This window comes from Micromonospora sp. U56 (assembly GCF_018070095.1).
Taxonomy (GTDB): Bacteria; Actinomycetota; Actinomycetes; order Mycobacteriales; family Micromonosporaceae; genus Micromonospora; species Micromonospora purpureochromogenes.
Genome location: NZ_JAGPYL010000007.1, coordinates 57,672 through 103,645 on the forward strand (window position 1 = coordinate 57,672; position 45,974 = coordinate 103,645).

Sequence of the window (45,974 nt, forward strand, 5' to 3'; positions counted from 1 at the left end):
TGACCGTGCCGAGCCCGGGCCGCTGCCGCAGCGGGATCCAGAGCAGCAGCACCACCGCGCCGACCAGGATGCTGGCCGTGCCGACCGAGATGCCGGTCTGTCGGGACAGGCCCTGGTGGAAGACGTCCCACGGGTTCAGCCCGAGGCCGGAGCGGATCATCAGCGCCATGCTGACGCCGTAGAGGACCAGCCCGACGTAGAGCTGGGTGAGCCGCCGGACCGGCCGGTGCCGCAGATTGCCAATCGCTGCCATGCATGCCACCCTAGGTGCCAATCGTGGCGAGAGAAGAGCCAATTTGGGAGGGGTGGCCGTGACCAGCCAGGTTCGGGGGGCCCAATTGGCTCGGCTGCTGGGGCAGTGGCACGCGCTGCCGGGCCGCCGGCGCAGCCCGGACTACGCCGCGCTCGCCGCCGCGGTCCGCGGCCTGCTCGCCGACGGCCGGCTCCCCCTCGGGGTACGCCTGCCGGCCGAGCGGGAGCTGGCCGAGGCGCTGCGGATCAGCCGGACCACGGTCACCGCCGCGTACCGGCAGCTCCGCGAGACCGGGCACCTGGCCAGCCGGCGCGGGGCGGGTAGCTGGACCATGCTGCCCGGCACCCACCGGGTGGCCAGCACCGGGCTGTGGACCCCGCTGGACGACCGCGACATGATCGACCTGGGCGTCGCCGCGCTGGCCGCCCCGCCGCAGCTGGTGCCGGCCGCCCGCGCCGCCGCGGAGGACCTGCCCCGCTATCTCGGCGGCGCCGGCTACCACCCGACCGGGATCATCGAGCTGCGTGAGGCGGTCGCCCAGTCGTACACCGCCCGGGGGCTGCCCACCAGCGCCGAGCAGATCATGGTGACCAGCGGTACCCAGCACGCGCTGGACCTGGTGCTCCGGCTGGCGCTGGCGCCCGGCGGCAGCGTGCTGGTGGAGTCCCCGACCTATCCGAACGCGCTGGCCGCCCTGGCCGCCCGGCGGGCCCGGATCACCACCCACGGGCTGGCCGTCGACGGGGCCGGCTGGGACGCCGACCTGCTGCTGGGCAGCATCCGCCAGGTCCGGCCCAAGCTGGCCTACCTGATCCCCGACTTCCAGAACCCGACCGGTCACCTGATGTCGGCCGAGCTGCGCGAGCGGGTGGTCGCCGCCGCCCACACCGCCGGCACCGACCTGGTCGTCGACGAGTCGTTCGTGGATCTCCCGCTGGACGGCACCGAGCTGCCCCCGCCGGCGGCCACCTTCGACCGGCACAGCCGGGTGATCAGCATCGGCGGGATGAGCAAGCCGTACTGGGGTGGGCTGCGGATCGGCTGGGTACGCGCCTCCGCGCCGCAGGTGCAGCGACTGGCCGCGGCCCGGGTCGGCGTCGACATGGCCAGCCCGGTGTTGGACCAGTTGGTCGCGGTGCACCTGCTCGCCGAGGCGCCGACCATCGTCGCCGCCCGCCGGGCCCAGCTCGCCGCGCAGCGCGACGCCCTGCTCGACGCGCTCGCGCAGCGCCTGCCCGACTGGCGGGTCACCGCGCCGCACGGCGGAGTCACCCTCTGGGCCGAGCTGGACGGTCCGATCTCCAGCGCGCTGGCCCGGGCCGCCGAGGAGGTCGGCGTACGCCTGGCGCCCGGCCCCCGGTTCGGCCTGGACGGGACGCTGGAACGCTTCCTGCGGCTGCCCTTCACCCTGCCCGCCGCCGACCTGGTCGAGGCGGTGGGTCGGCTCGCCGCGGTCCGCTACGACCTGGACCGGGCCGGCCGTCCGCAGTGGCGGGAGGCGACGGTCATCGCCTGAGCCCGGCGGGCCTGCCCGGCCGGGGTGGAGGCCAACGCTGGTCGCGCGGGGTCAGCCCCGGCGCGCCCGGCTCCCGGACCACCCGGCTCGAGCTGTACTACGACGTCGTCTTCGTGTTCGCCTTCCTCACCGTCACCACGGTGACGTCGAGCCGGCCGTCGGTTGCCACCCTGATCGGCTGCCTGCTGGTGCTGTCGCTGCTCTGGTGGTGCTGGACCGGGTTCGCCACGGTCGGCAACGCGGTCCGCACCGACCGGGGCGTGCTGCCGCTGATCGGCTTCGTCACCCTGGCCGCCACCTTCCTGCTCGCGCTGAGCATGCCCACGGCGTTCGTGGACCGGCCGGGCGGGTTGAACGGCCCGCTCATCTTCGCCGGTTGCTACTTCGTTGTCCGGATGTCGCAGCTGGCGGTCCTCGGCTGGGTGGAGTGGCCCGACCTGGCCCGCCGCCGACCGCCGTGCTCGGCATCGCGGTCATCTCGGCGCTGTGGTGGGCCTACTTCGACACTCTCGCTCTGGCGTTGGAGCAGGCGCTGCACGGGACCCGGGAACCCGCCGCGCGGGCACGCCTCGCCCGGGACGCCTACACCTCCCTGCACCTGCCGCTGATCGCCGGGATCATCTTCGTCGCCCTGGGGCTCAAGGACCTGCTGGCCGAGGGTGCGGACCCGAGCACCCCGGCCTGGGGGGAGCCGCTGGGCGGCTTCTGGGTGCTGGTGCTGCACGGCGGGGTGGCCGTCTACCTGCTCGGCCTGGCCGGGCTGGGGTGGCGGGCGTGGGGCGAGGTGCGGTGGGTGCCGCTGGCGACGGTAGTGCTGCTCGCGGCGCTCGGGCCGCTGTCCAGCGGGGTGCCGGAACTGGCCGCGGTGGGGCTGCTGGCGCTGGTCTGCGTCGCCTCCACCGGAGCGCAGACGATGGTCGACGGCCCGCGCCGGCGCCGGACCCGGCAGGTGGCGCTGGCGGAGCAGGAGGCGTCGGAGGCCGAGCAGAGCAGGTGGCGGGGCGAGCACCTGTGAGCGGACGCCCTGGGTGGCCGTGCCCGGCGGAGGAACCGGCCACGGCCACCCGAGGCGGTCAGAGCTCGGCCAACGTGCCCTCGTACATCTTGTCGATCTCGGCGGCGAAGTTGGTCTCCACGCCGCGTCGCTTGATCTTGAGAGACGGGGTGATCTCGCCGTGCTCGATGGTCAGGTCGCGCGGCAGGATGGTGACCTTCTTGATCGTCTCCCACCGGTTGAGCTTCGCGTTGAGCTGCGCGACGTACTCCTCGACCATGGCCTTCGCCTCGGGGGAGGCCACGACCTCGGCGTAGTCCCGGCCCTCCAGCGGGCCGCCGGCCGTCCAGCCCTTGATCGCGTCCGGGTCCAGGGTGACCAGCATGGTGCAGTAGTTGCGGGCCTGGCCGACCACGATCGCCTGCGAGGTGTACGGGCAGATCGCCTTGAACATGCCCTCGATGTGCGACGGGGCGATGTACTTGCCGCCGGAGGTCTTGACCAGGTCCTTCTTACGGTCGGTGATCCGGAGGTAGCCGTCGTCGTCGAGGCTGCCGATGTCGCCGGTGCGGAAAAAACCGTCCTCGGTGAACGCGGCCTTCGTCTCCTCGGGCAGGTTGTGGTAGCCGCGCATCACCGGCGTGCCCTTGACCAGGATCTCGCCGTCGGTGTCGATCCGGCACTCCAGGTCGCCCATCGCCCTGCCGACGGTGCCGATGCGCAGCCCCTCCGGCGGGTTGACGAAGTTGCCGGCGCTGGTCTCGGTCAGGCCGTACCCCTCGGAGATGGGCAGGTTCGCGGCGGCGAAGAAGGTGGCGATCTCCTTGCTCAGCGGCGCCGCGCCGGAGACCAGCACCCGCATCCGGCCGCCGAGGCGGGCCTGGAGCTTGCTGAACACCAGCTTCTCGGCCAGCGCGTACTTGAGCTTCAGCCCCGCCGGGACCGGCTGGCCGGCCTGCTCCAGCGCGACCTTCTCCTTGCCGGTGCGCACGCCCCAGGCGAAGATCTTCGCCTTCGCGCCGCCGGCGCCCTGGGCCGTGGTGACCGCCTTGTTGTAGACCTTCTCGAAGACCCGGGGCGCGCCGCACATCAGCGTCGGCCGGACCACGGCCAGCAGCTCGACCAGCTTGTCCACCCGCCCGTCCACGTACGTCGGCAGGCCGACGTGGGTGGCGCCGCAGAGCAGGGTCTTGCCGAACGAGTGGGACAGCGGAAGCCAGAGGTACTGAAGGTCGTCCTCGCGGAGCAGCCCCATCTCGGCCTGCGCCACGCCCTCCCAGCACCAGCCGCCGTGCAGCAGCTCCACGCCCTTGGGCCGGCCGGTGGTGCCCGAGGTGTAGATCAGGGTGGCCAGGTGGTCCGGGCCGATCGGGGCGACGAGCCGCTCGATCAGGTCCGGCTCGGCCGCGAGCGCCCGCGCACCCTGTTCCTCCAGCTCCGCGAGGGTGAGCTGGGGTACGGCCGCGGCCGGGTCGGCGGCGCCGTCGAAGAGCACCACGTGGGTGAGCGCGGGCAGGTCGGCTCCGGCGATCTTTGCCGCCTGGGCCGGGTTCTCCGCGAAGAGCACCCGCGAGCCGGAGTCCGCGATGATGTAGACCGCGTCCTCGGGCTCCGTGGTGGGGTAGACCGTGGTGGTCGCGCCGCCGGCGCACATGATGCCGAAGTCGGCGATCACCCAGTCCAGCCGGGTGTTGGCCAGGATCGCCACCGGATCCTCCGAGCCGACGCCCAGGCCGTGCAGGCCGGCGGCGACCGCCTTGGCCCGCTGTCCGACCTGCTCCCACGTCAGCCAGACCGGGCCGGAATCGTCCGGCGCGGGGTGGGCGAACGCGTGCCGGTCGGGGGTGGCAGCCACGCGCTTGAGGAACATGTCGGGGATGGAACGGTATGTTACATCGAGAGCCATCGCTGTAGCCGCCTTCAGGGGTGGATGGACGTGACGGGGGTCACGCCGTTCTGCGGTTACCGAAGAGTATTGCCTGCACCGGGGCCTCGGCTAGCCCCGAAAGCTGTGAACCGATTGTGTCCCGCGAGGTGGAACGCTCAGGCGTACCGGACGGCCCGCAGCGACCAGTCGTAGGTGGCCCGGATCCAGGAACTGCGGACCTCCAGGAAGGGTGCCATGGCCGGATCGTCGGCCAGCGCCGCCTCGCCGACGAGATAGCGGTCCAGCCGGTCGTTGAACAGTCCGGCCGCCGTGCGGACGGCGCTGTCGACGTCCTGCCCGGTACGGGCCGCGATGACGGTGACCAGGTTGTGCGGGTCGGGCGCGCCGCGCAGCTCCTTGCGGTGCGAGAAGAGGTCGTTGCACCAGCAGACCAGGTCGGTGGTGAGGTCGTCGAGGGCGAGCACCGCCGGGTCGGTGCGCCCTGCCGGGCCCGGCTGGACGTCGTACGCCAGGTCGGTCAGGGTGAGGCTGGGGCGTACGCCGCCGGTGTGCCGGCGCAGCTGGAGGTACTCGGTCAGCTCCGGCACCCGCCGGTGCTGCCGGTTGGCCGCCTCCCAGAGCAGGGCCAGCAGGTACTCGCGCAACTGGGCCACCAGCCGCAGCAGCAGCGCCGGGCGGCGGCGCTCGCGTACCCGCCGGCAGATGTCGGCCAGCGCGACGCCCAGCGGCCCGTCGGCGGGTGCCGCCCCGCCGTCGGCGCCGTGCCGGTCGAGGACGTCCAGCAGCGTGCCGACGGTCGGTGCGAGCCGGCCCGGCTCGGCCCCGAGGTCGTCCTCGTCGCAGCTGTCGTCCACCACGAACAGCCAGGTGATCAGGTCGGTGAGCAGCCGCAGCCGGTCGACCGGCGCCCGTGGGCAGGCCCGGCCGGCGAGTTCGGCGGCGTCCGCGGCCCGCAGCCGATGCCAGCGTGGTCCGTCCTCGACCAGCCCGAGACTCCGGGCCCAGGTCAGGCTCTCCGCAGCGACCCGGCCGGTGGCGGAATGCCGGCGGGCGAGGAAGGGGGGCTCGTGCAGTCCCGACCCGGCGATGCCGCGCATGGTGGCCCCCCTCGTCCGCCGCCCGGAACGGGATCGGCGCGCAGAAGAGTACGACACCTCACATTGGCGGGAATCGCTGGGCGCGCATGGTGGGAAAACTCCTCGTGACCGGTTCTGCACACCCGGAACCGTCGCGGGCGGCAATCGTCCAGCTCTTCCCGGAATCCATCGACCAGCCGAGCAGCATTTCTGATCACCCCGCGCCGCGGCGCGTTTGGTCGCGGACGGTCGCGCCGGCCGGACGGTGTCGGGCCGGGAGGTCAAAGGCCGAGCGAGGCGTGGCGGAGCCGGTCGGCGAGGCCGGCGGAGCCGTCGACCTGGACCCGGGCCACCCGCTGCCGGCCGGATAGGAAGAGCGCCAGCTCGCCCGGCGATCCGACCAGCCGGAGCCGTTCGCCGCCCCGGCCCACCGACAGTTCGCCGTGACCGGGCGCCTGCACCAGCAGGTCGGCCGGGAACCGGCGCAACGCCGCCCGGGCCAGCAGGGAGGCCGGCTTCCACAGCCGCGCCCGCAGGCCGGCCGGCAGGTCACGCGGCCGCCATCCCGCCGCAGCCCGCCGCACGTCCTCGTGGTGGATGAAGAACTCCAGGGTGTTGGCCAGCTCGTCGGTGAGCGGGTTGCTCACCGGGCTCCACAGCGGCGGGCGGCGCACCAGGCCGACCAGCTCCGCCCAGGGGCGGGCGGCGACCCGCCGGCGCACCCGCTCGGCGTACCCGCGCAAAGGCGGCAGCACGATGCCGCCGGCGGCGTCCGGGCGACGCTCGCGGACCACCAGGTGGGCGGCGAGGTCGCGGGTCGTCCACCCCTCGTTGACGGTCGGCGCGTCCGGTCCCAGCTCCAGCATGAGATCGACGAGCGCCTCGCGCTCCGATCGGGCGTACCGCGGCATGAGGGTGATGGTAGGCGCGCCGGCCGGTGTCGGCGCGCCGGAGCGCGTGCCGCGGTGACCGGGGCGCGCCGGAGTGTGCCAGAGCGCACGTGACGGCGGACATACCGGGTCCGGGTCGGCGGAGGTGGCCGGGAGCGGTAAGGATGAGGGGGAACAGTGCGGCTTACGGCGGGGGACAGTGTGGCGAGCGGGACAAGTCGGGACGTGCTGGGCAGGGGGCTGTCGGTCCTCGGCAAGGCGATCCGGGAACAACCGCGGATCTTCGCGGTAGCGGTGAGCGGCAGCGTGCTCTTCGGCCTCATGGTCATCGCCAGCGCGTACGTGGTGGGCGCGGTGGTCGGCGAGGTGGTGGTGCCGGCCGTCGCCCGGGGCGACGTCGGGACGGGCGCGCTGGTCCTGGCCGCGGCGGCGCTGTTCGGCATCAGCGTGCTGCGGGTGGTGGGCATCTTCGGCCGCCGGCTCGGCGCCGGCTACATGCAGTTCCGCCTCCAGGCCGCCTACCGCCGTCGGGTGACGCGCCGCTACCTCGACCTGCCGCTGGCCTGGCACCAGCGCAACGCCACCGGAACGCTGCTGTCCAACGCCAACTCGGACGTGGAGGCGGCCTGGTACCCGATCGCCCCGCTGCCCTTCGCGGTCGGCACCCTGGTCATGCTGGTCGGGGCGGTCGTCTCGCTCTTCCTCACCGACTGGGCGCTGGCCCTGGTCGGGCTGGCCGTGTTCCCCGCGCTCTTCGCGCTCAACGTGGTCTACTCCCGGCGGATGGCGCCCCGGCAGGCCCGCGCCCAGCGGCTGCGCGCCGAGGTCAGCGGCATCGCCCACGAGAGCTTCGACGGCGCCCTGGTAGTCAAGACGATGGGCCGCGAGGCCGAGGAGACCGCCCGGTTCTCCGCCCGGGCCGGCGAGCTGCGCGACGCGCTGATCTCCGTCGGCCGGCTGCGCGGCGTCTTCGACCCGTTGCTGGAGACGCTGCCCAGCCTCGGCACCCTCGCCGTGCTGGTGGTCGGGGCGTTCCGGCTGCGGGCGGGCGCGATCAGCGTCGCCGAGCTGGTCAGCGTCGCCTTCCTCTTCACCGTGCTGGCCTTCCCGGTGCGCGCCATCGGCTGGGTCCTCGCCGAGCTGCCGCGCAGCGTCGCCGGCTGGGACCGGGTCCGCCGGGTCCTGGACGCCACCGGCGAGATGCCGTACGGCGAGCGTCGGCTCGAACCGGCCGAGCCGGCACCCGCCACGCTCGCCTTCGCCGACGTCTGCTTCTCCTACGAGCCGGCCGAGGCGCACCTGCCCGGCACGCAGGTGCTCGGCGAGGTCACCTTCACCGTGCCGGCCGGGAAGACGGTCGCCCTGGTCGGCCCGACCGGCGCCGGCAAGTCCACCATCGCCTCGCTGGCCGTGCGCCTGGTCGACCCGCGCGCCGGCACGGTGGCCCTGGACGGCGTCGACGTGCGCGAGCTGGCCGCGGACTCGCTGGCGGCGACGGTCGCCCTGGTCGCCCAGGTGCCGTTCGTCTTCGACGACACCGTGCGGGCCAACATCACGCTGGACCGGCCGGGCATCGGCGACGAGGACGTGTGGGCCGCGCTGCGGCTGGCCGAGGCGGACGGCTTCGTCGCCGCGCTGCCCGAGGGGCTGGACACCATGGTCGGCGAGCGGGGCACCTCGCTCTCCGGCGGGCAGCGGCAGCGGCTCACCCTGGCCCGGGCGGTCGCCGGCCGGCCCCGGCTGCTGGTGCTCGACGACGCGACCAGCGCCGTCGACCCGAGGGTGGAGGCGGCCATCCTGGCCGGGCTGCGCGCTCCGACCGGGGGGCAGGGCGCCGCCGCGTCGATCCTGGTGGTCGCGTACCGGCGGGCGACCATCGCCCTCGCCGACGAGGTGATCTACGTGGAGCAGGGGCGGGTGGTGGCCCGGGGCACGCACACCGAACTGCTCGCCACCGTGCCCGGCTACGCCGACCTGGTGACCGCGTACGAGCAGGCCGAGCACGAACGCGAGCAGAACCGCACGTACGACGAGGTCGCGCCGCTGACCTCGGGCCTGGAGATCGAGGTGGACCGGTGAGCGCGAGGAGTGCAGCGGAGCGGAGCCCCGCAGTCGCGAACGAAAGGTCGGCCCGGTGAGCGCGAGGAGTGCAGCGGAGCGGAGCCCCGCAGTCGCGAACGAGAGGTCGGTCCGGTGAGCGCGACGACGGTGGAGCCGGAGCGGCGCGAGGAGCCGCAGGAGCGTCCCGAGACGACCTGGCGGACGCTGCGGCGCGGCCTGGCGCTCTCCCCGGAGCTGCGGATCGGGCTGGCCGGCACCCTCGCGCTGGCCCTGGTCTACATGGTCGGCCGGGTGGCCGTGCCGGTCGCCGTGCAGCGGGGCATCGACGGCGGCATCGTCGGCGGCCTGGACCTGGCCGTGGTGTGGCAGGTGGTCGCGATCACCGCGGCCGTGCTGGTGGTCACCACCGGCTGCGGGTACCTGATGATGCGCCGGCTGTTCACGGTCAGCGAGACCGCGCTGGCCAATGTCCGGACCCGGGCGTTCCGGCACGTGCACGACCTGTCGATGCTGCACCAGCAGTCCGAGCGGCGTGGGTCGCTGGTCTCCCGGGTGACCAGCGACGTCGACCAGATCACCCAGTTCCTCCAGTGGGGCGGCGTGATCCTGCTCGTCAACCTCGGTCAGCTCCTGGTCACCACGGCCGTGATGCTGGCGTACTCCTGGAAGTTGACCCTGGTGGTGCTCGTCGCCTTCGCGCCGGCGGTGCTGGTGATCCGGCAGCTACAGCGTCGGCTCGGCGCCGCCTACGGCGTGGTCCGGCAGCGGACGGGCACCCTGCTCGGCACGATCGCCGAGAGCGTGGTCGGCGCGCCGGTGATCCGGGCGTACGGCATCGCGGGGCGCACCGCCCGGCGGCTCGACACCGCGATCGAGGGGCAGCAGCACGCCCAGCAGCGGGCGATCCGGATCAGCATCCTGGGCAGCTCGGTGGGGGAGTTGGCCGCAGGCCTGGCGCTGGCCGGCGTGGTGGTCCTCGGGGTGCTGCTCGGCGTGGACGGCTCGCTCTCCATCGGCCAGCTCACCGCGTTCCTGTTCCTGGTCACGCTCTTCATCCAGCCGGTGCAGATCGCCACCGAGGTGCTCAACGAGGCGCAGAACGCCATCGCCGGCTGGCGTCGGGTGCTGGACGTGCTCGACGTCGCGCCGGACGTGGCCGACCCGGGCGAGCAGGGGCGGGAGCTGCCGCCGGGCCCGCTGGACATCCGCTTCGCCGGGGTGACGTTCGCGTACCCGGGCGGCCCGCCGGTGCTGCACGACGTCACCCTCGACATCCCGGCGAAGAGCCGGGTGGCGGTGGTCGGCGAGACCGGCAGCGGCAAGACCACCTTCGCCAAGCTGCTCACCCGGCTGATGGACCCGACCGACGGGCAGGTGCTGCTCTCCGGGGTGCCGCTGGACCGGGTGCGGTTCGACTCGCTGCGCGCCCGGGTGGTGATGGTGCCGCAGGACGGTTTCCTCTTCGATGCCACGGTGGGCGACAACGTCCGGTTCGCCCGCCCCGAGCTGACCGACGCGCAACTCACCGCGGCCTTCACCGAGCTGGGACTGGCCGACTGGCTGGACGGCCTGCCGTCGGGGCTGGCCACCGCGGTCGGCGAGCGGGGCGAGTCGCTGAGCGTGGGGGAGCGGCAGCTGGTGGCGCTCGCCCGGGCGTACGTGGCCGACCCGGACCTGCTGGTGCTCGACGAGGCGACCAGCGCCGTCGACCCGGCCACCGAGGTACGCCTGCAGCGCACCCTGGACGCGGTCACCCGGGGCCGGACCACCCTGGCCATCGCGCACCGGCTCTCCACCGCGCAGGCGGCCGACGAGGTGATCGTGGTGGACCGGGGCCGGGTCGTGCAGCGTGGCCCGCACGACGAGCTGGTCCGCGACCCGGAGTCGGTCTACGCCCTGCTCTACGCCTCCTGGCTGGAGCAGACCCGCTGAACCGTTGAGCCGGATCCGGCGCGTCGCGCGCCGGATCCGGTCGGCTCACCGGGAGTAGTGCTCGACCACCAACTGCTCGTCGCAGATCACCGGCACCTCGTGCCGGGCCGGCTCGCGCAGCAGGGTGGCCCGCAGGCCGGTCAGGTCGACCGAGAGGTACGGCCGGCCGGGCCCCTCGTCCGCGTTCGCCCCGGTGGCGGCGAGCTGGAAGGGCGGCAGCTGCCGGCTGCGCTCGCGGACGGCGACCACCTGACCGGGCCGCAGCCGGTACGACGGCCGGTCGACCTTGCGCCCGTCGACGGTGAGGTGCCCGTGGGCGACCAGTTGCCGGGCCTGGTAGATGCTGCGGGCCAGGCCGGCGCGGTGCACCACCGCGTCCAGCCGCCGTTCCAGCAGCGCGACCAGCGTCTCGCCGGTCTTGCCGGCGTCCCGCGCCGCCTCCTCGAAGGCGCGGCGCAGCTGTACCTCGCTGACGTTGTACTGGTGCCGCAGCCGCTGCTTCTCCAGCAGCCGGACCTGGTAGTCGGAGGTGCGCCGGCGGGCCCGGCCGTGCACGCCCGGCGGGTAGGGGCGGCGTTCGAGGTACTGGACGCACTTGCGGGTAAGAGGGATGCCGAGGGCCCGGGAGAGGCGGGCCTTGGGGCGGGGGTGGTTCACGTGGACGTCTCCGCTCGGGTGTTCTAGGGTGCTACTTAGGTAAGCCTAACCTATGCAGGAGGTGCCCCGATGGGACCGAGCCCCGCCGAGATCGTCCGCACCCTGGTCGCCGGTCGGCTCCCCGGTCTGGTGCACCTCGCGCACCGCCCGGGCCCGTACCACGTCCGGCACGCCACCGACCCGGAGGGACGGGTGCTGATGCTCGTGCCGGTGGTCAGCGACCTCGCCGCCGAGCTGGACCCCGGGGCCGACGACGACGTCGCGGTGGTGCTCGACGTGCTGGACCTGCCCCCGGCACCCGGCGCGCCGTCGCTCGGCCGGGCCTGGGTCTCCGGCTGGGCGGCGCCGCTGCGGGGCGCGGACGCCCGGCGCGGGGCGGCCGACTTCGCGGCCGTCGACCCGACCGCTGACCTGCTCGACGTCGGCACCCGGTTCCGGCTGCACCGGTTCGAGGTGGTCGAGGCCCGCCTGGAGGGCGCCGACTCCGTGCGCCGCGTCGACCCCGGGGACTACGCCGCCGCCGAGCCGGACCCGCTGCACGCGATCGAGCCCGAGCTGCTGGCCGACCTCACCGACCATCACGAGGCGCAGGTCACCGCCTACCTGCGCGGCCACCTCGACCTGGCCGGCGGCCGGCCCCGGGTGGTGCGGCTGGACCGGTACGGCCTGGTGGTCGCGTACGGCGGACCCAGCGACCGGCGGCGGGCCCGGCTGGCCTTCCCGCACTCGGTGGCCGACCCGGCGGAGCTGTCCCGGCTGCTGCACCCGATGCTCTGCCCGCGCGCGGCCGGCGCCCGGCCGGCGGCCGAGGGGCGCTGACCGGTCAGGCCAGGTCGCCGGTGAGGTAGCGCTGCACGGTCGGGCCGAGCGCCGCGACCAGGGTCTCCGGGTCGGCGGAGGCCACCGGCTCCAGCCGGATGACGTACCGCATCATGGCCAGGCCGATCATCTGGGTGGCCACCAGCGAGCCGCGCAGCGACAGCTCCGCCGGCGGGATGTCGAGGTGGTCGAGCACCCGGCGCAGCACCTGGGTGACCAGGAACTCGCGCAGCAGCCGGGCCGTCCAGTCGTTGTTCACCGCCGAGCGGAGCAGGGCCACCGCCGCCTTGCCGGCCGGCGAGTCCCACACCCCGAGGAACGTCCGGACCAGCCGCTCGCCGACGCCGTCCACCCCGCCGGCCAGCACGACGGGAAGCAGCTCCGCCGGGTCCAGCGGGATCTCGACGGTGGCCCGGAAGAGCTCCTCCTTGCTGCCGAAGTAGTGGTGCACCAGGGCCGGATCGACCCCCGCGGCGGCGGCGATGACCCGGATCGAGGCCGCGTCGAAGCCGCGCTCGGCGAAGGTCGTCCGGGCCGCCGCGAGGATGGCCTGCCGGGTGTCCGGGTTGCCGGGGCGCCGGCCGGTGCGGCGCGGCGTCATCCGCTGCGCCGCCGCAGGGTCGCCGCCGCGAGCACCAGGGCCGCCACCGCCGCACCGGCGACGATCGCCACGTCCCGCCACATGGTGCCGGTCGGCTCGGCGTGCGCGCCGACCTCCTGCAGGGCCTCGACCGCGTACGACAGGGGGAGCGCGTCGCTGACCGCCTGGAGCCAGCCGGCCATCTGGCCGCGCGGCACGAAGAGCCCGCAGAGCAGCAGTTGCGGGGCGACCACGACCGGCATGAACTGGACCGCCTGGAACTCGGTGCGGGCGAAGGCGCTGCAGAACAGCCCGAGCGCCACGGCCAGCACGGCGTTCAGCGCCGCGACCAGGATGACCAGCCCGGCGCTGCCGGCCGTCTCCATCCCGAGCAGCCAGTACGCCACGCCCGCGGCGATGGTCGCCTGCACCGCACCGGCCAGCCCGAACGCGATGCCGTAGCCGAAGAGCAGGTCGAGCTTGTGCAGCGGCGTGGTGAGCAGCCGTTCCAGCGTGCCGGTGGTGCGCTCGCGCAGCATCGCGATGCTGGTCACCAGGAACATCACGATGAACGGGAAGAAGCCCAGCATGATCAGGGCGACCCGGTCGAAGGTCGACGGCTGCCCGGGGGCGGCGGGCTGGTCGGCGTACATGTAGTAGATCAGGGTCAGCAGCACCGTCGGCACCACCGCCAGCAGCGCCACCGTGCGCTTGTCGTGCCGCAGCTGGCGCAGGATGCGCCCGGTGGTGACGGCCAGAATCCGCGCGTTCATCACGCCTGCCTACCCGCGGGCTGCTGGCCCGCCTCGCTCGACCGGATCAACCGGAGGAACGCCTCCTCCAGGTCGTCGACCCCGGTGCGCTCCCGGATCGCGTCGGGGGTGTCGTCGGCGACCAGCCGACCCTCCCGGATCAGCAGCAGCCGGTCGCAGCGGGCCGCCTCGTCCATCACGTGGCTGGAGACCAGCAGCGTGGTGCCGGCCGCCGCCATCTCGTGGAACCGGGCCCACAGGTCGGCCCGCAGCACCGGGTCCTGGCCGACCGTCGGCTCGTCGAGGATGACCAGCTCGGGGTCGCCGACCAGGGCGCAGGCCAGCGAGGCGCGGCTACGCTGCCCCCCGGAGAGGGTGCCGACCAGCTGGGTGGCCGCGTCGGCCAGCCCGACGTCGGCGACCGACCGGTCGGCGTCGGCCGCGTGCCGGCCCTGCAGCGCCGCGAAGTAGCGGGCGTTCTCCCGGACTGTCAGGTCCGCGTAGACGCTGGGCGCCTGGGTCAGGTAGCCGACCCGGTGGCGCAGGTCGGCCGAGCCGGCCGGCCGGCCCAGCACGGTGACCGTGCCCGAGTCGATCACCTGAACCCCCACCACCGCCCGCATCAGGGTGGTCTTGCCGCTGCCGCTGGGCCCGAGCAGCCCGGTCACCGAGCCACGGGGGACGGTGCAGTCGATGCCGTGCAGCACCCTCCGCCGGCCCCGGTCGACGACCAGGTCGCGGACCGTGATTGCGTCCTCCACCGCCCACCTCCAAAACTCATCAGCTGTTGAACTCAACGCTAGATGAGATACCCGGACCGGCGCAACGGTTGACTTCGAGTGCTCTCGAACTGGAAGCCTGAGTGGCGTGGACATCAGCACGCAGGAACCGGCCCTCTCCGTGGGCGAGGCGGCGGCCCGGGTCGGCCTGACCACCTACACGCTGCGCTGGTACGAGCAGGAGGGGCTGGTCGCCCCGGTCGGCCGGGACTCGGCGGGGCGCCGCCGCTACACCGAGTCCGACCTGGACTGGCTGCTCCTGCTCACCCGGCTGCGCCGCACCGGGATGCCGGTGCGCGACATGCGCCGGTACGCCGAACTGGCCCGGCAGGGCGACCGCACGCTCGGCGCCCGGCGGGCGCTGTTCGAGGCGCACCGGGCCCGGGTGCTGGCCCGGATGGTTGAACTGGAGGAGGACCTGACGGTGCTCAACTACAAGATCGACCTCTACCGCCGGGCCGAGGAGGGTCGATGATCCGCCGACGGATGGGGGCCACCGGCCCCGAGGTCTCGGCCATCGGGCTGGGCTGCATGGGCATGAGCTTCGCGTACGGGGGCCGCGACGACGCCGAGTCCACCCGTACCCTGCACCGGGCCCTGGACCTGGGCGTCAACCACCTGGACACCGCCGACATGTACGGCGCCGGCGCGAACGAGCGGCTGCTCGCCCCGGTGGTGCGGGCCCGCCGCGACGAGGTCTTCCTGGCCACCAAGTTCGGCAACCGCACCAGCGGCGACGGCTTCGGCGGCACCGGCACCCCCGGCGCGTACGTGGACAGCAGCGCCGCCTGGGCCCGGGAGGCCTGCGACGCCTCGCTGGGCCGGCTCGGGGTCGACACCATCGACCTGTACTACCTGCACCGGCGCGAACCGCGCACGCCGATCGAGGAGACCGTCGGCGTGCTGGCCGAGCTGGTCGAGGCCGGCAAGGTCCGCCTGATCGGGCTCAGCGAGGTCAGCCCGGCGACGCTGCGGGCGGCGCACGCGGTGCACCCGGTCACCGCGGTCCAGATGGAGTACTCGCTGTTCACCCGGGACGTCGAGGGGGAGATGCTGGACACCTGCCGGGAGCTGGGGGTGGCGCTGGTGGCGTACTCGCCGGTCGGGCGGGGGCTGCTGACCGGGGCGATCAGCGGTCGCGACCAGCTCGCCGCCGACGACTGGCGGACCGGCGTGCCGCGCTTCGCCGAGGGCAACCTCGACGCCAACCTGCGGCTGGTCGCGGCGGTGCGCGCGGTGGCCGAGGAGATCGGCTGCACCCCGGCCCAGGCCGCGCTCGCCTGGCTGCTGGCCCAGGGCGAGGACATCCTGCCGATCCCCGGCACCAAGCGGGTCCGCTACCTGGAGGAGAACGCCGCGGCGGCCGACGTCCGGCTCACCCCTCAGCAGCGGGACCGGCTGGGCGCGGCGGTTCCCGCCGGCGCGGTGGCCGGCGAAAGGTATCCCGAGGCATCCATGCGAACCGTGGGGCACTAGCTCCTGAACGGACAGGGTGTCCGTCATCGGACACCGTGTCCGTCATCGGGCATTGCAGCCGGATGGGGCGCACGGCACGATGGCGCGGTGGATCACGCTCCGTTGTTGGCGGGCACCTTCTTCGACGACTGGGCGACCCGGCTGCGCGAGGGCGCTGAACGCCCCGTCGTCGGGATCCTGCTGCGCGGCAGCCACGCCCGCCGGGCCGCCACCGCGCACAGCGACGTCGACCTCGACGTGCTCGTCGCCGACGACGACCGCCCCGCCCGGCCGGCCCCGGGGGCGACCGGCCGGTCCACCGGCCCCGGCCGCACCCCGTACGCCGCGCGGCAGGCGTACCTGGTCGAGGTGGACGGCCGGCTGGTGCACGTGTCGGTGGCCGCCCGGGACGTCCGCTCCTGGGTGGACCGGCTCGGCGAGCCGGCCGACTGGGCGTTCGGCCTGCCGGTCACCGCGCCGGTCCGGCTGCTCTGGGCGGAGGAGGGCTGGCGGCCCCGGATCGACCTGCCGGTGCTCTGCCAGCCCGCCGACGAGCCCCGGCTGGAGGAGCTGGTCGCCACGCTGGGCAAGGTGGCCGGCGCCCGCGCCGCCGGGGACCACCTCGGAGTACGCCTGGCCGCCGCCGACCTGGCCCGGCTCTGCCCCTCGGTGCTGCGGCTGGCCAACCCGAGCGTCCGGGTGGTGTCCCGGCGGGCCGCTCTCGCCGCCGCGCTCGCGCTGCCGGTCGCCCCGTCCGGCTACCGCGACGACATGCTGCTCTGCCTCGGGCTGCGCCCCGCCTCCACCGGCCAGCTCGGGGCCGCCGCGGCGCGCCTGGTCGCCGGGGTCCTCCCGCTGGTCCGCCCGTACGCCGACCGGGTCGCGGAGGTGGCCGGGCCGGACCTGGCCGCGGCGCTCGCCGACGGGCGGCTGGACCGCTACGTCGCCCAGCTCGCCCGGGCCGCCCGCCGGGGCGGGTACGCCCCGCAGGTCCCCGCACCGCGTGCGGGACAATGGGTCACTGTGCCCGTGACTGACTCCTCCCCGAGCGACGCCGACGCCGGCGCGGTGCGCCCGTCGCGCCTCGATCCGGCCGTCGCCGCCCGGCTGCGCCGCACCCCCGACGGCCTGGTCGCCGCGGTGGTGCGCCAGCACGACACCGGCGAGGTGCTGATGGTCGCCTGGATGGACGACGAGGCGCTGCACCGCACGCTGACCACCGGCCGGGCCACCTACTGGTCGCGCAGCCGGCAGGAGTACTGGGTCAAGGGAGCCACCTCCGGGCACCACCAGTACGTCCGCTCGGTCGCGCTGGACTGCGACGGTGACGCGCTGCTGGTCAGCGTCGACCAGGTGGGGGCGGCCTGTCACACCGGGCACCGCACCTGCTTCTTCACCGAGCTGCCGGTCAGCGGCGCGGAGACCCAGCGGTGAGCGCGGACAGCGGGGCGCGGCCGGACCGCGCCGGCGCGGACGAGAGGCAGGCCCGGCGATGACCGACGGCACCCTGAGCCCCGACCTGGGCAGCTTCACCGAACTGGCCGCCCGCTGGCGGGTGGTGCCGGTGACCCGGCGGCTGCTGGCCGACGCGGAGACCCCGGTCGGGGTCTACCGCAAGCTCGCCGGCGGCCCGGGCACCTTCCTGCTGGAGTCCGCCGAGCAGGGCGTCGGCTCGGCCGGGATGTCCTGGTCGCGGTACTCGTTCATCGGGGTGCGCAGCGGCGCGACCCTGGTCGAGCGGGACGGCGTCGCGGTCTGGACCAGCCAGCCCCCCGCCGGCGTGCCGGCCTCCGGCGACCCGGTCGAGGTGCTGCGCGAGACCGTCGAGGCCCTGGCCGGCCCGGTCTGGGACCCGGCCAGCGACATGCCGCCGCTGACCGGCGGCATGGTCGGCTACCTGGGCTACGACCTGATCCGGCGCTTCGAGCGGCTGCCGGAGCTGACCGAGGACGACCTCGGGGTGCCGGAGCTGGGCATGATGCTCGCGACCGACCTGGTGGTGCTCGACCACTACGACGGCTCGGCGATCCTGGTCGCCAACGCGGTGCTGCCGCCGCTGGACGCGCCGGACCGGGAGCCGCTGGTCGCGGCGGCGTACCACCACGCGGTCGGGCGGCTCGACGCGATGACCACCGCGCTGTCCCGACCGATTCCGCCCATGATCTCCACGGTCGGCCGGCCGCCGGCCGGCGAGGTGGTCAGCCGTACCCCGGACGGCGGCTACCCGAAGGCGGTCGAGGCGGCCAAGGAGGCGATCCGCGCCGGCGAGTGCTTCCAGATCGTGCTCGCCCAGCGCTTCGAGCGGGACACCCGTGCCGACCCGCTGGACGTCTACCGGGTGCTGCGCACCACCAACCCCAGCCCGTACATGTACCTGCTGCGCTTCGACGGCTTCGACATCGTCGGCTCGTCGCCGGAGGCGCACCTGAAGGTCAACGCCGGTCCGGACGGGCAGCGGCGGGCGCTGCTGCACCCGATCGCCGGCACCCGGCCGCGCGGCGCCACCGCGGACGCCGACACCCGGCTCGCCGCCGAGCTGCTCGCCGACCCGAAGGAGCGGGCCGAGCACGTGATGCTGGTCGACCTGGGCCGCAACGACCTGGGCCGGGTGTGCCGTCCGGGCACGGTGGAGGTGCCGGAGTTCGCCACCATCGAGCGGTACAGCCACGTGATGCACATCGTCTCGACCGTGGTCGGCACGCTGCGCGACGACCGGACGGCCTTCGACGCGCTCGCCGCGACCTTCCCGGCCGGCACCCTCTCCGGTGCCCCGAAGGTGCGCGCCATGGAGATCATCGAGGAGCTGGAGCCGGTCCGGCGCGGCATCTACGGCGGCACCGTGGGCTACTTCGGCTTCGGCGGCGACCTGGACATGGCCATCGCCATCCGCACCGCGCTGATCCGCGACGGGCGGGCGTACGTGCAGGCCGGGGCCGGGGTCGTGGCCGATTCCGATCCCGCCGGCGAGGACCAGGAGACCCGGAACAAGGCTGCCGCGGTGCTCGCCGCCATCGCCGCCGCCGAAACCCTCCGGCCCGCCCGATGAGCGGCCCGGCGAGTGGTCCGGTGGGCAGTCCGGACACCCCCGCCGCGCCGGACATCCCGGCCGCGGCGGGTACGCCGGCCGCGTCGGGCCGGCGCGAGTTGACGTACGCGGTGCTGCTCTGCCTGGCCGGGGCGGGCCTCGCCTTCTGGGCGGCGACCCGGACCTGGTCGGTGGAGGTGACCCCGCGCGGATCGCTGCCGTCGGCGCGGGAGGGGCGCACGGGCGCCGACCTGCTGCCGTGGCTGTCGGCGTTGGCGCTGGTCGGGCTGGCCGGGGGCGGCGCGGTGCTGGCCACCCGGGGCCGGGTCCGGCGCCTGCTGGGCGGGCTGCTGGCCCTGCTCGGCGCGGCGGTGGCGGCGGGCGGCGGCTACGGGCTGGTCGCCGCGTTCGACGGCGAGGTGAGCCGGCAGTGGCCGGCGTTCTGCCTGCTCGGCGGGGTGCTGGCGGCGCTCGGCGGCGCGCTCACCGCGGCGCGCGGTCAGCGTTGGCCGGCGATGGGCGCCCGGTACGAGCGCCGCGCCGGCGCCGAGGCGCCGGCGGGGGCCGACGGGCGCCCGGCCACCGAGCGGGGCACCCGCGAGGCGTGGGACGCCCTCGACCGGGGCGAGGACCCGACGGTCAGCTGACCGGCTGGCGCTCGCGGACCTCGCGGCGGTCCCGGGCCGCGGCCCGGGCGGCGGCCAGCTCGGCCACCAGGCGGTCCAGCTCGGCCCGCTGGTCGGCGCGGGCCCGGTCGGCGCAGACCGCCTCCCAGGCGTTGCCGCGCGCGGTACGCACCCGACCCTCGCCGACCACGGCGCGTTCCAGGGTGTGCACCACGCCGACGGCCAGCGAGGCGACGGTGCGGGAAAGGGTGGTCAGTCCGAGGGCGGTGGAGTTCGGCCCGGTCGTGCTCATGAGGTCACCCCGCAGGAGGAGTCCGACGTCTCGGCAGGCGCGTCATCGAGTCTGCCCGGTGGACACGTTGCCCGGCTCACGTTTCACCGTGGTGACGGGCGAATCAACTGTCCGTCGGAGCGAACGACCAGGGTAGGGCCGTTCTTCCTTGACCTTCGTCACAGCATCGACGGGCGTCGCCGTGCTGCGGGGACCGGGCGGCCGTGCTCTCATGGTCCATGGGCCACGGTGGATGCGCGCGCGACGACCGGGAGCGGGGCGTGCAGGCCGGTCGACGGGCATCGTGGCGCTGTGTGACATCGCGTTCACCGAAGTCGGCCATCATGCCACAGCCCATTTCGTGAGGAGCGCCATACCCCCGGCACCCGTCGTCACCTGGCGCCCCCTAGCATCGGCCCATGACACCCGGAGAGGGGAGTCCGTTGGTGACTGCTGAGCATGCGCACGCGGAGGGGGACGAGGCCGGTTCGGCGGCGTCCGGAAGCGTGCTCGACGAGATCCTGGCCGGCGTCCGGGAGGACGTGGCGCGGCGGCAGGAGCAGGTTCCGCTGGAGCGGATCCGCGAGCTGGCCGCCGCCGCACCGCCGCCGCTGGACGCGTACGCGGCCCTGCGCCGGCCCGGGGTGGCCGTGATCGCCGAGGTCAAGCGTTCCTCGCCGTCCAAGGGCCGGCTGGCCGAGATCGCCGACCCGGCCGACCTGGCCGGGCAGTACGCCTCCGGCGGCGCGCGGGCGATCAGCGTGCTGACCGAGGGGCGCTGGTTCGGCGGTTCGCTGGACGACCTGGCCGCCGTCCGGGCCGCCGTCCGGGTCCCGGTCCTGCGCAAGGACTTCGTGGTATCCAGCTACCAGGTGCACGAGGCGCGCGCGCACGGCGCCGACCTGGTGCTGCTGATCGTCGCCGCCCTCGAACAGAACGTGCTGATGGGTCTGCTGGAGCGGATCGAGTCGCTCGGCATGACCGCCCTGGTCGAGGTGCACGACGAGGAGGAGGCCGACCGCGCCCTGGAGGCCGGCGCGCAGGTGATCGGGGTCAACGCCCGCGACCTGCGTACCCTGGAGGTCGACCGGTCGGTCTTCGAGCGGATCGCGCCCGGCCTGCCCAGCAGCATCGTCAAGATCGCCGAATCCGGCGTGCGTGGCCCGCACGACCTCATCCGGTACGCCTCGGCCGGCGCCGACGCCGTGCTGGTGGGCGAGGGCCTGGTCACCCAGAAGAGCCCCCGCGAGGCGGTCGCCGAGCTGGTCAACGCCGGCAACCACCCGGCCACGCCCCGCCCGGTGCGCTGAGCCCGCCCCGGGAGACGTCAGCAGCGAGAGGACACACCGCGATGAGCGCCAACGCCTCGGCCCCGGCCGGTCAGCTTCCCGACGCCGCCGGTCACTTCGGTCGCTTCGGCGGCCGGTTCGTGCCGGAGGCGCTGGTCGCGGCGCTGGACGAGCTGGACGCCGCGTACCGCAAGGCGATGACCGACGACGCGTTCCTCGCCGAGTTCGACGCCCTGCTGCGCGACTACGCCGGCACCCCGTCGCTGCTCTACTCCGCCGAGCGGTTCTCCGCGAAGGTGGGCGCCCGGGTGCTGCTCAAGCGGGAGGACCTCAACCACACCGGGGCGCACAAGGTGCGCAACGTGCTCGGCCAGGCGCTGCTCACCAGGCGGATGGGCAAGAAGCGGGTGATCGCCGAGACCGGCGCCGGCCAGCACGGCGTGGCCACCGCCACCGCCGCCGCCCTGTTCGACCTCGAGTGCGTGGTCTACATGGGCGAGGTCGACACCCAGCGGCAGGCGCTCAACGTGGCCCGGATGCGGATGCTCGGCGCCACCGTCGTCCCGGTCACCACCGGCTCGCGCACCCTCAAGGACGCGATGAACGAGGCCATGCGGGACTGGGTGGCCAACGTCGACGACACCCACTACCTGATCGGCACCGCCGCCGGCCCGCACCCGTTCCCGGAGATGGTCCGGGACTTCGTCCGGGGCATCGGCGAGGAGGCCCGCCAGCAGTGCCTCGACCTGACCGGCGCGCTGCCGGACGCGGTCGCCGCCTGCGTCGGCGGCGGCTCCAACGCGCTGGGCATCTTCCACGCCTTCGTCGGCGACACCGACGTGCGGCTGTACGGCTTCGAGGCCGGCGGCGACGGGGTGGAGACCGGCCGGCACGCGGCCAGCATCACCGGCGGCACCTCGGGCGTGCTGCACGGCACCCGCACGTACGTGCTCCAGGACGCCGACGGCCAGACCATCGAGTCGCACTCGATCTCCGCCGGGCTGGACTACCCGGGCGTCGGGCCGGAGCACGCCTGGCTGCACGACAGCGGCCGGGCCACGTACGAGCCGGTGACCGACGCCGAGGCGATGGCCGCGTTCGAGCTGCTCTGCCGTACCGAGGGGATCATCCCGGCGATCGAGAGCTCGCACGCGCTGGCCGGCGCGCTGCGGATCGCTCCCCGGCTCACCGCCGAACTCGGCCGGGAGCCGGTCATCGTGGTCAACCTGTCCGGTCGGGGTGACAAGGACGTGCACACCGCCGGCGAGTACTTCGGCATCCTCGACAAGGAGTGACAGCGTGAGTCGGATCGGGGTGGCCTTCGACAAGGCCCGCGCCGACGGGCGGGCCCTGCTGGTCGGCTGCATGCCGGCCGGCTTCCCGACCGTCGAGGGCAGCATCGCCGCGATGACCGCCATGGTCGAGGCGGGCGTCGACGTCATCGAGGTGGAGATCCCCTACTCCGACCCGGTGATGGACGGGCCGGTGATCCAGAAGGCCAGCGACATCGCCCTGGCCGGCGGGGTCCGCACCGCGGACACCCTGCGGATCGTCGAGGCGGTCGCCGCCACCGGCGCCCCGGTGGTCACCATGACCTACTGGAACCCGATCGAGCAGTACGGCGTCGACGCGTTCGCCCGCGACCTCGCCGCCGCCGGCGGCACCGGCCTGATCACCCCGGACCTGATCCCCGACGAGGCCGGCGAGTGGCTGGCCGCCTCGGACGCCCACGGCCTGGACCGCACGTTCCTGGTCTCGCCGTCGTCCACCGACGCCCGGCTGAAGATGACCGTCGAGCACTGCCGGGGCTTCGTCTACGCCACCGCGATCATGGGGGTCACCGGCGCCCGGGCGCAGACCTCGGAGGCCGCGCCGGTCCTGGTCTCCCGGCTCCGCGAGGTCACCGACCTGCCGGTCGGCGTCGGCCTCGGCGTGGGCACCGGCGCCCAGGCCGCCACGGTCGCCGGGTACGCCGACGGCGTGATCGTGGGCAGCGCCCTGGTCCGCTGCGTGCTCGACGCCCCGGACCCGGCCGCCGGGCTGGCCGCGCTGCGCACGCTCGGCGCCGAACTCGCCGAGGGCGTCCGCCACCCCGTCCGCTGACCCGGCGGACCCCTCGCCCCGCCGGCCGCCTCGACATCGGTCGCGTCGAGTCGCCGTTTCGGCGATATGGCGGCATCCTCGTCCCCCGGAAGCCGCCACGTCGGCGACATCGCGGGGCCGCCACGCTCAGGTGTGGGGTCTCGGGACCGGCGCGGCGCGCGGGCCGGGCGGCACCGTCCCACCGCCAGGTGTCGGCAGGGCGCTCCCGTCCGCTGCTGGCGGAGGAGCGGGCTCCGGCATCCCCGCCGGGCGCAGGTCCCGCAGCACCCCGGAGCGTCCCGCCGACGCGTCCGCGACGGCGGCGCGGGTCACCGGGGTGACCTCCTCGGGCAGCTGGTCCGGCCGGTGCCAGCCGAGCGCGCAGCCGGCCGGCGCGTCGCCTGCCGGCCGCTGAGCCGGGCGGGCGCGGAAGACGTGCACCAGCACGTCGGGCAGCGGCCCGGGCCCCGGCGCAGCCCGCCCGCACGGGGCATCGCTGAGGTGGTAGATCCCCACCAGGTCGGTCACCTCGACCCGCCACCCGGTCTCGGCCAGGATCTCTCCGGTGACCGCGCCGATCGGGCACTCCGGGCGGCGTGGCCGGCCGCCCGGCAGCCCCCAGCGTCGGGACGGCCCACCCGCGCGGCAGAGCAGCACCCGACCGGCCTCGTCGGTCAGGACCGCGGCGACCGCCCAGGTGAGCGTGCTCATGGACAAAGAGCGTACGGGCCGGCAAACCCGAAGTCAGCCGGCGCGCGAACCGCGCCGGACCGGGGTGCCGCGGATGCGGTCCGCAACGGTAGCCTTTGCAGCCGTGACCCTCGCCTCGTTGAGCCCCCAGGCGGCCCTGCCGAGCCCGACCACCGCGGTCTGGCAGCTCGGGCCGGTGCCGATCCGGGCCTACGCGCTCTGCATCATCCTCGGCATCGTGCTGGCCTGCTGGGTCACCGAGCGCCGGCTGCGCCAGCGCGGCGTGGCCCCGGGCGCGGTGCTCGACATCGCGGTCTGGGCGGTGCCGGCCGGCATCATCGGCGCCCGGATCTACCACGTGATCACCTCGCCGGAGAAGTACTTCGGCGCCGGTGGCGAGCCGCTGAAGGCGTTCGCCATCTGGGAGGGTGGCTTGGGCATCTGGGGCGCGGTGGCCGGCGGCGCGGTCGGCGCCTGGATCGCCGCCCGGCAGCTCGGCATCCCGTTCGCCGTGGTGGCCGACGCGCTCGCTCCCGGCCTGCCGCTGGCCCAGGCGGTCGGCCGGTTGGGCAACTGGTTCAACAACGAGCTCTACGGCGGCCGCACCACGCTGCCCTGGGGGCTGGAGATCCACAAGATGGACCCGGCCGACCCGGGCCAGGCGCAGCGCGACCCCGCCGGCCAGCCGGTCCTGGAGCCCGGGCTCTACCACCCGACGTTCCTCTACGAGGCGCTGTGGAACGTCGGCGTCGCCGCCCTGGTGTTCGCCCTCGACCGCCGGTTCAAGCTGGGCAGGGGTCGGGCCTTCGCGCTCTACGTGATGGGCTACACCGTCGGTCGGTTCTGGATCGAGCTGATGCGCACCGACGAGGCGAACGAGATCCTCGGCGTGCGCGTCAACGTCTGGACCGCCGCCCTGGTCTTCCTCGGCGCGCTGATCTACTTCCTCCGGGTCCGCGGTCCCCGCGAGTACCTGATCCCGGTGGGCGTGCCGGCCACTCCGGTGCCGCCGGCCGGTGGGGACGTCTCCCAGGTCGACCTCTCCCGCACCGAGAACGGGCCCCGGGCGGTTGCCCCGGAGGGCTACCGGACGGTCAGCGAGGAGCAGTTCCAGGCGTACCGGGAGACCGGCGAGGTCCCCGACGAACCCGCCGCCGAGGAGACCACGGCGACCGACGACGAAACCCCGGCCGACGACGAGGCCGCGCCCGCCGACGACGAGGCCGCGCCGGTGGGCGACGGCGACGTCCCGGAGCGGGACGACCGGGCGGGCGCTGCCGGCGCCCGGCCGGCTGACCGGGACAGCTGAGCGGGGCGGGGATGCGCACCGCGGTGGTGGTCGGCGCCGGCCTCGGCGGGCTGGCGGTGGCCGGCACGCTGGCCCGCTCCGGCTGGCAGGTCACCCTGCTGGAACGGGCGGACCGGGTCCGTCCGGAAGCCACGGCCGTGGTGCTCTGGCCCAACGGGGTACGCGCGCTGCAGGCGCTCGGCCTCGGCGCGGGCCTGGACGCGATCGCCACCCCGCTGCCCGACGCCGGGGTGCGCCGCCCGGACGGGCACTGGCTGGTGCAGCCGCGCCCGACGCCGGCTGACCGGATGCCGGTGGTGGTGCACCGGGAGGACCTGCACGACGCGCTGATCGCCGGGCTCGGCGACCGGGTGGAGCTGCGCACCGGCGTGGCCGTGGACACCGTCCGGGTCCGCCCCGGCCAGCGGCCCGCGGTGGGCACCGCCGGGCACCTGGTCGAGGCCGATCTGGTGGTCGCGGCCGACGGCACCGACAGCGCGGTACGCCGCCAGCTGGCCCCCGCCTCGGCGGTGATCAGCTCCGGCTGCGCGGCCTGGCGCGCGGTGATCCCCTGGTACCGGGCGCCCCGGCTGCCGGCCGACCAGCCGCTCGGCGGGGAGGTGCTGGGGGCGGGCTACCGCTTCGTGGCCGCCTCGCTGGGCGAGCGTGGCTCCTCCGGCGCCTCCCGCCGGGGCGGCATCTACTGGGTCGCCACCGCCGCCGGAGCGCCCCGGCCCGAGCCGCCGGAGACCCAGCTCGCCCTGCTCAAGCGCTGGTACGCCGGCTGGCCCGCGCCGATCGGCGAGCTGCTGGACGCCACCGAACCGGCCGACCTGGTGCAGCAGGAGGTCCGCGAGCTGCGCCCGCTGCCCCGGGCGTACGGCTTCCCGGCCGGCTCCGGTGGCGTGGTGCTGCTCGGCGATGCGGCGCACGCGATGCCACCGCACCTGGGGCAGGGGGCCTGCCTCGCCTTCGAGGACGCGGCCACCCTCTCCTCGCTGCTGCGCGAATCCCGACTGCCCGACGCCGTGCAGGCGTACGACCGGTTGCGCCGCCCGCGCGCGGCGACGGTGGTCCGGCAGACCCGCCGGATGTCGGCGGTCCTCCAGGCCCGGGGCCGGCTGGCCCTGCGCGCCCGCGACGCCGCCCTCGGCACGATAAGCCCCCGCCTGCTCTCCAGCGCCGCCTCGTCGGCCGCCCAGTGGCGCCCCCCAACCCCCTGACCCCCGCCCCCGTTGACCATGAGGTTGGCCGGGCTCGCCTCGGCGTGTCGCGCCGCCAACCTCATGATCAACTCGTGGCGGCCGGGCGCGGTGGTCAGATGAGGGCGGTGGGTTCGGCGATGCAGGCGGTGCCGACGCGGCGGAAGCCGACCCGGAGGTAGACCCGGGCGATCTCCTCGCTGCCGGCGGAGAGGAAGACCAGGTCGGTGCCGGCGGCCAGCAGTTCGTGGGCGAGGGTGGCGGTGACCGCCGCGCCGAGGCCCCGGCGGCGGGCGGCCGGCAGGGTGGCCACCCCGGCGATCTCGGCCACGTCGTCGACCCGCATCGCCATCCCGCTGGCCAGCGCCCCCTCCTCGGACGTGCCGGCCAGCACCGACAGCCGGCGGCCGTCGGCGAGGCGGGTCCGCTCCTCGTCCAGCGCCGCCACGTCGAGTTCGGTGATCGCGGCGTCCCGCTCCGCCGGGCCTGCCTCGCCGCGGGCCGTGCCGGCGGCGGCGAAACCGACCGCGGCGACCGCGCGGCGGGCGGCCACGTCGGCGGCGAAGCCGGGCGCGTCCGGGTCCAGCACCCGCACCGGTACGTCGGTGAGCGTCGCCGGGTCGGGCAGGGCGGCCGGGTCGAGCACCATCAGCGGCGCCTCCAGCACGCTCAGCCCCGCCGCCCGGGCCACCGCCAGCAGGTCGGGCGTGGTCTCGTGCACCCACTCCAGGGCCTCGGGCAGGCCCAGCTCGCGCTGCCGCTCGCGGACGGCGGTCACGTCGGCCAGCGACGGGGGTGCGGTGGCGTCGAGGCGGGGTCGGGCGTAGAACGGCCAGCCGACCCCTTCCCGCACGAAGAGCACGAGCGCGCCGTGCTCCTCCCCGCGTGCGACGTCGCGGGGCACCGCGTCGTAGAAGCGTTCCAGCCGGGCGAGGATTTCGCTGCGCAGGGGATCCACCGCGCGAGACTACCTGTCCCAGAGTCTGGAAGGTGTGATCAATCTGCACTGGCCTTGCGCGGGTCTCCCTAACGTAGACTCAATAAACCGCCAAGGGCCGACGTCGTCCCGACCATGATCCAACCTGAGTGACGACAGGAGGCCCGGTGGCCTTTCCGTACCCTCACAGCCCGCAGTCGGCCCCGCCCCCGGCCGGTCTCTACGACCCCGCCAACGAGCACGACGCGTGCGGCGTGGCCTTCGTCGCGGACCTGCACGGCCGGCGCTCCCACGCGGTGGTGGCGGGCGGCCTCGGCGCGCTCTGTCGCCTGGACCATCGGGGCGCCCGGGGCGCGGAACACAACACCGGTGACGGCGCCGGGATCATGATCCAGGTCCCGGACGCCTTACTGCGCGCGGTGGTCGACTTCCCGCTGCCGCCGGTCGGCCAGTACGCCACCGGCCTGGTCTTCCTCCCCGACGACGACGCGGCGGAGGCCCGCGCCCGGCAGGTGGTGGAGAAGTACGCCCTGGTGGAGGGGGCCGACCTGCTCGGCTGGCGGGACGTGCCGGTCGACCCGAGCGGGCTGGGCGAGACGGCGCTCGCGGCGATGCCCCGGATCCGTCAGGTCTTCCTGGCCGCGCACCGGCTCACCGACACCCCGGCCGGCCCGGCCGGCTCGCCGCTGACCGGCCTCGACCTGGACCGGGTGGCGTTCTGCGTGCGCAAGCAGGCCGAGCGGGAGAGCGCCGAGCGGGGCGTGCCGGCGTACTTCCCGTCGCTGTCCTCCCGGACGATGACCTGGAAGGGCATGCTCACCCCGGACCAGCTGCCGGCGTACTTCCCGGAGCTGACCGACGAGCGGGTCGAGAGCGCGATCGCGCTGGTGCACTCCCGGTTCTCCACCAACACCTTCCCGTCCTGGCCGCTGGCCCACCCGTACCGGTTCATCGCGCACAACGGTGAGATCAACACCATCCGCGGCAACCGGAACTGGATGCAGGCCCGGGAGGCGCTGCTGCGCAGCCCCGAGATCCCCGGCCACATCCGGCGGATCTTCCCGGTCTGCACCCCGGGCGCCTCCGACTCGGCGAACTTCGACGAGGTCCTCGAACTGCTGCACCTGGCCGGGCGGAGCCTGCCGCACGCGGTGCTGATGATGATCCCGGAGGCCTGGGAGAACGACCCGGGCATGCGGGCGGACAAGCGGGCCTTCTACCGGTTCCACGCCAGCCTGATGGAGCCCTGGGACGGGCCCGCCTCGGTCGCCTTCACCGACGGCGAGATCGTCGGCGCGGTGCTGGATCGCAACGGGCTGCGCCCGGGCCGCTGGTGGCGGACCTCCGACGGCCTCGTCGTGCTCGGCAGCGAGGCGGGCGTGCTCGACCTCGACCCGGCCACCGTGGTCGCCAAGGGGCGGCTCCAGCCGGGCCGGATGTTCCTGGTCGACACCGTCAACGGGCGGATCGTGCAGGACGACGAGATCAAGGCCGAGCTGGCCGCCGCCCGGCCGTACGCCGAGTGGCTGCACGCCGGGCTGATCGACCTGACCGACCTGCCGCCGCGCGAGCACATCGTCTACACCCACGACTCGGTACGCCGCCGCCAGCAGACCTTCGGCTACACCGAGGAGGAGCTGAAGATCCTGCTCGCGCCGATGGCCCGGCTCGGCGCGGAGCCGCTCGGCTCGATGGGCACCGACACCCCGATCTCCCCGCTGTCGACCCGGCCGCGGCTGCTCTACGACTACTTCCACCAGCTCTTCGCCCAGGTCACCAACCCGCCGCTGGACGCCATCCGCGAGGAGTTGGTGACCAGCCTGTCGTCGACCATCGGCCCGGAGGGCAACCTGCTCGACCCGGGCCCGGCGAGCTGCCGGCAGATCGTGCTGCCGTATCCGGTGATCGACAACGACGAGCTGGCCAAGATCCTCTCGATCGACGAGGACGGCGACCTGCCCGGCTTCAAGGCCGTCCGGGTCTCCGGGCTCTACCGGGTGCGGGACGGCGGCGCCGGCCTCAAGGCGCGGCTGACCGAGATCTGCCGGCACGTCTCGGAGGCGATCGAGGACGGCGTGCGGATCCTGGTCCTGTCCGACCGGGACTCCAACGCCGACCTGGTGCCGATCCCGTCGCTGCTGCTCACCGCGGCGGTGCACCAGCACCTGGTCCGCGAGCAGACCCGCACCCAGGTGGCGCTGATCGTCGAGTCCGGCGACTGCCGCGAGGTGCACCACGCGGCCGTGCTGATCGGGTACGGCGCGGCGGCGGTCAACCCGTACCTGGCCTTCGAGTCGGTCGAGGACATGATCTCCACCGGCGCGCTGGTCGGCGTGGACCCCGGCAAGGCGATCCGCAACTACGTCAAGGCGCTCGGCAAGGGCGTCCTGAAGATCATGTCCAAGATGGGCATCTCGACGGTGTCGTCGTACTGCGGGGCGCAGGTCTTCGAGGCGGTCGGGCTGCACACCCGGCTGGTGGACCGCTACTTCCGCGGCACCCCCAGCACCATCAGCGGCATCGGGCTGGACGAGATCCACGCCGAGGTGGCCGCCCGGCACGCGCTGGCCTGGCCGGCGCCGGGCGCGGAGACCTCCGACCGGTTGGAGGTCGGCGGCGAGTACCAGTGGCGCCGCGAGGGTGAGCTGCACCTGTTCAACCCGGAGACGGTCTTCCTGCTCCAGCACGCCACCCGCAGCCGCCAGTACGACGTGTTCCGGCAGTACACCGCCAAGGTCGACGAGCTGGCCGCGCGGGCCGGCTCGCTGCGCGGGCTGTTCACCCTGCGTACCGGGGTGCGCCCGGCGGTGCCGATCGACGAGGTCGAGCCGGCCACCGAGATCGTCAAGCGGTTCGCCACCGGCGCCATGTCGTACGGGTCGATCTCGGCGGAGGCGCACGAGACCCTGGCGATCGCGATGAACCGGCTCGGTGGCAAGTCCAACACCGGCGAGGGCGGCGAGGACGTCGAGCGGCTGTACGACCCGGCCCGCCGCTCCGCGGTCAAGCAGATCGCCAGCGGTCGCTTCGGCGTGACCAGCGAATACCTGGTCAACGCCGACGATCTCCAGATCAAGATGGCGCAGGGCGCCAAGCCCGGCGAGGGCGGGCAGCTGCCCGGCAACAAGGTCTGGCCGTGGATCGCCCGTACCCGGCACGCCACCCCGGGCGTCGGCCTGATCTCCCCGCCGCCGCACCACGACATCTACTCCATCGAGGACCTCGCCCAGCTGGTGCACGACCTGAAGTGCGTCAACCCGGCCGCCCGGGTGCACGTCAAGCTGGTCAGCGAGGTCGGCGTGGGCACCGTCGCGGCCGGCGTCGCCAAGCTCAAGGCCGACGTCATCCTGATCTCCGGGCACGACGGCGGCACCGGCGCGTCCCCGCTGAACTCGCTCAAGCACGCCGGCACCCCGTGGGAGCTGGGCCTGGCCGAGGCGCAGCAGACGCTGCTGCTCAACAAGCTCCGCGACCGGGTCACCGTGCAGGTCGACGGCCAGCTCAAGACCGGCCGGGACGTGCTGGTCGCGGCGCTGCTCGGCGCCGAGGAGTTCGGCTTCGCCACCGCCCCGCTGATCGTCGAGGGCTGCGTGATGATGCGGGTCTGCCACCTGGACACCTGTCCGGTCGGCATCGCCACCCAGAACCCGGTGCTGCGCGAGCGGTTCACCGGCAAGCCGGAATTCGTGGAGAACTTCTTCCTCTTCCTCGCCGAGGAGGTCCGCGGCTACCTCGCCGAGCTGGGCTTCCGCAGCATCGACGAGGCGATCGGGCACGCCGAGCTGCTCGACGTCGCCCCGGCGGTGCAGCACTGGAAGGCGCACGGGCTGGACCTGGGGCGCGTACTGCACCTGCCGGAGCTGCCGGCGGACGCCGCGCGGCGCGGTGTGCGGGCCCAGGACCACGGCCTGGAACTGGCCCTGGACAACGAGCTGATCACGCTCGCGCAGCCGGCGCTGCACGACGGCAGCCCGGTCCGGGTCGAGGTGGCGGTGCGCAACGAGCACCGCAGCGTCGGCGCGATGCTCGGCGGCGAGGTCACCCGCCGCTTCGGCGGCGCCGGCCTGCCCGACGACACGATCGAGTTCGCGCTGCGCGGCACCGCCGGGCAGTCCTTCGGCGCGTTCCTGCCGCGCGGGGTCACCCTGCGGCTGCACGGCGACGCCAACGACTACGTCGGCAAGGGACTCTCCGGCGGGCGAATCGTCGTCCGCCCGGACGCCGCCGCGCCGTTCGCCGACCCGGACGCCGCCGCCGGCGCCCGGGCCGAGGACCAGATCATCGCTGGCAACACCATCCTGTACGGGGCCACCGGCGGCGAGCTGTTCCTGCGCGGCCGGGTGGGGGAGCGGTTCGCGGTGCGCAACTCCGGCGCGGTGGCCGTCGTCGAGGGCGTCGGCGACCACGGCTGCGAGTACATGACCGGCGGCACGGTGGTGGTGCTCGGCGAGACGGGCCGCAACTTCGCCGCCGGCATGTCCGGCGGGACCGCGTACGTGCACCGGCTGGACACCGACCGGGTCAACGCCGAGCTGGTCGACCTGGTGTCGCTGCGCGACTCCGAGCGCGACCTGCTGCACGAGCTGGTGCAGCGGCACGTCGCGGAGACCGATTCGGTCCTCGGCGCGGAGCTGCTCAAGCGCTGGCCGGAGGCGGTGGAGGAGTTCACCGCGGTGGTGCCCCGGGACTACCGCCGGGTGATGGAGATCATGCGGGCCGCCGAAGCCGCCGGCCGTGATGTCGACGACGCGGTCATGTCTGCGCTGACCGCGCCGGTGCCGCCCGCCCCGCGGGCGGCGGCCCAGGAGGTGGCTCGTGCCTGACCCGAACGGTTTCCTGCGCTACGACCGGCGGCTGCCGGCGCGCCGCCCGGTGCCGGTGCGGATCAGCGACTGGCGCGAGGTCTACCCGCCGGCCGGCGAGGAGCTGATCCGCGAGCAGGCCACCCGGTGCATGGACTGCGGCATTCCGTTCTGCCACGACGGCTGCCCGCTGGGCAACCGCATCCCGGACTGGAACGACCTGGTCCGCACCGGCAACTGGGACGCCGCGGTGGAGTCGCTGCACGCCACCAACAACTTCCCGGAGTTCACCGGCCGGCTCTGCCCGGCGCCCTGCGAGGCCGCCTGCGTGCTCGGCATCGGCGGCGGGCAGCCGGTCACCATCAAGCAGGTCGAGGTGGAGATCGCCGACGCGGCGGTGGCCCGGGGCGGGCTGCGGCCCCGCCCGGTGCGGGCGCCGACCGGCCGGTCGGTCGCCGTGGTCGGCTCCGGCCCCGCCGGCCTCGCCGCCGCCCAGCAGCTCGCCCGCGCCGGTCACGCCGTGACGGTGTACGAGCGCGACGACGCGATCGGCGGCCTGCTCCGGTACGGCATCCCCGACTTCAAGCTGGAGAAGCAGCACATCGACCGGCGGCTGGCCCAGCTCGCCGCCGAGGGCGTCCAGTTCCGCACCGGGGTGGACGTCGGCGTGGACGTCACCGCCGAGCAGTTGCGCGCCGAGCACGACGCGGTGCTGCTGGCCTGCGGCGCGCTCCAGGGCCGGGACACTCCGGAGACCCCCGGGCGGCAGTTGCGCGGCGTACACCAGGCGATGACGCACCTGGTCGCCGCCAACCGCGTGGTCGCCGAGGCGGCTGCCGGCCGGCCCGGCGTCGCGGCGGCCGGCGACGGGCGTCCGGCCCTCGCGGTGCTGCCCGACGGCACCCCGATCGACGCCGCCGGCAAGCACGTCGTGATCATCGGCGGTGGGGACACCGCCGCGGACTGCCTCGGGGTGGCCCACCGGCAGGGCGCCGCCGGGGTGCACCAGCTCGACCTCTACCCGGAGCCCCCGCAGACCCGGGACGCCGCCCGGGACCCGTGGCCGACCTGGCCGTGGGTGCTGCGCAACTACCCGGCGCACGAGGAGGGCGGCGAGCGGGTCTTCGCCGTCGCGGTGCAGGAGTTCGTCGACGACGGCACCGGCCAGGTCAAGGGCGTACGGATCGCCGAGGTCAGCGTCGAGAAGCGGGACGGCCGGCGGATCGTCACCCCGCTGCCCGGCTCCGAGCGCGAACTCCCCGCCGACCTGGTGCTGCTCGCCATCGGCTTCGAGGGCACCGAGCAGCAGCCGCTGCTGGAGCAGTTCGGGGTGCGCCGCAACGCCCGGGGCGCGGTCGACGCCCGGCCGGACTGGCAGACCGACGCCGACGGTGTCTTCGTCGCCGGTGACATGCACCGGGGCGCCTCGCTGATCGTCTGGGCCATCGCCGAGGGGCGGGCCGCCGCCGCGGCGATCCACGCGTACCTGGGTGGGGTCGGCGAGCTGCCGGCCCCGGTGGACCCGGCGCGGCAGCCGCTCGCCGCCCGCTGACGACCCCGGCGGCGACCCCCGCCGCACCGACACCCCGGTCCGGACGTGCCGGTCCCGACCGGGGTGTCTGTCGTCGGCGTCCGGTCCGTCCCGGGGCCTGCCGGGCTGGCGGGGCCTGCCCCACGCCGGCGCCGTCGACCCGGTGAGTCCGCTCACGAAAGCCGCAAATCGGTTTAGCGCGCGGCAGACTTGGCCGCTGCCGAACCCGCCGTGGGTTCGGCTTCGTCATGTCGTCGTCTGGACGGGGAGGCCCTCGTGGCCCTCGGAAGCACGTTCGCCGCACTGCGTCACCGCAACTACCGGATCTGGGCCGGTGCCGGCTTCGTATCGGTGATCGGGACCTGGATGCAGGTGCTCGGCGTCAACTGGTACGTGCTCGAGGAGACCCGCTCGGCGACCTCGATGGGCCTGGCCGTCCTGCTCCAGGCCCTGCCGACGCTGCTGCTCAGCGTCTGGGGCGGGGCGCTGGCCGACCGGCTGCGGGCGAAGCCGGTGCTGATCGGCGCCCAGGCGGTTCACGCTCTGCTCGCCGCGGGACTGGCGGTGGTCGCCGTCACCGGCGTCGGCGGCCTCCCGGCGATCTACGCGATCGCGCTGGTGACCGGGGCGGTGTCGGCGATCGAGGGGCCGGTGTCGGGGCGCTGGTCCTCGACGCTGGTCGACCGGGCGGACCTCGGCAACGCCCTCGCGCTCGGCTCGCTGACCAACTCCGCCGGCCGCATCCTCGGCATGAGCGCCGGCGCCGTCGTGGTCGCCGCCGTCGGCCCCGCGCTGCTCTTCGCCGTCAACGCGGCCAGCTTCGTCGCGGTGGTCGGCGCCCTGTTCGCCGTACGCGAGGGGGAGCGGCACACCGGCGAGCCGGCGGCGGCCGATGCGGTGCCGGCGGACGGCGGCATCCGGGCCGGCTTCCGCTACCTGCTGCGCCAGCCGGTGGTGCTGGTCGCGTTGGCGCTGTCGTTCGTGCTGGGCAGCCTGGGCCGCAACTACCAGGTGACCATGGCGGCGATGAGTGACGGCCCGCTGGCCGCCGGGGCGTCGGGCTACGGCGTGCTCTCCACCGTCTTCGCGGTCGGCACGGTGCTGGGCGCGCTGGTGGCGGCCCGCCGCCGCGAGCTGGGCTACGGGCTGCTGATCTGCGCCGGCCTGCTGGCCAGCGTGTTGCAGATCGCCGCCGGGCTGGCTCCCGGCACGGTCAGCTTCGCCGCGGTGATCCTCCCGGTGGCCGCGGCGGCGGTGGTCATCGACACCACGGTCGGCGCCCGCGCCCAGCTCGACACCGACTACGCCATGCGCGGTCGGGTGCTGGCCGCCCTGGCGGTCACCGGCTCGGTCTCCGCGGCGGTCGGCGCGCCCCTGCTCGGTTGGCTCTCCGAGCACGCCGGCCCCCGGCAGACCCTGGTGCTGGCCGCCGCGGTGACCGCCGTCGCCGCGGCCGCCGCGGGCGTCGCCCTCGACGGGCTGCGCGACCACCGGCTGCGTCGCCGGGTCACCCTGGTGCTGGCCGCGCCCGTGGTGCGCCGCCCGGCCCGCCGGGTCGCCGCCATCGCCACCCGCGTCGTCCGGCCCGTCACCCGGCCCGCGACCCGGCCCGTGGCGACCGCCCGCCCGGCCACGACGCCCCGCCCGGCGGGGAGCCCGCCGCCCGGCTGGTACCCGGCGGCGGTGCGCCGGCCGGGGGTGGGGCGGCTGCCGTCCAGCCGACTGGTCCGGGCCGCAGCCGACTGCGCCGGCGGGGCGCCGGCCCGGTCCCGCCGTCGCCCCCGAATGGCCGGCGGCGCGGGCCTGGTCGACGTGCCCCCGCCCGACTGCCTGCCCTGAGGTGGCTCGACGCCGGGGTAGGGCGCGGGCGGAAGGGCTGTCGGTGTCGGCTGCACACCTGCCTCGGGCGGACCCGCCGACCCGGCTGCGCCTGGACCTCACCCGGTGCGACCCCGAGCGGTGTCGGGACGCTACGGACCTGTCGTAGCCGATTCACAGTGGCGACGCGGATTCCTCCGGTGGCCGCGTGGCCGTTCCTGGTGGAGTCACCGGGCGTGGCCGGGACCGGCTACCGGTGAGCCAGGTCATGAGGTTCGCCGGTGGATCAGGCGCCCACGGGACCGGGCGGCACGAAGATCGTCGTTACGCTCCGGCCATGGATACCGAGGAGCGGCTGCGGCGGATCCGCCGGTGGCTGTGGATCGTGCTGGTGGGTCTCTTCCTCAGTGGAGCGACCGCGTTCCCGCTGGAGATCGAGGTGCGCTGGCTGCTGCGCGCGCTCGACCCGCTCGCCGACGATCTGCCGGCGCTGGTCGGCTGGATCGAGCGGGTGCACACCGGGCTGGTGGAGACCGGCGACCGCTACCCGTTCATGCTCTACGGCACCGACTGGCTCGCCTTCGCCCACCTGGTGCTGGCGGTCGCCTTCTGGGGACCGCTGCGGGATCCGGTGCGCAACGTCTGGGTGGTACAGCTCGGCATGATCGCCTGCGCCGGGATCGTGCCGCTGGCGCTGATCTGCGGGCCGATCCGGGACATCCCGTGGTTCTGGACGCTGGTCGACCTCTCCTTCGCGGTCGGCGCCTTCCCGCCGCTCTGGTTCGCCTACCGGCACATCCGGGCGATCGAGGCCGCCGGCGCGCCGACCGCGCCGCCGGTGTCGGCGCCGGCGGCCTGACGCCGCGCCGGACGGCGTGAGTCGTCCACGTCATCAGGTCGGTAGCGTCTCGCGGACGGTCCGCACTCCAGGTGGTTGTCGCGTTGACCAGCGTCACCGACCGGCGTCACCGACCGGCGTCCGCGCTGACCGGCGTCCGCGCTGACCGGCGTCCGCGCTGACCGGCGTCCGCGCTGACCGGCGTCCGCGCCGAGCAATGCCCGCCCCGGCGTGTTCGGGCGAGCTGTTCCCGCCCGGATGGCGTTGCCGCCGAAACGGCGAACCGGCCGGGTGCCCGGCCCCCGGAAGGGGAGCGGGCACTCGGCCGGGCTGGGGGTCAGCGCTGCAGGAGCTGGTGCGCCTCGCGGATCTTCGTCCATGACTTCGGCTGCGCCGGGGCGGCCGCAGCCGTCGCGCGGGCGGCCGTGGCCAGTTCCGGACGGCCGGCGGTGAACAGCCAGGTGGTGAAGAGCTCGTCCAGGTCCAGTCCGGAGATCCGCTCCGCGAGGGCCTGGAACTGCGCCACCGTGCCGTTGCCGTACCGGTGCTCGGCGGTCCAGGCCGGCAGGATCTCGAAGAACGCCTCGTCGCCGACGGCCAGCCGGAGCTGGTGCAGCGCCATCGCGCCCCGGTCGTAGACCGCGTTGTCGAAGACCCGGTCGGCGCCCGGGTCACCCGGCCGCACCTGCCAGAACCCGGAGTCCTCCGGATAGGCGGCGTAGGTGAAGTCGAAGAGCTCCTGCGCGGTGCCCTCGCCCTGCTCCTCCGACCAGAGCCACTCGGCGTACGAGGCGAAGCCCTCGTTGAGCCAGATGTCCCGCCACTGCGCGACGGACACCGAGTCGCCGAACCACTGGTGGGCGTTCTCGTGCACCACCACGTAGGTGTTCGCGCCGCGGCGCCAAAAGCCCGGCCCGTACACCGGGCGGGTCTGGGTCTCCAGCGCGAAGCCGATGCCGTCGATCGGCCCGGCGACGCCGCCCTGGGCCTCGAACGGGTACGGCCCGAAGATGCCGCTCGCCCAGTCGACGATCTCGGCGGTCCGCTCGATGCTGGCCCGCGCGGCCGGCCCGCGCTCGCCCAGCGTGGCGCTGTACGCGTTGATCACCGGCTGCCCGTTCGGCGCGCTGTCGGTGACGATGTCGTACTGGCCGATCGCCAGGAACGCCAGGTAGGTGGCGGCCGGCTTGGTGCTGCGCCAGCCCCACCGCATCCGGTTGCCGGGCTCGGCCAGCGGCGGGCGGGGCTGCACGCCGTTGCTGATCACCTCGACCCCGGTGGGCACCGACACCGAGACGTCGAAGGTGGCCTTGTCCAGCGGGTGGTCGTTGGCCGGGAACCACCACCAGGCCGACTCGGGCTCGTTGACCGCCAGCGCGCCGTCGTCGGTCCGGGTCCAACCGGTGTAGCCGCCGACCAGGGTCTCCGACGGCACGCCGGAGTACCTGACCACGACGGTGAGCAGTTGGCCCTTCACGATGGCGCGCGGCGCGGTGACCACCAGCTCGTGCATGCCCTCGCGGGTGTACGCGGCCGACCAGCCGTTGACCCGGACGGACTCCACGTCGAGCAGGAAGTCGAGGTTGAAGCGGGACAGGTCCTGGGTGGCCGTCGCCAGGATGGTGGTGGTGCCGGTGAGCCGGTCGGTGGCCGGCTCGTAGCGCAGGCGGACGTCGTAGTGGCTGACGTCGTACCCGCCGTTGCCGTAGTCGGGGAAGTAGCTGTCGCCCAGGCCAGGGCTGCCGGGCGCCGGTGCGGCGGCGACCGGGACCGGCCGGCCCCAACCCGGTAGGGCGGCCTGGCCGGGGGTGCCGGTCACCAGGGTGCCGGCGGTGGTGACGGTCAGGGCGGCGATGGCCGCCGTGAAAACACGTCGCACGAGGTGGACTCCCTCCATCGGGGTGTTCGCAGGACGAACCTAATCGACGTTTGTGAACGTGTCCGCCCCGCGCGACGAGGTCAGCTGTTCACTTGATCTAAATGTTTCGATAGTATTACCGACTAGTAACAAGACCCACACCCCTGGCCAGCGCGCGGTCACGAGGATCCCACCACCCCTGCTCCGTGGAGGTCCGTGATGCCCCACCGCGCCCTGGCCCGCGCCGTCACCGCGCTGGTCGCCCTGTTCGCCACCGTCCTCGGCGTCGTGCTCGTCCCCGGCACCGCCCAGGCGGCCACCGTCAACTACGTCGCCCTCGGCGACTCCTACTCCTCCGGGGTCGGCGCCGGCCCGTACGACCTCTCCACCTGCCTGCGCAGCGAGAAGTCGTACGCCCCGCTCTGGGCCGCCGCCAACGCGGTGACCAGCTTCCGCTTCCCGGCCTGCGGCGGCGCGGTCACCGCCGACGTGATCAACAGCCAGGTCAACTCGTTGAGCACCAGCACCACGCTGGTCACCGTCACCATCGGCGGCAACGACGCCGGGTTCGCCGACGTCATCACCAGCTGCCGGTTCGGCAGCACCACCAGTTGCGTGAACGCCGTCAACGAGTCCAAGAGCTTCGCGACCTCGACACTGCCCGGCCGGCTCGACGCCACCTACGCCGCCATCCGCAACCGGGCCCCCAACGCCCGGCTCGTCGTCCTCGGCTACCCGCGGCTGTTCGAGACCAGCTACTGCGGTCTGCTGGCCATGAGCACGTACAAGCGCACCATCCTCAACGAGGCCGCCGACCTGCTCGCCACGGTCATCGCCGACCGGGCCCGCGCGGCCGGCGCCACCTTCGCCGACACCCGTCCCTTCTTCGCCGGTCACGGGGTCTGCGCCGCCGACCCGTGGATCCGGGACGTCTCCGGGGTCATCGAGGCCTACCACCCGAACGCCGCCGGCTACCGGTACGGCTACCTGCCGGCGCTGAACGCGGTGCTCGGCTGACCGACGCGCCCCGACGGCCGGCGGTCCCGTACCGGACCGCCGGCCGCCGTTGCATCCATCGCCGACAATGGAGAGTCCGTGGCTGCCCCGGACCCGGCGGAGGTGCGCGATGCGAGAACCGACCACCCGGCAGCGACCCCGGCCCGCCCAGGACCGGCTCCCCACCGGGGGGCCGGAGCTGCTCACCCTGCTGGCCCGGCTGCTGCGCCGGCCCCGGCGCGGCGACCGGCGGCTGCCGCTGCTCTGGCTGGTCCGCGCCGCCGGCGCCGGTGACGTGGCGGGGCTGCTGCGCCGCTTCGTCGGCCAGGGCACCGGCCGCCGGGTGCCGCACGCCGTGCTCGACCCGGCCACCCGGCCCACCGCCGACGACATCCCCGCCGTGCTGCGCGAGCTGCACCGGCAACTGTCCCTGGAGGCGTTCGGCACCGCCCGGCTGCGGTTCCGGCACTACCCGCTGGCCGACTGGCTGATGCACCAGACCCTCGCCGACGGCGTCGACGCCGCCGACAGCGGCCGGGCCGCGCTGGTGCGGCGGCTCCGTGACCGACGGGGCCGGCGCTCCGCCGAGGAACCTCCGGTGACCGGCGAGTCGGGCTTCGGCACCGCCCTGCAGGTGCTGCTCTGGCTGCTGCGCCGCGCGGTGCCCAGCGCGGTGTTCCGGATCGCCGTCTCCGGGCGGGTGCCGCTGGTCGGCCGGCACTACCGGTGGTTCATGCGGCAGCAGTACCTCGCGCCCCGGCAGTCGGTGACCTTCCTCGGCTTCGCCGAACGGCTTACCGCCGGCTGGCGGGACGGCGAACAGCCGGCCCAGGTCGACAAGCTGCTGCTGCACGCCTTCCTGGAGGACCTGCGGCAGGCGTACCGCCGGCGGTTCTGGCGGCCGGGGGACTGGCGCCGCACCGCGTACCCGGTGCTGCTGCTCGACGGGGTCGCCGTGGGCACCGTCGGGCACACCCTGGTCCGGCTGCTCAACGACGTCCGCAACGAGACCGGTCGCAACGACCCGCTGCTGGTGGTGGCGGTCGCCGACGAGCCGCCGCCGGAACTGCCCGCCACCCGCGTGCTGCGCGAGGCCGACGAGGCGTACGAGGAGTGGGCCGAGGCGCTGCCGGAGACCCGGCGACTGCGCCGGGCCGCCGCCTGGCTGGTCGTCCTGCGGTTGGCCGCCGGGGACGTCGTACCCCCACCGGGGGTCACCCCGCGGGCGCTGGTGGCGCCGGACCCGCCCTGGTGGTCGCGGCGTTTCCTGCCGGCGGCGGTGGTCCTGGTGCTGCTGCTGGCCGCCGGGGCGTGGGCCGACCGGCGGTGGGCACCCGACTGCCACCCGTCCCCGACCGGGCAGGTCCGGGTGCAGATGGTCGACGGTGAGTGCGTCGGCTACAGCGACAGCGCGGGGCAGCTGTTCAACAGCGACCCCGGCCAGGACCGGCTCCGGGCGGTGCAGCGGCGGATCTTCGCGCAGAACCGCGCCGCCGAGGAGGTCTGGCGGCGCAGCGAGCACCGTCGCCCGTACCTGACCCTGGTCTACCTTGGCTCGCTGACCGGCAACCGGACCCGCGCGGACGAGGAGTCGTACGTCTCCGAGCGGGAGGAACTGGAGGGCATGGCGACCGCCCAGTACGCCCTGCTCAAGGAGTCCGCCGCCGCGGACGGCGCCGCCCTGCTGCACATCGTCGTCGCCAACGGCGGCCGGCAGATGCGCCACGCCGGTCGGGCGGTGACCATGCTGGAGGGTCTGGCCCGCGACGACCCGACCCTGCTCGGCGTGGTCGGCCTGGTGGAGAGCCGGACCAGCACCGCCGCCGCGCTGCGGGAACTCAACCGGGTCGGCCTGCCGGTGCTCGCGCCCACCCTGTCGGCCGACCGGATGGACCAGAACTCCAGCCTCTACCTGCAGATGTCGGCGCCCAACTCCGACCAGGCCCGGATGCTGGAGGGGTACGCCCGGCAGGTGTTGAAGGTGACCGAGGCGCACGTCTACCACACCACCGGGGAGGGCAGCTCGCTCGCCGACGACCTCTACGTCTCCACCCTCGTCGACGGCCTGCGGGAACGCTTCGGCGACCGGCTCACCCGGCTGGACGAGTGGCGTACCGGGCGGCGGCTGACCCAGGAGTGCGGCTACCCCGGCGTGCTGGTCTTCGCCGGCCGCTGGTCGGAGTTCGACGGGTTCCTGCGCGCGCTCAAGGAGTGCGGCGCGAACCCGCCCCGGCACCTGCTCGCCGACGACTCGGTCAACCGCTACATGGCCAACGCCGGGCTGCGGGCCAGCGCACCCGGCAACCTGCCGGTGACGTACGTGTCGAAGGCCGCCCTGGCCACCTGCGGCGCGCTGCGGGCCGCGCAGGCCCGCCGCGACGACGCCCGGGGCACTTTCCTGAGCTGGGTGCGCGCCGACGACCTGCTGGAGCCGCCGCGCTGCCGGGACGACGCCGGCCCGCCGGTCGGGGAGCGGGTCAGCCTCGCCTACGACGCGTCGATGATGATGGTGCGGGCCCTGGAGAGTCTCGCCGCCCGGCTGCGGCACGCCGACACCGACCGGCGCTGGGAGCCCCGCGCGGTCAACCCGGCCGGCGTGCACGCCGAGGTGCTGCGGCAGAACGCCGCCGGCGGCTACCCGGGCGTCGCCGGGGTCATCCGGTACGCCCCGGACTCCGGTGAGCCGGTCGCGAAGCGGATCGCGCTGCTGCGGGTGGCGGAGGTGCCCGACGTGGCCGCGGAGCCGGTGGAGGTGTACCACTGCGGCGCCGCCGACGGCCCGCCCGATCCGGCGTGCCGTCCCGCCTGAGGGCCGGGCGGCCGGCGTCCCGGTCGGAGACGCCGGCCGCAACCGCCGCCGGGATCAGGCCGGATCGGCGTTGCTCGGCCGCCCCCACGGCCCGGTGATCGCGAAGACGTAACCGGGGGACTGGATGTTGGCGAACAGCACCGTGCCGTCCGCGCTGAACGTCGGGCCGGCGAACTCGCTGTCGTTGAGCTCGTTGCGGGCCAGCGGGTACGCCTTGCCCTGCGCGGTCACCCCGACGAGGTGGGACAGCCCGTCGCCGTCCTCGGCCAGGATCACCCCGCCGTAGGGCGAGACGGTGATGTTGTCCGGGCCGTCGTAGCCGCCCTCGACCGACGGGTCCGGGTTGACCCCGAAGATGGTCTTCAGGGTGACCGTCTCCGAGCGCGGGTCGTAGAACCAGACCTGGCCGTCGTGCTCGTTGACGCTGCCGTCGGCATGCCGGGCGAAGCTGGCGACGAAGTACGCGCCCCCGTCGGCCCACCAGGCGCCCTCCAGCTTGCGGCTGCGCGTCACCTGCTCGTCGGTGAACTGCTTGCGCACCGAGACGGTCTTCGCGTCCCGGTCCGGCACGTCCATCCACCGCACCTTGTAGCGGGTGCCCGGGGTGGTCGCCTCGGACAGGTCGGCGATGTGCCGGCTGTCCTGGAAGCAGTTCATCGCCTGCAGCTCGCCGGCGGTGCCGCCGTCGGGGCGCAGGGCCAGGGCGCGCAGCGCACCCTTGCCGCCCCGGAAGCCCGACGGCGGCGTCCACCGGAAGTACAGGCCGTTCGGCCCGCCGGCGTCCTCGGTGAGGAAGATCGAGTGGGTGTACGGGTCGACCGCCACCGCCTCGTGCGCGTAGCGGCCGAGGAACGTCAGCGGCACCGGGTCGCGGTTCTGCGCCCGGTCGTGCGGGTCCACCTCGAAGACGTACCCGTGGTCCTTGAGGTACCTGCCACCGGCCCGCTGCTCGGTTTCCTCGCAGGTCAGCCAGGTGCCCCACGGGGTGATCCCGCCGGCGCAGTTGTTGTGGGTGCCGGCCACGCTGACGTACTCGCGCAGCCGCCGCCCCGCGGCGTCCACCTCGATGGTGGTGGTGCCGCCCCGGGCGCCCGGGTCGTAGGTGAGGCCGGGCAGCGCCGGCACCGGGTAGGGCTCGCTGCCGCCGATTTCGTGGTTGTTCACCAGCACCGACCCGGTGGGGGACCGGAAGCAGCCGTTGGCGTCGGGATCGCTGGGCGTCGGGTGGCCGCTCTCCAGCAGCGTGCTGCCGGCCTGCGCCACGATCGTGTACGAGAAACCGGGCGGCAGCGCCAGCAGGCCGGCCGGGTCCGGCACCAGCTCGCCGTAGCCGACGGCCGGGCGGCAGGCGGCCCGGGCGGCGGCCGGTCCGGCGATCGCCTCCAGGCTGCCGGCCACCACGATGCCGAGGCCGCCGGCCGCGCCGCCGCGCAGCAGGTTGCGGCGGGAGATGGGGGAGGAGGTCACGTCGTCACCTTCCAGTTCTTTCACCGTGTCATCCGCCAGCAGGCAATCCGGACCGGCGGAACACCGGGCGGCGCGGCGGCGGACCGGCAGGTGAACAGTGGACCAACGGCTCGGACGCGACGCCTGGTGCGGCGCCGGCCCGGCTCCGTTAGGGTTCCCTCGACCGGACAGACGTGGTGGGGGAGCAGACGGTGGGCAGGCTCGCGTCGGCGTACGGCCAGGCGGTCACCGCCCACCGGCGGGCCCGTGACCGGTGGACCCGGGCCCGGGCGCTGCTCGACCGGCTGGCCGGGCAGCCCGTGCCGGAACGCACCGTCGACCTCGTCGCCCGGCTCGGCCGCCTCGCCGCCGGCCTGACCGCCCCCACCGCACCGGCGACCCGGCCGGCCGGCGAACCCGCGCCGGTGCGCGTCGGCGACGCCACCACCGCCGACGGCCGGTTCCCGCTGCTGCTGCCGCTGGGCGCCGGCCGGCACCTGGCGATCAGCGCCGACGCCCGCGACCCCCGGGTGGCGGTGCTGCTGCGGGTGCTGATGCTGCGGCTGCTGGCCACCGCCCCACCCGGCGCCGTCCGGGTGGTCGGCATCGATCCGGCCGCGCTGGGCGCCACCTTCCTGCCGCTGCGGCCGCTGCGCGACGCCGGCGTGCTCGGCGCGACCGCCACCACCGAGGCCGAGATCGGCGCGCTGCTCGACGCCGCCGAGGCGCACGCCCGCGCCGCCCAGCAGGCCGACCGCGACGACCACGAGCTGCTGCTGGTGGTGGCCGCCTCGGTGCCGGCCCCGCGCGAGCTGGCCCGGCTCGCCGCGCTCACCCACGCCGGGCCCGCCGCCGCGGTCTGCGTGCTGCTCGCCGGCCATCCGGTGGCGCCGCCCGGGCCGGCCCCGCCGCTGGGCGCCACCACCACGCTGCGGCTCGACGAGCGGTACGCCTGGGTCGGCGACCCGCCCGGGTACCCGTTCGGCGACGACGGCACCGGGCTGGCCGTACCCGTGCTGCTCGACGGCGACCCGCCGCAGGAGGCCGTCCGCTCCCTCGCCGGGCGGCTGGCCGCAGCCGTGCGGCGCGACGCGGCGCTGCACGTCGCGGACCTGCTGCCCGAGCGGCGCTGGACGGAGTCCGCGCGGGCCGGGCTGCGCACGGTGGTGGGCCGGGCCGGGCGGGAGCCGGTCACCCTCGCCTTCGACGACGCCACCCCGCACTGGCTGGTCGGCGGGCGCACCGGCGCCGGCAAGACCGTCTTCCTCGTCGACGTCCTGTATGGACTGGCCGCCCGCTACTCCCCGGCCGACCTCCAGCTCTGGCTGCTCGACTTCAAGGAGGGCGTCAGCTTCACCGAGTTCGTGCCCACCGAACGGGACCCGTCGTTCCTGCCGCACGCCCGCACCGTCGGCGTCGAGTCCGACCGCGAGTACGGCCTCGCCGTGCTCCGCGAGCTGCGCCGGGAGCTGGGCCGCCGGGCCGAGGAGTTCAAGCGGCACGGGATCACCAAGCTCACCGACCTGCCGGCGGACGCGGCGGTGCCCCGGATCGTGACCGTGGTGGACGAGTTCCACGTGCTGCTCGCCGGCAACGACCGGCTGGCCCGGGAGGCCGTCGACCTGCTGGAGGAGCTGGCCCGCAAGGGCCGCTCGTACGGCGTGCACCTGGTGCTGGCCAGCCAGAGCACCACCGGCGTCGAGGCCCTCTACGGCCGCGCCGAGACGCTCTTCGGGCAGTTCGCGCTGCGGGTGGCGCTGCCCGGCGGCGAGGCCGTGCTCGGTCCCCGCGCCGCGACCGGCGCCGCCGGCACGGTCGGCACCGCCGTGGTCAACACCGCCGCCGGCGCGCCCGGGGCCGACCTGCTGGTCCGCTTCCCCGACGCGCACGCCGACGCCCGGCAGGTCGCCCGCCTGCGCTACGAACTCTGGGACGACCGGCCGGAGGGCTGGCCGCCGCCGGCGGTCTTCCGCGGCTACGAGCCGGCGCACCTGGAGGACGAGCCGGCCGCCGCCGCGCTGCGGCCCGGCGCCCGCCGCCCGTCGGCGCTGGTCGGCCGCACGGTCGACGTGGCGGGCAGCCCCGCCCGGTTCGCCCTGGACGCCGCCCCCGGGCGGCACCTGGCCGTGGTGGGCACCGCGCCGACCGGGGCGCACGTGCTGCGGGCCGCCGCGCTGAGCCTGGCCCGCCAGCACGCCCCGGGCGAGGCGGAGTTCGTGCTCGCGCCGCTGGTCGAGGCCGCCGACGAGCTGGCCGACGAGACCGCCGCCGGGATCAAGGCGGCCGGGCACCCGGTCACCGTGGTCGACCCGGCCGAGCTACGCGGGCGGATCGGCGAGCTGGCCGCCGACCCGGGGCAGCGGGGCCGGACGTACCTGGTGGTCTTCGGGGTGGACGCGGCCGGCGCGATCCTCGCCCGGACCGACCCGGAGACCTTCCGCTCCGGCCATGACGACCTGCGGGCGCTGCTGCGCCAGGGCCCCGGCCACGGGGTGCACCTGCTCGGCTGGTGGCGCGGGCTGCGCCGGCTCGCCGACGACCTCGGCGGCTCGCAGAACCGCGACGACGTGGCCTGCCTGGTGGCGCTCAACGTGCCCGGCGCCGACCTGGGCCTGCACCTCGGCGTCACCGACCTGGCGTACACCCCGCGGGCCGACCGGGCGCTGCTGGTGGACCGGCACGCGCAGCGGACCGCGCTGATCGTGCCGTTCGTCCGCCCCGGGTACCGGCCCGAGGACGAGGAGCGCTGAGTGTCCACCTTCGACGAGTACGCCGCCGCGGTGCGCCAGCTCTCCGTGCAGGTACGCGAGGGCG

At 74.8% G+C, this 45,974-nt stretch carries 35 protein-coding genes and 2 pseudogenes (1 of these 37 only partly in view); 24 read left to right on the forward strand and 13 right to left on the reverse strand.

What is annotated here, in order from left to right; translation table 11 throughout:
- Nucleotides 1-253, reverse strand: partial view of a YitT family protein gene (locus KBX37_RS05085; RefSeq protein WP_210774758.1) — the beginning only. 401 nt of this gene lie to the left of the window's left edge; only the first 253 of its 654 coding nucleotides appear in the window; the start codon lies at nucleotides 251-253; the stop codon falls past the left edge of the window.
- Nucleotides 254-311: 58 nt separating this feature from the next.
- Between KBX37_RS05085 and KBX37_RS05090 the strand changes: the two genes are divergently transcribed.
- The 3 genes and pseudogenes from KBX37_RS05090 (at nucleotide 312) to KBX37_RS35880 (ending at nucleotide 2,784) form a co-directional block, all read left to right on the forward strand.
- Entirely contained in the window at nucleotides 312-1,769 is a 1,458-nt protein-coding gene (locus tag KBX37_RS05090) for a PLP-dependent aminotransferase family protein (protein WP_210774759.1), read from the forward strand.
- A gap of 113 nt (nucleotides 1,770-1,882) precedes the next feature.
- Nucleotides 1,883-2,160: pseudogene (locus tag KBX37_RS35875) on the forward strand (low temperature requirement protein A); the annotation flags it as partial.
- Nucleotides 2,161-2,196: 36 nt separating this feature from the next.
- Complete coding sequence (locus KBX37_RS35880; protein WP_374103660.1) at nucleotides 2,197-2,784, forward strand: low temperature requirement protein A; 588 nt, start codon at nucleotides 2,197-2,199, stop codon at nucleotides 2,782-2,784.
- Nucleotides 2,785-2,842: 58 nt separating this feature from the next.
- Here KBX37_RS35880 and KBX37_RS05100 read toward each other — a convergent pair whose 3' ends face one another.
- From KBX37_RS05100 to KBX37_RS05110, 3 genes are all read right to left on the reverse strand, one after another.
- Nucleotides 2,843-4,669: a long-chain fatty acid--CoA ligase gene (locus tag KBX37_RS05100; protein ID WP_210774760.1), complete on the reverse strand. Its 1,827-nt coding sequence runs from the start codon at nucleotides 4,667-4,669 to the stop codon at nucleotides 2,843-2,845.
- Nucleotides 4,670-4,806: 137 nt separating this feature from the next.
- Nucleotides 4,807-5,748: a terpene synthase gene (locus KBX37_RS05105; protein WP_210774761.1), complete on the reverse strand. Its 942-nt coding sequence runs from the start codon at nucleotides 5,746-5,748 to the stop codon at nucleotides 4,807-4,809.
- Between the two features lie 260 nt (nucleotides 5,749-6,008).
- Nucleotides 6,009-6,638 (reverse strand): TIGR03085 family metal-binding protein, encoded by a 630-nt coding sequence (locus KBX37_RS05110; protein WP_210774762.1) that lies wholly within the window; start codon nucleotides 6,636-6,638, stop codon nucleotides 6,009-6,011.
- A gap of 180 nt (nucleotides 6,639-6,818) precedes the next feature.
- Here KBX37_RS05110 and KBX37_RS05115 point away from each other — a divergent pair, with 180 nt between their 5' ends.
- Both KBX37_RS05115 and KBX37_RS05120 read left to right on the forward strand, forming a co-directional pair.
- Nucleotides 6,819-8,696, forward strand: coding sequence for an ABC transporter ATP-binding protein (locus KBX37_RS05115; protein WP_210774763.1), 1,878 nt, complete (start codon nucleotides 6,819-6,821; stop codon nucleotides 8,694-8,696).
- Between the two features lie 114 nt (nucleotides 8,697-8,810).
- Complete coding sequence (locus tag KBX37_RS05120) at nucleotides 8,811-10,610, forward strand: ABC transporter ATP-binding protein (RefSeq protein ID WP_307848954.1); 1,800 nt, start codon at nucleotides 8,811-8,813, stop codon at nucleotides 10,608-10,610.
- A 45-nt stretch (nucleotides 10,611-10,655) separates the two neighbouring features.
- Here the strand turns inward: KBX37_RS05120 and rpsD are convergent, their stop codons facing one another.
- Entirely contained in the window at nucleotides 10,656-11,267 is a 612-nt protein-coding gene (gene rpsD, locus KBX37_RS05125; protein ID WP_210774764.1) for a 30S ribosomal protein S4, read from the reverse strand.
- A 69-nt stretch (nucleotides 11,268-11,336) separates the two neighbouring features.
- Here rpsD and KBX37_RS05130 point away from each other — a divergent pair, with 69 nt between their 5' ends.
- On the forward strand, nucleotides 11,337-12,086 hold the full coding sequence (locus tag KBX37_RS05130; RefSeq protein ID WP_210774765.1) for a DUF2470 domain-containing protein: 750 nt from the start codon (nucleotides 11,337-11,339) through the stop codon (nucleotides 12,084-12,086).
- Between the two features lie 4 nt (nucleotides 12,087-12,090).
- Here KBX37_RS05130 and KBX37_RS05135 read toward each other — a convergent pair whose 3' ends face one another.
- From KBX37_RS05135 to KBX37_RS05145, 3 genes are read right to left on the reverse strand one after another with little or no spacing between them, the layout of a single operon-like run.
- Entirely contained in the window at nucleotides 12,091-12,687 is a 597-nt protein-coding gene (locus KBX37_RS05135) for a TetR family transcriptional regulator (protein ID WP_210774766.1), read from the reverse strand.
- On the reverse strand, nucleotides 12,684-13,439 hold the full coding sequence (locus KBX37_RS05140) for an ABC transporter permease (RefSeq protein WP_210774767.1): 756 nt from the start codon (nucleotides 13,437-13,439) through the stop codon (nucleotides 12,684-12,686). The genes KBX37_RS05135 and KBX37_RS05140 overlap by 4 nt, the downstream gene beginning before the upstream one ends.
- Nucleotides 13,439-14,179 carry an ABC transporter ATP-binding protein gene (locus KBX37_RS05145; protein ID WP_210774768.1) on the reverse strand — a complete coding sequence of 247 codons (741 nt, stop codon included), beginning with the start codon at nucleotides 14,177-14,179 and terminating at the stop codon, nucleotides 13,439-13,441. The genes KBX37_RS05140 and KBX37_RS05145 overlap by 1 nt, the downstream gene beginning before the upstream one ends.
- Nucleotides 14,180-14,285: 106 nt before the next feature.
- On the opposite strand from KBX37_RS05145, the gene KBX37_RS05150 reads away from it, so the two are divergent.
- From KBX37_RS05150 to KBX37_RS05170, 6 genes and pseudogenes are all read left to right on the forward strand, one after another.
- Complete coding sequence (locus tag KBX37_RS05150) at nucleotides 14,286-14,672, forward strand: MerR family transcriptional regulator (protein ID WP_210774769.1); 387 nt, start codon at nucleotides 14,286-14,288, stop codon at nucleotides 14,670-14,672.
- The gene (locus KBX37_RS05155; protein WP_210774770.1) at nucleotides 14,669-15,673 is read left to right on the forward strand and encodes an aldo/keto reductase; all 1,005 of its coding nucleotides are present in this window, start codon (nucleotides 14,669-14,671) and stop codon (nucleotides 15,671-15,673) included. The genes KBX37_RS05150 and KBX37_RS05155 overlap by 4 nt, the downstream gene beginning before the upstream one ends.
- Before the next feature lie 510 nt (nucleotides 15,674-16,183).
- Nucleotides 16,184-16,507 (forward strand): annotated as a pseudogene (locus KBX37_RS35560) (phosphoribosyl-AMP cyclohydrolase); the annotation flags it as partial.
- A 168-nt stretch (nucleotides 16,508-16,675) separates the two neighbouring features.
- Entirely contained in the window at nucleotides 16,676-17,086 is a 411-nt protein-coding gene (gene hisI, locus KBX37_RS34180) for a phosphoribosyl-AMP cyclohydrolase (protein WP_374103661.1), read from the forward strand.
- 58 nt (nucleotides 17,087-17,144) lie between these two features.
- Nucleotides 17,145-18,698, forward strand: coding sequence for an anthranilate synthase component I (locus tag KBX37_RS05165; RefSeq protein WP_210774772.1), 1,554 nt, complete (start codon nucleotides 17,145-17,147; stop codon nucleotides 18,696-18,698).
- Between the two features lie 20 nt (nucleotides 18,699-18,718).
- The gene (locus tag KBX37_RS05170; RefSeq protein ID WP_374103658.1) at nucleotides 18,719-19,324 is read left to right on the forward strand and encodes a Trp biosynthesis-associated membrane protein; all 606 of its coding nucleotides are present in this window, start codon (nucleotides 18,719-18,721) and stop codon (nucleotides 19,322-19,324) included.
- Here KBX37_RS05170 and KBX37_RS05175 read toward each other — a convergent pair.
- Nucleotides 19,317-19,595, reverse strand: coding sequence for a hypothetical protein (locus KBX37_RS05175; RefSeq protein WP_154943793.1), 279 nt, complete (start codon nucleotides 19,593-19,595; stop codon nucleotides 19,317-19,319). The genes KBX37_RS05170 and KBX37_RS05175 overlap by 8 nt on opposite strands.
- Nucleotides 19,596-20,080: 485 nt before the next feature.
- Here KBX37_RS05175 and trpC point away from each other — a divergent pair, with 485 nt between their 5' ends.
- Genes trpC through trpA form a run of 3 tightly spaced genes read left to right on the forward strand, consistent with a single transcriptional unit; the run spans nucleotide 20,081 to nucleotide 22,966 of the window.
- The gene (gene trpC / locus KBX37_RS05180; RefSeq protein WP_210774795.1) at nucleotides 20,081-20,884 is read left to right on the forward strand and encodes an indole-3-glycerol phosphate synthase TrpC; all 804 of its coding nucleotides are present in this window, start codon (nucleotides 20,081-20,083) and stop codon (nucleotides 20,882-20,884) included.
- Between the two features lie 41 nt (nucleotides 20,885-20,925).
- Nucleotides 20,926-22,158, forward strand: coding sequence for a tryptophan synthase subunit beta (gene trpB / locus KBX37_RS05185; protein ID WP_210774774.1), 1,233 nt, complete (start codon nucleotides 20,926-20,928; stop codon nucleotides 22,156-22,158).
- Nucleotides 22,159-22,162: 4 nt separating this feature from the next.
- Complete coding sequence (gene trpA / locus KBX37_RS05190) at nucleotides 22,163-22,966, forward strand: tryptophan synthase subunit alpha (protein ID WP_210774775.1); 804 nt, start codon at nucleotides 22,163-22,165, stop codon at nucleotides 22,964-22,966.
- Between the two features lie 126 nt (nucleotides 22,967-23,092).
- Here trpA and KBX37_RS05195 read toward each other — a convergent pair whose 3' ends face one another.
- Nucleotides 23,093-23,656: an NUDIX hydrolase gene (locus KBX37_RS05195; RefSeq protein ID WP_210774776.1), complete on the reverse strand. Its 564-nt coding sequence runs from the start codon at nucleotides 23,654-23,656 to the stop codon at nucleotides 23,093-23,095.
- Nucleotides 23,657-23,759: 103 nt separating this feature from the next.
- Here KBX37_RS05195 and lgt point away from each other — a divergent pair, with 103 nt between their 5' ends.
- On the forward strand, nucleotides 23,760-24,944 hold the full coding sequence (gene lgt, locus KBX37_RS05200) for a prolipoprotein diacylglyceryl transferase (protein WP_210774777.1): 1,185 nt from the start codon (nucleotides 23,760-23,762) through the stop codon (nucleotides 24,942-24,944).
- A gap of 11 nt (nucleotides 24,945-24,955) precedes the next feature.
- A complete protein-coding gene (locus KBX37_RS05205) occupies nucleotides 24,956-26,146 on the forward strand; it encodes an NAD(P)/FAD-dependent oxidoreductase (protein WP_210774778.1) in 1,191 nt (396 codons plus the stop codon).
- A gap of 94 nt (nucleotides 26,147-26,240) precedes the next feature.
- Here the strand turns inward: KBX37_RS05205 and KBX37_RS05210 are convergent, their stop codons facing one another.
- The gene (locus tag KBX37_RS05210; RefSeq protein ID WP_210774779.1) at nucleotides 26,241-27,083 is read right to left on the reverse strand and encodes a GNAT family N-acetyltransferase; all 843 of its coding nucleotides are present in this window, start codon (nucleotides 27,081-27,083) and stop codon (nucleotides 26,241-26,243) included.
- Nucleotides 27,084-27,229: 146 nt separating this feature from the next.
- On the opposite strand from KBX37_RS05210, the gene gltB reads away from it, so the two are divergent.
- The 4 genes from gltB (at nucleotide 27,230) to KBX37_RS05230 (ending at nucleotide 36,072) form a co-directional block, all read left to right on the forward strand.
- Nucleotides 27,230-31,885 (forward strand): glutamate synthase large subunit, encoded by a 4,656-nt coding sequence (gene gltB, locus KBX37_RS05215; RefSeq protein WP_210774780.1) that lies wholly within the window; start codon nucleotides 27,230-27,232, stop codon nucleotides 31,883-31,885.
- Nucleotides 31,878-33,416, forward strand: a complete 1,539-nt coding sequence (locus KBX37_RS05220; protein WP_210774781.1) for a glutamate synthase subunit beta — start codon at nucleotides 31,878-31,880, stop codon at nucleotides 33,414-33,416. Before gltB ends, KBX37_RS05220 begins: the two co-directional genes overlap by 8 nt.
- A 255-nt stretch (nucleotides 33,417-33,671) precedes the next feature.
- Nucleotides 33,672-35,234: an MFS transporter gene (locus tag KBX37_RS05225; protein WP_210774782.1), complete on the forward strand. Its 1,563-nt coding sequence runs from the start codon at nucleotides 33,672-33,674 to the stop codon at nucleotides 35,232-35,234.
- A 316-nt stretch (nucleotides 35,235-35,550) separates the two neighbouring features.
- Entirely contained in the window at nucleotides 35,551-36,072 is a 522-nt protein-coding gene (locus tag KBX37_RS05230; RefSeq protein WP_210774783.1) for a hypothetical protein, read from the forward strand.
- A 316-nt stretch (nucleotides 36,073-36,388) separates the two neighbouring features.
- Here KBX37_RS05230 and KBX37_RS05235 read toward each other — a convergent pair whose 3' ends face one another.
- Entirely contained in the window at nucleotides 36,389-37,930 is a 1,542-nt protein-coding gene (locus tag KBX37_RS05235; RefSeq protein WP_210774784.1) for a M1 family metallopeptidase, read from the reverse strand.
- Nucleotides 37,931-38,128: 198 nt separating this feature from the next.
- Between KBX37_RS05235 and KBX37_RS05240 the strand changes: the two genes are divergently transcribed.
- Nucleotides 38,129-38,926 carry an SGNH/GDSL hydrolase family protein gene (locus KBX37_RS05240; protein WP_210774785.1) on the forward strand — a complete coding sequence of 266 codons (798 nt, stop codon included), beginning with the start codon at nucleotides 38,129-38,131 and terminating at the stop codon, nucleotides 38,924-38,926.
- A gap of 109 nt (nucleotides 38,927-39,035) precedes the next feature.
- Complete coding sequence (locus tag KBX37_RS05245) at nucleotides 39,036-41,714, forward strand: hypothetical protein (RefSeq protein ID WP_210774786.1); 2,679 nt, start codon at nucleotides 39,036-39,038, stop codon at nucleotides 41,712-41,714.
- Nucleotides 41,715-41,768: 54 nt separating this feature from the next.
- Here the strand turns inward: KBX37_RS05245 and KBX37_RS05250 are convergent, their stop codons facing one another.
- Nucleotides 41,769-43,181: an alkaline phosphatase PhoX gene (locus KBX37_RS05250; protein WP_210774787.1), complete on the reverse strand. Its 1,413-nt coding sequence runs from the start codon at nucleotides 43,179-43,181 to the stop codon at nucleotides 41,769-41,771.
- A 191-nt stretch (nucleotides 43,182-43,372) separates the two neighbouring features.
- Here KBX37_RS05250 and KBX37_RS05255 point away from each other — a divergent pair, with 191 nt between their 5' ends.
- Nucleotides 43,373-45,910, forward strand: a complete 2,538-nt coding sequence (locus KBX37_RS05255) for an FtsK/SpoIIIE domain-containing protein (protein WP_210774788.1) — start codon at nucleotides 43,373-43,375, stop codon at nucleotides 45,908-45,910.
- Nucleotides 45,911-45,974: the final 64 nt, after the last annotated feature.

Bases quoted from the DNA above. Each gene is read 5' to 3' on its own strand.
- KBX37_RS05135 (WP_210774766.1), bottom strand. From the start codon at position 12,687: ATGACGCCGCGCCGCACCGGCCGGCGCCCCGGCAACCCGGACACCCGG.
- KBX37_RS05140 (WP_210774767.1), bottom strand. From the start codon at position 13,439: ATGAACGCGCGGATTCTGGCCGTCACCACCGGGCGCATCCTGCGCCAG.
- KBX37_RS05165 (WP_210774772.1), top strand. From the start codon at position 17,145: ATGACCGACGGCACCCTGAGCCCCGACCTGGGCAGCTTCACCGAACTG.
- KBX37_RS05130 (WP_210774765.1), top strand. From the start codon at position 11,337: ATGGGACCGAGCCCCGCCGAGATCGTCCGCACCCTGGTCGCCGGTCGG.
- KBX37_RS05110 (WP_210774762.1), bottom strand. From the start codon at position 6,638: ATGCCGCGGTACGCCCGATCGGAGCGCGAGGCGCTCGTCGATCTCATG.
- KBX37_RS05105 (WP_210774761.1), bottom strand. From the start codon at position 5,748: ATGCGCGGCATCGCCGGGTCGGGACTGCACGAGCCCCCCTTCCTCGCC.
- KBX37_RS05155 (WP_210774770.1), top strand. From the start codon at position 14,669: ATGATCCGCCGACGGATGGGGGCCACCGGCCCCGAGGTCTCGGCCATC.
- KBX37_RS05205 (WP_210774778.1), top strand. From the start codon at position 24,956: ATGCGCACCGCGGTGGTGGTCGGCGCCGGCCTCGGCGGGCTGGCGGTG.
- KBX37_RS05245 (WP_210774786.1), top strand. From the start codon at position 39,036: ATGCGAGAACCGACCACCCGGCAGCGACCCCGGCCCGCCCAGGACCGG.
- KBX37_RS05230 (WP_210774783.1), top strand. From the start codon at position 35,551: ATGGATACCGAGGAGCGGCTGCGGCGGATCCGCCGGTGGCTGTGGATC.
- KBX37_RS05100 (WP_210774760.1), bottom strand. From the start codon at position 4,669: ATGGCTCTCGATGTAACATACCGTTCCATCCCCGACATGTTCCTCAAG.
- KBX37_RS05240 (WP_210774785.1), top strand. From the start codon at position 38,129: ATGCCCCACCGCGCCCTGGCCCGCGCCGTCACCGCGCTGGTCGCCCTG.
- trpB (WP_210774774.1), top strand. From the start codon at position 20,926: ATGAGCGCCAACGCCTCGGCCCCGGCCGGTCAGCTTCCCGACGCCGCC.
- KBX37_RS05195 (WP_210774776.1), bottom strand. From the start codon at position 23,656: ATGAGCACGCTCACCTGGGCGGTCGCCGCGGTCCTGACCGACGAGGCC.
- KBX37_RS05175 (WP_154943793.1), bottom strand. From the start codon at position 19,595: ATGAGCACGACCGGGCCGAACTCCACCGCCCTCGGACTGACCACCCTT.